Annotated in this window: 57 protein-coding genes (1 of these 57 cut by a window edge); 32 read left to right on the top strand and 25 right to left on the bottom strand. The window is 66.3% G+C overall.

Annotation, left to right across the window (positions count from 1 at the left end):
- The 5 genes from rpiB to C8J47_RS14770 all read left to right on the top strand — a co-directional run.
- Nucleotides 1-356, top strand: partial view of a ribose 5-phosphate isomerase B gene (gene rpiB, locus C8J47_RS14790; protein ID WP_121886319.1) — the 3' portion only. 79 nt of this gene lie to the left of the window's left edge; the window shows 356 of its 435 coding nt (coding positions 80-435); the start codon falls outside the window, past its left edge; it ends in the stop codon at nt 354-356.
- Nucleotides 353-1663, top strand: a complete 1311-nt coding sequence (locus C8J47_RS14785) for a serine hydroxymethyltransferase (protein ID WP_121886318.1) — start codon at nt 353-355, stop codon at nt 1661-1663. The genes rpiB and C8J47_RS14785 overlap by 4 nt, the downstream gene beginning before the upstream one ends.
- 5 nt (nt 1664-1668) lie before the next feature.
- A complete protein-coding gene (locus tag C8J47_RS14780) occupies nt 1669-1848 on the top strand; it encodes a hypothetical protein (protein WP_056053298.1) in 180 nt (59 codons plus the stop codon).
- Nucleotides 1849-2313: a transcriptional regulator NrdR gene (nrdR, locus tag C8J47_RS14775; protein WP_056487307.1), complete on the top strand. Its 465-nt coding sequence runs from the start codon at nt 1849-1851 to the stop codon at nt 2311-2313.
- A gap of 197 nt (nt 2314-2510) precedes the next feature.
- Entirely contained in the window at nt 2511-3692 is a 1182-nt protein-coding gene (locus tag C8J47_RS14770) for a TrmH family RNA methyltransferase (RefSeq protein ID WP_121886317.1), read from the top strand.
- Here C8J47_RS14770 and C8J47_RS14765 read toward each other — a convergent pair.
- Nucleotides 3689-3988, bottom strand: a complete 300-nt coding sequence (locus C8J47_RS14765; RefSeq protein WP_121886316.1) for a chorismate mutase — start codon at nt 3986-3988, stop codon at nt 3689-3691. The genes C8J47_RS14770 and C8J47_RS14765 overlap by 4 nt on opposite strands.
- A 191-nt stretch (nt 3989-4179) precedes the next feature.
- On the opposite strand from C8J47_RS14765, the gene rpsD reads away from it, so the two are divergent.
- From rpsD to C8J47_RS14750, 3 genes are all read left to right on the top strand, one after another.
- The gene (gene rpsD / locus C8J47_RS14760; RefSeq protein WP_121886315.1) at nt 4180-4794 is read left to right on the top strand and encodes a 30S ribosomal protein S4; all 615 of its coding nucleotides are present in this window, start codon (nt 4180-4182) and stop codon (nt 4792-4794) included.
- A gap of 186 nt (nt 4795-4980) precedes the next feature.
- Nucleotides 4981-6612 (top strand): M28 family peptidase, encoded by a 1632-nt coding sequence (locus C8J47_RS14755; RefSeq protein WP_121886511.1) that lies wholly within the window; start codon nt 4981-4983, stop codon nt 6610-6612.
- Entirely contained in the window at nt 6613-7584 is a 972-nt protein-coding gene (locus tag C8J47_RS14750) for an agmatine deiminase family protein (protein WP_121886314.1), read from the top strand. It abuts the gene before it with no gap.
- A gap of 142 nt (nt 7585-7726) precedes the next feature.
- On the opposite strand, the gene C8J47_RS14745 is transcribed toward C8J47_RS14750, so the two are convergent.
- The 11 genes from C8J47_RS14745 to coxB form a co-directional block, all read right to left on the bottom strand.
- Entirely contained in the window at nt 7727-8596 is an 870-nt protein-coding gene (locus tag C8J47_RS14745) for a class I SAM-dependent methyltransferase (protein WP_121886313.1), read from the bottom strand.
- Nucleotides 8593-9993 carry a threonine synthase gene (gene thrC / locus C8J47_RS14740; RefSeq protein WP_121886312.1) on the bottom strand — a complete coding sequence of 467 codons (1401 nt, stop codon included), beginning with the start codon at nt 9991-9993 and terminating at the stop codon, nt 8593-8595. Before thrC ends, C8J47_RS14745 begins: the two co-directional genes overlap by 4 nt.
- 130 nt (nt 9994-10123) lie before the next feature.
- A complete protein-coding gene (locus C8J47_RS14735) occupies nt 10124-10735 on the bottom strand; it encodes an SURF1 family cytochrome oxidase biogenesis protein (RefSeq protein WP_404969284.1) in 612 nt (203 codons plus the stop codon).
- The gene (locus C8J47_RS14730) at nt 10732-11115 is read right to left on the bottom strand and encodes a DUF983 domain-containing protein (RefSeq protein ID WP_121886311.1); all 384 of its coding nucleotides are present in this window, start codon (nt 11113-11115) and stop codon (nt 10732-10734) included. Before C8J47_RS14730 ends, C8J47_RS14735 begins: the two co-directional genes overlap by 4 nt.
- A 241-nt stretch (nt 11116-11356) precedes the next feature.
- Nucleotides 11357-12283: a cytochrome c oxidase subunit 3 gene (locus tag C8J47_RS14725; protein WP_107964469.1), complete on the bottom strand. Its 927-nt coding sequence runs from the start codon at nt 12281-12283 to the stop codon at nt 11357-11359.
- A gap of 30 nt (nt 12284-12313) precedes the next feature.
- On the bottom strand, nt 12314-12865 hold the full coding sequence (locus tag C8J47_RS14720; protein ID WP_121886310.1) for a cytochrome c oxidase assembly protein: 552 nt from the start codon (nt 12863-12865) through the stop codon (nt 12314-12316).
- Nucleotides 12865-13002 (bottom strand): hypothetical protein, encoded by a 138-nt coding sequence (locus C8J47_RS19230; RefSeq protein WP_183129127.1) that lies wholly within the window; start codon nt 13000-13002, stop codon nt 12865-12867. The genes C8J47_RS14720 and C8J47_RS19230 overlap by 1 nt, the downstream gene beginning before the upstream one ends.
- Nucleotides 12999-13913 carry a heme o synthase gene (locus tag C8J47_RS14715; protein WP_121886309.1) on the bottom strand — a complete coding sequence of 305 codons (915 nt, stop codon included), beginning with the start codon at nt 13911-13913 and terminating at the stop codon, nt 12999-13001. Before C8J47_RS14715 ends, C8J47_RS19230 begins: the two co-directional genes overlap by 4 nt.
- A 59-nt stretch (nt 13914-13972) precedes the next feature.
- A complete protein-coding gene (locus C8J47_RS14710) occupies nt 13973-15442 on the bottom strand; it encodes a hypothetical protein (protein ID WP_121886308.1) in 1470 nt (489 codons plus the stop codon).
- Nucleotides 15443-16033: 591 nt separating this feature from the next.
- Nucleotides 16034-17698: a cytochrome c oxidase subunit I gene (ctaD, locus tag C8J47_RS14705; protein ID WP_121886307.1), complete on the bottom strand. Its 1665-nt coding sequence runs from the start codon at nt 17696-17698 to the stop codon at nt 16034-16036.
- A gap of 1 nt (nt 17699) precedes the next feature.
- Entirely contained in the window at nt 17700-18866 is a 1167-nt protein-coding gene (coxB, locus tag C8J47_RS14700; protein ID WP_259467580.1) for a cytochrome c oxidase subunit II, read from the bottom strand.
- Nucleotides 18867-19171: 305 nt separating this feature from the next.
- Here coxB and pyrE point away from each other — a divergent pair, with 305 nt between their 5' ends.
- The 5 genes from pyrE to C8J47_RS14675 all read left to right on the top strand — a co-directional run bounded on the left by pyrE (nt 19172) and on the right by C8J47_RS14675 (nt 23169).
- Nucleotides 19172-19756 (top strand): orotate phosphoribosyltransferase, encoded by a 585-nt coding sequence (gene pyrE, locus C8J47_RS14695; RefSeq protein WP_121886306.1) that lies wholly within the window; start codon nt 19172-19174, stop codon nt 19754-19756.
- Entirely contained in the window at nt 19753-20493 is a 741-nt protein-coding gene (locus tag C8J47_RS14690; RefSeq protein ID WP_121886305.1) for a pyridoxine 5'-phosphate synthase, read from the top strand. The genes pyrE and C8J47_RS14690 overlap by 4 nt, the downstream gene beginning before the upstream one ends.
- Before the next feature lie 177 nt (nt 20494-20670).
- The gene (acpS, locus tag C8J47_RS14685; RefSeq protein ID WP_121886304.1) at nt 20671-21105 is read left to right on the top strand and encodes a holo-ACP synthase; all 435 of its coding nucleotides are present in this window, start codon (nt 20671-20673) and stop codon (nt 21103-21105) included.
- The gene (gene lepB, locus C8J47_RS14680) at nt 21102-22091 is read left to right on the top strand and encodes a signal peptidase I (protein ID WP_121886303.1); all 990 of its coding nucleotides are present in this window, start codon (nt 21102-21104) and stop codon (nt 22089-22091) included. The genes acpS and lepB overlap by 4 nt, the downstream gene beginning before the upstream one ends.
- A gap of 1 nt (nt 22092) precedes the next feature.
- The gene (locus C8J47_RS14675; protein ID WP_121886302.1) at nt 22093-23169 is read left to right on the top strand and encodes an AI-2E family transporter; all 1077 of its coding nucleotides are present in this window, start codon (nt 22093-22095) and stop codon (nt 23167-23169) included.
- Nucleotides 23170-23388: 219 nt separating this feature from the next.
- Here the strand turns inward: C8J47_RS14675 and C8J47_RS14670 are convergent, their stop codons facing one another.
- Nucleotides 23389-24438 (bottom strand): glycosyltransferase, encoded by a 1050-nt coding sequence (locus C8J47_RS14670; RefSeq protein ID WP_121886301.1) that lies wholly within the window; start codon nt 24436-24438, stop codon nt 23389-23391.
- A 176-nt stretch (nt 24439-24614) separates the two neighbouring features.
- Between C8J47_RS14670 and C8J47_RS14665 the strand changes: the two genes are divergently transcribed.
- On the top strand, nt 24615-25586 hold the full coding sequence (locus tag C8J47_RS14665) for a hypothetical protein (protein WP_121886508.1): 972 nt from the start codon (nt 24615-24617) through the stop codon (nt 25584-25586).
- Nucleotides 25587-25590: 4 nt separating this feature from the next.
- Here C8J47_RS14665 and C8J47_RS14660 read toward each other — a convergent pair whose 3' ends face one another.
- A complete protein-coding gene (locus tag C8J47_RS14660; protein WP_259467579.1) occupies nt 25591-27021 on the bottom strand; it encodes a glycosyltransferase family 39 protein in 1431 nt (476 codons plus the stop codon).
- Nucleotides 27022-27239: 218 nt separating this feature from the next.
- On the bottom strand, nt 27240-27980 hold the full coding sequence (ubiG, locus tag C8J47_RS14655; RefSeq protein WP_121886299.1) for a bifunctional 2-polyprenyl-6-hydroxyphenol methylase/3-demethylubiquinol 3-O-methyltransferase UbiG: 741 nt from the start codon (nt 27978-27980) through the stop codon (nt 27240-27242).
- Between the two features lie 52 nt (nt 27981-28032).
- Here ubiG and C8J47_RS14650 point away from each other — a divergent pair, with 52 nt between their 5' ends.
- From C8J47_RS14650 to C8J47_RS14640, 3 genes are all read left to right on the top strand, one after another.
- Entirely contained in the window at nt 28033-29286 is a 1254-nt protein-coding gene (locus C8J47_RS14650; protein ID WP_056054666.1) for an aspartate kinase, read from the top strand.
- 55 nt (nt 29287-29341) lie between these two features.
- A complete protein-coding gene (locus C8J47_RS14645; RefSeq protein ID WP_121886298.1) occupies nt 29342-30361 on the top strand; it encodes a nitronate monooxygenase family protein in 1020 nt (339 codons plus the stop codon).
- 345 nt (nt 30362-30706) lie between these two features.
- A complete protein-coding gene (locus tag C8J47_RS14640) occupies nt 30707-31480 on the top strand; it encodes a hypothetical protein (RefSeq protein WP_121886297.1) in 774 nt (257 codons plus the stop codon).
- On the opposite strand, the gene C8J47_RS14635 is transcribed toward C8J47_RS14640, so the two are convergent.
- A complete protein-coding gene (locus C8J47_RS14635) occupies nt 31481-31885 on the bottom strand; it encodes a glyoxalase/bleomycin resistance/extradiol dioxygenase family protein (protein ID WP_121886296.1) in 405 nt (134 codons plus the stop codon). It lies immediately after the preceding gene.
- A 117-nt stretch (nt 31886-32002) separates the two neighbouring features.
- Between C8J47_RS14635 and C8J47_RS14630 the strand changes: the two genes are divergently transcribed.
- The 6 genes from C8J47_RS14630 (at nt 32003) to pal (ending at nt 37007) form a co-directional block, all read left to right on the top strand.
- Nucleotides 32003-32461, top strand: coding sequence for a YbgC/FadM family acyl-CoA thioesterase (locus C8J47_RS14630; RefSeq protein WP_121886295.1), 459 nt, complete (start codon nt 32003-32005; stop codon nt 32459-32461).
- Nucleotides 32458-33150 carry a protein TolQ gene (tolQ, locus tag C8J47_RS14625; protein ID WP_060525932.1) on the top strand — a complete coding sequence of 231 codons (693 nt, stop codon included), beginning with the start codon at nt 32458-32460 and terminating at the stop codon, nt 33148-33150. Before C8J47_RS14630 ends, tolQ begins: the two co-directional genes overlap by 4 nt.
- A gap of 182 nt (nt 33151-33332) precedes the next feature.
- Nucleotides 33333-33770 carry a protein TolR gene (gene tolR, locus C8J47_RS14615; RefSeq protein WP_121886293.1) on the top strand — a complete coding sequence of 146 codons (438 nt, stop codon included), beginning with the start codon at nt 33333-33335 and terminating at the stop codon, nt 33768-33770.
- Between the two features lie 13 nt (nt 33771-33783).
- The gene (locus C8J47_RS14610) at nt 33784-34818 is read left to right on the top strand and encodes a cell envelope biogenesis protein TolA (protein WP_121886292.1); all 1035 of its coding nucleotides are present in this window, start codon (nt 33784-33786) and stop codon (nt 34816-34818) included.
- A 206-nt stretch (nt 34819-35024) separates the two neighbouring features.
- Nucleotides 35025-36428, top strand: a complete 1404-nt coding sequence (gene tolB / locus C8J47_RS14605) for a Tol-Pal system beta propeller repeat protein TolB (protein ID WP_121886291.1) — start codon at nt 35025-35027, stop codon at nt 36426-36428.
- A gap of 51 nt (nt 36429-36479) precedes the next feature.
- Nucleotides 36480-37007 (top strand): peptidoglycan-associated lipoprotein Pal, encoded by a 528-nt coding sequence (gene pal / locus C8J47_RS14600; RefSeq protein ID WP_121886290.1) that lies wholly within the window; start codon nt 36480-36482, stop codon nt 37005-37007.
- Between the two features lie 172 nt (nt 37008-37179).
- On the opposite strand, the gene C8J47_RS14595 is transcribed toward pal, so the two are convergent.
- From C8J47_RS14595 to C8J47_RS14580, 4 genes are all read right to left on the bottom strand, one after another.
- Nucleotides 37180-38031 carry a S1/P1 nuclease gene (locus tag C8J47_RS14595; protein ID WP_121886289.1) on the bottom strand — a complete coding sequence of 284 codons (852 nt, stop codon included), beginning with the start codon at nt 38029-38031 and terminating at the stop codon, nt 37180-37182.
- On the bottom strand, nt 38028-38948 hold the full coding sequence (locus C8J47_RS14590; protein ID WP_121886288.1) for an isoaspartyl peptidase/L-asparaginase family protein: 921 nt from the start codon (nt 38946-38948) through the stop codon (nt 38028-38030). Before C8J47_RS14590 ends, C8J47_RS14595 begins: the two co-directional genes overlap by 4 nt.
- Nucleotides 38945-40084, bottom strand: coding sequence for an acyltransferase family protein (locus C8J47_RS14585; RefSeq protein ID WP_121886287.1), 1140 nt, complete (start codon nt 40082-40084; stop codon nt 38945-38947). Before C8J47_RS14585 ends, C8J47_RS14590 begins: the two co-directional genes overlap by 4 nt.
- A 68-nt stretch (nt 40085-40152) precedes the next feature.
- Nucleotides 40153-40674, bottom strand: a complete 522-nt coding sequence (locus tag C8J47_RS14580) for a DUF1993 family protein (protein ID WP_121886286.1) — start codon at nt 40672-40674, stop codon at nt 40153-40155.
- Between the two features lie 115 nt (nt 40675-40789).
- Here C8J47_RS14580 and ispG point away from each other — a divergent pair, with 115 nt between their 5' ends.
- The 4 genes from ispG to C8J47_RS14560 are packed head-to-tail and all read left to right on the top strand — an operon-like array spanning nt 40790 to nt 43911.
- Complete coding sequence (ispG, locus tag C8J47_RS14575; RefSeq protein ID WP_107954038.1) at nt 40790-41926, top strand: flavodoxin-dependent (E)-4-hydroxy-3-methylbut-2-enyl-diphosphate synthase; 1137 nt, start codon at nt 40790-40792, stop codon at nt 41924-41926.
- A gap of 20 nt (nt 41927-41946) precedes the next feature.
- Nucleotides 41947-42492, top strand: a complete 546-nt coding sequence (locus C8J47_RS14570; RefSeq protein WP_147454344.1) for a hypothetical protein — start codon at nt 41947-41949, stop codon at nt 42490-42492.
- A 40-nt stretch (nt 42493-42532) separates the two neighbouring features.
- Nucleotides 42533-43432, top strand: coding sequence for a DMT family transporter (locus C8J47_RS14565; protein ID WP_121886284.1), 900 nt, complete (start codon nt 42533-42535; stop codon nt 43430-43432).
- Nucleotides 43429-43911 (top strand): GNAT family N-acetyltransferase, encoded by a 483-nt coding sequence (locus tag C8J47_RS14560; RefSeq protein ID WP_121886283.1) that lies wholly within the window; start codon nt 43429-43431, stop codon nt 43909-43911. The genes C8J47_RS14565 and C8J47_RS14560 overlap by 4 nt, the downstream gene beginning before the upstream one ends.
- 178 nt (nt 43912-44089) lie before the next feature.
- Here the strand turns inward: C8J47_RS14560 and ppa are convergent, their stop codons facing one another.
- The 3 genes from ppa to C8J47_RS14545 form a co-directional block, all read right to left on the bottom strand.
- A complete protein-coding gene (ppa, locus tag C8J47_RS14555) occupies nt 44090-44668 on the bottom strand; it encodes an inorganic diphosphatase (protein ID WP_121886282.1) in 579 nt (192 codons plus the stop codon).
- A gap of 74 nt (nt 44669-44742) precedes the next feature.
- On the bottom strand, nt 44743-46656 hold the full coding sequence (locus C8J47_RS14550) for a M61 family metallopeptidase (RefSeq protein WP_121886281.1): 1914 nt from the start codon (nt 46654-46656) through the stop codon (nt 44743-44745).
- 82 nt (nt 46657-46738) lie between these two features.
- On the bottom strand, nt 46739-47392 hold the full coding sequence (locus C8J47_RS14545; protein WP_121886280.1) for a DUF1345 domain-containing protein: 654 nt from the start codon (nt 47390-47392) through the stop codon (nt 46739-46741).
- 49 nt (nt 47393-47441) lie between these two features.
- On the opposite strand from C8J47_RS14545, the gene hisS reads away from it, so the two are divergent.
- From hisS to C8J47_RS14525, 4 genes are all read left to right on the top strand, one after another.
- On the top strand, nt 47442-48677 hold the full coding sequence (hisS, locus tag C8J47_RS14540) for a histidine--tRNA ligase (RefSeq protein WP_121886279.1): 1236 nt from the start codon (nt 47442-47444) through the stop codon (nt 48675-48677).
- A 145-nt stretch (nt 48678-48822) separates the two neighbouring features.
- Nucleotides 48823-49896 carry a peptide chain release factor 1 gene (gene prfA, locus C8J47_RS14535; RefSeq protein ID WP_121886278.1) on the top strand — a complete coding sequence of 358 codons (1074 nt, stop codon included), beginning with the start codon at nt 48823-48825 and terminating at the stop codon, nt 49894-49896.
- A gap of 126 nt (nt 49897-50022) precedes the next feature.
- On the top strand, nt 50023-50841 hold the full coding sequence (gene prmC, locus C8J47_RS14530) for a peptide chain release factor N(5)-glutamine methyltransferase (protein WP_121886277.1): 819 nt from the start codon (nt 50023-50025) through the stop codon (nt 50839-50841).
- 256 nt (nt 50842-51097) lie between these two features.
- Nucleotides 51098-52342: a DUF4167 domain-containing protein gene (locus C8J47_RS14525; RefSeq protein WP_121886276.1), complete on the top strand. Its 1245-nt coding sequence runs from the start codon at nt 51098-51100 to the stop codon at nt 52340-52342.
- A gap of 171 nt (nt 52343-52513) precedes the next feature.
- On the opposite strand, the gene C8J47_RS14520 is transcribed toward C8J47_RS14525, so the two are convergent.
- Complete coding sequence (locus C8J47_RS14520) at nt 52514-52816, bottom strand: hypothetical protein (protein WP_235529765.1); 303 nt, start codon at nt 52814-52816, stop codon at nt 52514-52516.
- 50 nt (nt 52817-52866) lie between these two features.
- Between C8J47_RS14520 and C8J47_RS14515 the strand changes: the two genes are divergently transcribed.
- Nucleotides 52867-53298, top strand: a complete 432-nt coding sequence (locus tag C8J47_RS14515; protein WP_121886275.1) for a CBS domain-containing protein — start codon at nt 52867-52869, stop codon at nt 53296-53298.
- Nucleotides 53299-53313: 15 nt separating this feature from the next.
- On the opposite strand, the gene C8J47_RS14510 is transcribed toward C8J47_RS14515, so the two are convergent.
- Entirely contained in the window at nt 53314-54777 is a 1464-nt protein-coding gene (locus C8J47_RS14510; RefSeq protein ID WP_404969286.1) for a lipopolysaccharide biosynthesis protein, read from the bottom strand.
- Between the last annotated feature and the right edge of the window lie 403 nt (nt 54778-55180).

Genomic DNA, 55180 nt, shown 5'->3' with positions numbered 1-55180 from the left:
ATGATGTGCTCGATCTCGGGCCCGAGGGCACCGCCAGCGTCGATTATCCCGATTACGGGTTCAAGCTGGCGTCCGCGATCGCCGATGGTAGCGCGGACCGCGGCATCGCGCTGTGCGGCTCCGGGATCGGCATCTCGATCGCCGCCAATCGCAATCCAGCCTGCCGCTGCGCGCTCGTGTCCGAACCGCTGTCGGCGAGCCTTGCGCGCATCCACAACGACGCCAACGCTATCGCGATGGGCGCCCGCCTGATCGGCGAAGAAATGGCGAAGGCGTGCGTCGAAGCTTTCCTGTCCGCCGAATTCGCCGGCGGCCGTCATCAACTCCGTGTCGACAAGTTAAAGGTCCCCGCATGAGCACTCAGCCCCGCGAACTCCACGATGTCCAGCCCGATGGCTTTTTCACGCGCGGCCTGGCCGATGCAGACGCTGCCGTATTCGCCGGCGTGGCTGCCGAACTCGAGCGCGAGCAGACGCAGATTGAGCTGATCGCGTCGGAGAACATCGTCTCGAAGGCGGTGCTCGAGGCGCAGGGTTCGGTGTTCACGAACAAGTACGCCGAGGGCTATCCGGGCAAGCGCTATTATCAGGGCTGCGCGCCGTCGGACGTTGTCGAGACGCTCGCGATCGAGCGTGCCAAGCAGATCTTCGGCTGCGGGTTCGTCAACGTGCAGCCGCATTCGGGCGCGCAGGCGAATGGCGCGGTGATGCTCGCGCTCGTCAAGCCGGGCGACACTATCCTCGGCATGAGCCTCGATGCGGGCGGCCACCTGACGCACGGCGCGAAGCCGGCGATGTCGGGCAAGTGGTTCAACGCGGTCCAGTACGGCGTCGATGCGACCACGCATTTGATCGACTATGACCAGGTCGAGGCGCTGGCGGTCGAGCATCAGCCGAAACTGATCATCGCGGGTGGCTCGGCCTATCCGCGCGTCATCGATTTCGCGAAGTTCCGCGCGATCGCGGACAAGGTCGGCGCGTATTTCATGGTCGACATGGCGCATTTCGCCGGGATCGTCGCAGCCGGACTGCACCCGACCCCGTTCGGCCATGCACATGTCGTGACGACCACCACGCACAAGACTCTGCGGGGCCCGCGCGGTGGCATGATCATGACCAATGACGAGGGCGTAGCGAAGAAGATCAACTCGGCGGTGTTCCCGGGGCTCCAGGGCGGGCCGCTGATGCACGTGATCGCAGCGAAGGCGGTCGCGTTCGGCGAGGCGCTGCAGCCTGATTTCAAAAGCTACATCGCGGCGGTCGTCGAGAACGCGAAGGTGCTGGCGGCGACGCTCAAGGAGCGCGGATCGGATGTCGTCTCGGGCGGCACCGACACGCATCTCGCGCTGATCGACCTTACGCCGCTGGGCATCACCGGGCGCGATGCGGACGAGGCGCTGGAGCGCGCGGGGATCACCTGCAACAAGAACGGCATCCCCAACGATCCGCTGCCGCCCGTCAAGACCAGCGGCATCCGCGTCGGCTCGCCCGCGGGGACGACGCGTGGGTTCGGCCCGGCGGAGTTCCGCGAGATCGGCAACATGGTCGCCGACGTGCTGGACGGCCTTGCGAAAAAGGGCGAGCATGGGGACCCGGAAGTCGAGGCGGACGTTCGGACCCGCGTGCGGGCCCTGTGCGCGCGCTTCCCGATCTATCAAGGATAAGTAGCATGTCGAAGTTCGACGACGTCCAGAACGACATCAAGGCGACCCCCGGCCTCGGCAAGAGCATGGCCAAGTGGAGCGCACTCGGCGCGGTCGTGGCGATCCCGGTGCCGGTGATCGGCCCGATCTTCGGCGCACTCGCGGGCGCGGGCTACGCGTACTACAAGGGCAAGAAGAAGGTCTGAATGCGCTGCCCCTTCTGCGGACATGAAGACAGCCAGGTAAAGGACAGCCGCCCCACCGAAGACGGGGCGGCGATCCGACGCCGGCGCCAGTGCGAAGGGTGCGCCGCGCGTTTCACGACGTTCGAGCGGATTCAACTGCGCGAGCTGTTCGTGTTGAAGAGCGAGGGGCGCAGGGAGCCTTTCGACCGGGAGAAGCTGCTCAGGTCGTTGTCGATCGCTACGCGGAAGCGGGCGATCGAGGCGGGGCGGATCGAAAAGCTGGTGAGTGGAATCCAGCGGCGGCTGGAGACGCTGGGCGAGAACGACGTGACGTCGAAGCGGATCGGCGAGATGGTGATGGACGGGCTCAAGGGGCTCGATTCGGTCGCGTATATCCGGTTTGCGAGTGTTTATCGCGATTTCAGCGAGGCGAAGGACTTCGAGGCTTTTGCCGGGAGTGTTGAGGAGGTTGGGCGGGCAGAGTGATGTGCTCCCTTACTTGTCCTTCGATACGCGCTCTCGACTTCGCTCGATCGCTACTCGGGACGAACGGAATGGGAGTGAGTCCGCCCCTCATGATACGTCCGGTCGCCCATCTCCAGACCGGACCTTTCCCCACTCCCGTTCGTCCCGAGTAGACGTCGAGCTTGTCGAGACGACGTATCGAGGGATAAGCCCCAAAAATGACATTCTGGGCCTATGTGGTGCGCTGCGCCGATGACAGTTATTACACCGGACATACGGACGATCTGGAGCGCCGGATCGGCCAGCATAATCTCGGCGAGATCGCGGGATACACGCAGACGCGACGCCCGGTGACGCTGATGTGGTGCCAGGATTTCGGCAGCCGGCAGGAAGCGCTCGAAGCGGAGTTCCAAGTCAAGGGCTGGTCGCGGCGCAAGAAGGAAGCGCTCGCGCGGGAGGATTGGGCGGATCTGCACGATGCGGCGATTCCCCCGCGGGAGCGTGCCCTTCGACTTCGCTCAGGGCGAACGGAAGGTGGGGGCATCTCTTCGGAAGAGGAGATGCGTGTCATTTCGGGTGGTGAGACCCACGACCGATCGGAAGAGGGGGAGGGGCCCCCATCTTCCCCCCCCGTTCGTGCTGAGCGAAGTCGAAGCACCTTGGCGGACGAAATCCCACCTCCAGTCATAGTCCTGGTCCGCCCCCAACTCGGCGAAAACATCGGTAAGGCCGCGCGCGCGATGCTGAACTTCGGGCTCACCGAAATGCGCCTCGTCTCCCCCAGAGACGGCTGGCCCAACCCCTCCGCCGGCCCCGCCGCCAGCGGTGCCGACATCGTCCTCCAGAACGCCAAGGTCTACGACAGCGTCGCCGCCGCCACCGCCGACTGCGCGCAGGTGTTCGCCACCACGGTGCGCAAGCGCGGCGTCACCAAACCCGTCGTCACCCCCGAGCAGGCCGCGACCGAGATCCACGCCGCCCCCGGCCGCTCCGCGATCCTGTTCGGGCCCGAGCGCTCCGGCCTCGAAACCGACGACGTCGCAGTCGCGCGGACGATCATTACGGTGCCGATCAATCCGGAGTTCGGCTCGCTCAATCTTGCCCAGGCGGTGATCCTGGTCGCATATGAATGGTCGAAGGGCCTCACCGCCGAGCGCGAACTGTCGCAGCCGTCGATCAACCCGATCATGCCGCCTGCGCCGCAGGAGGAGCTCGACGGGATGATCGGGCAGCTCGATGCGATGCTAATGGGGGCGGGGTTCTTCCACCTGCCCGACAAGATGCAGTCGACACGGCGAACGCTGCGGACGCTACTGACCAAGCCGGCCTGGTCGAGCCAGGAGATCCGAACTCTCCGCGGCGTGCTGTCGTCGCTGGCGGGGAAGCGACCGCGAGCCTAGCGCCGGTCGAAGGCGGCGAGTTCGTAGGCGATCGAGGCTTCGACCAGGCGTTCCCACAGATCCGCGACCACGGCCTCCGGAACGCCCAGTCTCGCCGCCTCGGCCCGCGCGTTGTCGATCACCTGCGCCTTCCGCGCTTCATCCCGCACGTGCCCGCGCTCGGGCTTGATCCGCGCGGCGGCGTCCATGTACGCGAACCGCTTGGCGATGAGCGCGACCAGGTCGCGGTCGAGCGCATCGACGCCTGCGCGGACGTCGGTCATGGTGGTGCAATCTGGGCCAGGGAGAATGGTCATGCGCCGTCTCTTGCCGAGCCCCATCCGGCCTGTCCAGCTTGACTCTGGACCGCCCCCCGTCTAGGCGCCCGCCTTCGCAATGGCCCTGCACCCCGGTGAAGCGGTGGCCCTGCCCTGTCTGGACATCCGTCTCGTACAGCCAGCAGAGCGATACCGGGAACAACGTTGTTAGCATTTGCCAAGGACTTACTATGTCGAAGCGTCAAAGCGCGAAGTACAAACTCGATCGCCGTATGGGCGAGAACATCTGGGGTCGTCCCAAGTCGCCGGTCAACAAGCGCGAATACGGCCCGGGCCAGCACGGCCAGCGCCGCAAGGGCAAGGTCAGCGATTTCGGTATCCAGCTGCGCGCCAAGCAGAAGCTCAAGGGCTATTACGGCGACGTGACCGAGAAGCAGTTCCGTGCGTGCTACCACGAGGCTGCGCGTCTGAAGGGCGATACCTCGCAGAACCTGATCGGCCTGCTCGAGCAGCGCCTCGACATGATCGTCTACCGCGCCAAGTTCGCACCGACGATCTTCGCGGCCCGCCAGATCGTCTCGCACGGCCACATCCGCGTCAACGGCGTGAAATGCAACATCGCCTCGCGTCGCTGCTTCGTCGGCGACGAGATCACGCTGGGCACCAAGGCGCAGGAAATGGCGCTGGTCATGGAAGCCCAGAGCCTCGCCGAGCGCGAGATCCCCGACTATGTCGCGCCCGACGGCGCCGCCAAGGTCACCTTTACGCGCGTCCCGACGCTCGACGAAGTGCCTTACCCGGTGAAGATGGAACCGAACCTGGTCGTCGAATTTTACTCGCGTTAAGCCGAGAAATTCGTCGACCGGCCGGCGTCGCTCAAGCGATGTCCGACGACGTGGCTTTGCCACGGCGCGGTTTGGAACAGAAAAGGGCGGTCCTGCGGGGCCGCCCTTTTTCGTTGCCCATTGTCGCCTCGTGGACATGCACGTCCAGCTTTGCCAGAACGCGCGCAACATAACCGGGGAATGACCATGCGCGCTGCCATCCTGCCTCTCCTGCTGCTCGGGACCGCTGCGTCCGCGCAGACGTCTCCCGCGATCTCGGTCGAGACGTTGAAGACCGTTACGCAGGTGCTGTCGTCCGACGCGTACGAAGGCCGCGCGCCGACCACGCCCGCGGAAGCGAAGACGGTCGCGTACATCGTCGAGCGGATGAAGGCGGCAGGGCTGAAGCCCGGCAACAAGGGCGCGTGGACGCAGGACGTGCCGATGGTGGAGATTACGGCCACGAACGTGCAGCCTTACGTATTCACCGGCGGTAAGGCGCCCGTCAGCCTCGCCTATCGCACCGACATGGTCGCGGGCACGTACCGCGTGGCGCCGAAGTCCGCGGTGGCGAACAGCGACGTGGTATTCGTCGGCTACGGCATCACCGCGCCCGAGAAGGGCTGGGACGATTATGCCGGCACCGACGTGAAGGGGAAGACCGTCGTCATCCTCATCAACGACGCCGACTGGCAGACGATGTCGCGCGAGGGGCCCTTCGAGGGCCGGGCAATGACGTGGTACGGGCGCTGGCCGTACAAGTTCGAGAACGCCGCCAAGCACGGCGCGGCGGCGGCCATCATCGTCCATGATACCGAGCCGGCGGCATATCCGTGGGCTGTTGTGCAGTCGTCCTGGACCGGGCCGCAGCTCGAGCTGGACGAGAAGGGCGATCATCTCGACCAGTCTCAGATCGTCGGCTGGATGCAGAAGCCCGCGGCGGAGCGCGTGTTCGCGAGCGCGGGCAAGGATTACGCGACGCTGGCGGCTGCGGCGAAGGTGAAGGGGTTCAAGGCGGTGCCGCTCGGGCTGAAGTTCGGGGGCGGGTTCGACAACACGATCAAGCGGCAGGCCTCGAAGAACGTGATCGGCGTGCTGCCCGGTACTGCCGCCCCGAATGATTACGTCATGTATTCGGCGCATTGGGATCATCTGGGGCGTTGCGATGCGGTCGATGGCGACGACATCTGTAACGGCGCTGCGGACAATGCGAGCGGGGTCGCCGGGCTGGTTGCCTTGGCCGAGGCTCAGGTGAAAGCCGGGCCGGCCAAGCGCTCGATCGCGTTTCTGGCGGTGACGGCGGAAGAGTCCGGGCTGCTCGGGTCGCGCTATTATGCCGAGCATCCGATCTATCCGCTCGCGCACACCGTCGGCGGCGTGAACATGGACGTGCTGAACGTCGATGGCCGCGCGAAGGACTTCGTGCTGACCGGCGCGGGGAAGTCGGAGATCGAGGATCTGGTGAAGCCGTTCGTCGCTGCCGAGGGCCGCGTGATCGGCGTCGAGGCGAACCCGGAGCGCGGCGGCTATTACCGGTCGGATCACTTCAGTTTCGCCAAGCTGGGCGTGCCGATGCTCGATGGCGGCAGCGGTGAGGACCTTGTCGTTGGCGGCACCGCAGCGGGACATGCGGCGCGCGAGGATTATGTCGCGCACCGGTATCACAAGCCCGCGGACGAATATGACGCCAAGTGGGACTGGTCGGGAGCGGTCGAGGACCTGACGATCTATTACGGGCTCGGGCGGAAACTCGCGGACGATACCAGTCTGTGGCCGAACTGGTATAAGACCGCCGAATTCCGCGGCATCCGTGACCGCGATCGCGCAGGAGCCAAGTAAGTGACCACGACCGTCTCTACCCCCGCCGAATGGGCGCACCACAAGGCCGTCTGGATCGGCTTTCCGAGCCATGCGGACCTGTGGCTTGAGGATCTCGAGCCCGCGCGGGACGAGGTCGTCGCGTTTGCCAAGGCGGTGCACGCCGGCGGCAAGGGCGAGACGGTGATCCTGGTCGCGGCCGACGTCGGCTCGGCGACCACCGCCAAGAAGCTGGCCCCGTTCGCGGACGTGGTGGTCGAGCCGTTCGGCGATATCTGGCTGCGCGATACCGCGCCGATCATCGTCGGCGACGGCAGCGCGCGGGACTTCCGGTTCAACGGCTGGGGCGGGAAGTACGACCTGCCCGGCGACGACACGATCGGGCAGCGGCTGGCGGAGAGCCGGCACAAGCAGGTCGAGGCGTGTGACTGGGTCCTCGAAGGTGGTGCGATCGATGGCGATGGTACCGGGACGGTCGTCACGACGCAGCAGTGCCTGCTCAACCGCAACCGCAATCCGTCGCTGACCAAGGCGGAGATCGAGGCGCGGCTGGCGTCGGATCTTGGCTATTCGCGCGTCGTTTGGCTTGGGGATGGCTTGGTCAATGATCACACCGACGGCCATGTCGACAACCTCGCGCGGTTTGTCGGCGAGGGCCGCGTGGCGATCCCAAAGGCGACCGACAACGATCCGAACTGGCAGGTGTACCAGAACGCCGCGCGCGATGCCGCCGCGGCCGGGCTGGCGGTCGTGACGATCCCGTCGCCGGGCCGCGTGCTGCGCGACGAGGAGGTCGTGCCGGCGAGCTATATGAACTTCTATATCGGCAATGCCGCGGTGGTAGTGCCGTTGTACGGGGCCGAGAACGACCAGGCGGCGGTGGTGGCGATCCAGGCGCTGTTCCCGGACCGTGAGGTTGTGGGACAGCGTGCGGACCATATCCTGACCGGGGGCGGAAGCTTCCACTGCATCTCGCAGCAGATTCCGGGGTAAGCGGGAGTTTCTCAACCAACCACCACCCCGGCGAAGGCCGGGGTCCAATTGGGGGACGTAGCCAACGGAGGACTGGCCTTCGTTACTTCAACCTTTCCAATTGGGCCCCGGCCTCCGCCGGGGTGGTGCTAGGCGGGCGAGCTCAGCGGCTCCAGCGGGCCCAGATTGCCGTCGGCAATACCAGGCCGCGCGTTTCTTCGCGAACGCCGAGTTCGCCCACCTCGACCTTGCCGGGCAGATCGGCGAACACCTGATTCAGCAACTCCCCTATCGCGAGCGCAGACATCCGCACCGCGTAGACCGTCAGGAACAGGAAGCGCGAGTTCTCGTCGAGCAGCTTGCGACAGTCGGCGATAAGCTTCGGCAGGTCTTCCTCCAGCCGCCACACTTCGCCCTCAGGCCCACGCCCGTATTTCGGCGGATCGAGCAAAATCCCATCATATCGCCGCCCGCGCCGAACCTCGCGGGCGACAAACTTCGCCGCATCATCCGTCATCCAGCGGATCGGCGCATCGGCCATGCCCGACAGTTTCGCGTTCGCCTTGGCCGCCTCGACCGATTTCTTCGACGCATCGACGTGGACCATGCGGACGCCTTTGGTCGCCATCGCCAGCGTGCCGACGCCGGTATAGCCGAACAGGTTCATGCATTCGGGCGAATCGAGCCCCGCCACGCGCTCGCGCATCCAGCTCCACACAGGCGCCATGTCGGGGAAGAAACCGAGGTGGCGGAATGGGGTCGTCTGCGCGGTGTACGACACCTCGTTCCACTTGAGCGTCCAGCCTTCGCGAGGAACGGGCTCGGAGAATTCCCATCGGCCGCCGCCATCCTCGTCGGAGCCGGGGACGAATTCGCCCTGCGCCTGCCAGTCGGTCGAGGCGGGGGCCCACATCGCCTGCGGCTCGGGGCGGATGAAGCGGAAGCGGCCATAGCGTTCGAGCTTCTTACCGTGGCCGGAGTCAATCAGGCCGTAATCCGCCCAGGGTTCGCCGATGAGGGTGTGCAGCTTCATGCCGACGGCTTCGCGCGCTCGGTGATGTAGGCGGTGATCGCTTCGAAGGTCGCCGGCAGCGTGGCGTAGCGCTCCTCGCGGTCGAACAGGTCGCCGACGCGGGCGGGCAGCGACGGACGGACGCCGGTCGCGCGCTCGACTGCGTCGCCGAACTTGGCGGGGTGCGCGGTGGCGAGCGTCACGATGGGAACGCCGGCGGGGACTTCGGTGCGTAGCGCAGCGGCGAGGCCGATCGCGGTGTGCGGGTCGATCACTTGCCCCGCATGCTCGTGTGCCCAGCGCATTGCCAGCGTCATGTCGTCGAGGTCGATGCGCTCGCTCTGGAAGAGGGCGGAGGCACCTTGCGACTGTGCGTTGGTCAGGCGCATTGCTCCCGAAGACTCGAAGCCGGCCATCTGTTCGGCCAGCGCTGCGCCATCGCGGTCGCCGAGGTCGAACAACAGGCGTTCGAAGTTCGAGCTCACCTGGATGTCCATCGACGGGGTCGGGGTCTGCTGGACGCCCCCCTTCGAATAATCGCCGGTGCTGAGCGCGCGGTGGAGGATGTCGTTGACGTTGGTCGCGACCACCAGCTTGGCGACCGGCAGCCCCATCTTCGCCGCGACGTAGCCCGCGAAGACGTCGCCGAAATTGCCGGTCGGGACCGCGAACGCGACCTCGCGATCGGGCGCGCCGAGGCGAACGGCAGCGTAGAAGAAATACACCACCTGCGCCATCAGGCGGGCCCAGTTGATCGAGTTGACCGCCGACAGCGCGAACTTGGTCGAGAAGGCGCGGTCGTTGAACATCGCCTTCACCAGCGCCTGCGCATCGTCGAAGCTGCCCTCGATGGCAATGTTGTAGACGTTGGGGCTGAGCACCGTGGTCATCTGGCGGCGTTGCACGTCGGAGATGCGGCCGACCGGGTGGAGCATGAAGATGTCGATCCCCTCGCGCCCCGCGACCGCGTCGATCGCCGCCGAGCCGGTATCGCCGCTGGTCGCGCCGACGATCGTCAGGCGCTTGTCCGTGCCGGCGAGGAAGCGTTCGAAGAAGAGGCCAAGCAGCTGGAGCGCGACGTCCTTGAACGCGAGCGTCGGGCCGTGGAAGAGCTCGAGCAGCCACTGGTCGTGGTCGAGTTGCACGAGTGGTGTCACGGCTGCGTGCGAGAAGCGGCCATAGGCCTGATCGCAGAGCGCCTTCAGTTCCTCGCGCGTGATCGCGTCGCCGACGAACGGGGCCATTACGGCAACCGCGGTGTCGACATACGAAAGCCCGGCGAGCGCGGCGATCTCGTCGCGGGTCATCGTCGGCCACGCGTCGGGGAGGTAGAGGCCGCCATCGGAGGCGAGGCCGGCGAGCGTCGCCGCTTCGAAATCCAGGACGGGGGCCGAGCCGCGGGTGCTGATGTAACGCATGTTCCGTCGGTTAGCGGGCTGAGCGGAAGGGAACAAGCTGCGCGCTTTCCGTTTTCCTGCGAACGCAGGGATCCAGGGTTACGAAGGAATGCGCGCGGTACCCTGGGCTCCTGCGTTCGCAGGAGAACGGCTAGCGAGGCCGGCGGCGCAGGGCGAGCGTGTAGATGATCGCGGCGATGGCGGCGAAGAAGAACCACTGTCCGGCATAGGCGAGGTGGTTGTTCGGGACCGACGCGAGGTCGGGCTTGCCGTTGGGGTTGAGCCCCGCTTGCGGGGAGTCCGCGACCAGCATCAGGCGTTGCGGGGTGTGATCGAACAGCGATCCGATCAGCGAACGGCCGTCGGGCGCGTGGCTGATGTAGCCGGAGACTTCGCCACCGGCCCAGGCGACCTTGGCCATCGGATCGCGCGTCGTGCCGAGCTGGACGATCATGCCGGGGCCTTCCGCGCCGGTGCGGCACTCGGCGATCGCACGGAAGCCGGATTTGCCGGCGCCGGCGAGCTTGATGTCGGTTGGCTGTAGGCAGAGGCCCGAGGCGCGGCGGAACAGCAGCGTCTCGTCGGGGATGCGCGGGAACGCCATAGGCGGCTTGGCCGGGTTAGCGGCGAGCTGCGCGAGGAACGCTTCCTTTTTCGGGAGGCGGTCGACGAGTTGCCAGATGCAGAGGGCGATCATCGCCGCGATTGCGAGCGTGACGAGGACGGTCGGGATGACGGGTATGCGTCGTGCGGTGCGGGTCACGGGTCGATTCGGCCTTCGCGGGCTGCGTTGCGGTATTCGGCGGACATGAGCGCGCCCTTGGGTGCTCGGAGCGAGAGGACGACTCCGCCGGCGGTGAAGGGGATCCAGATCAGCATGTGGAGCCAGAGCGGGGGATGGACTTTGAGTTCGAGCGTGATCGCGAGCGCGACGACGAGCGCGCCGAGGATCAGGGTCAGGAATGCGGCGGGGCCGTCGCCGACGTTGAACTTGCTGAAGTCGAGCCCGCAGTTCGGGCAACGGTCGGCGAAGTTGGACCATTTCGCGAAGAGCGTGGGCTTGCCGCAGCGAGGGCACAAACCTTTCAGCGCGACCTGGGCGATCGTGGGGGCGTTGGCGAGCGGGTATGGATCTTCGGTCATGCGGTCAGCGCTCTCCCTTGTTTCCCCGCGAAGGCGGGGATCCAGATTGGGCTCCCGCCTTCGCGGGAGAACAAGAGGCGGGCGGGACCGTTGGATTGCGGCAGTGCGATACCGGCAAAACCCACCACCCCGGCGGAGGCCGGGGCCCAATTGGGGAGCGTTGCCAACGGAGGACCGCGCTTCGTTACCGCAACCTCAACAATTGGGCCCCGGCCTTCGCCGGGGGGGTAATTAGTAACCCTCAACCGCCGTGGACGGGGGCGCCCCAGCCGCCCCAGACATAGACGGTGACGAACAGGAACAGCCACACGACGTCGACGAAGTGCCAGTACCACGCCGCCGCTTCGAAGCCGAAATGCTGGCGCGGGGTGAAGTCACCGCGATAGGCGCGGACCAGGCAGACGATCAGGAAGATCGTGCCGATCAGCACGTGGAAACCGTGGAAGCCGGTCGCCATGAAGAACGCCGCACCGTAGTTGATGCCCTTGAACGGGAACGGTGCGTGGACGTACTCGTAAGCCTGGATCGAGCTGAACAGTGCGCCGAGGATTACCGTCAGCCACAGGCCCTTGAGCACGCCGTCGCGGTTGCCGACGCCGATCAGGCCCCAGGCCCCCGTCTTCTCGCCGCCGCGCTGGTTGTGGATCAGCGCGTGGTGCGCCCACGTCACCGTGGTGCCCGAGGTCAGCAGGATCAGCGTGTTGAGCAGCGGCAGTTCGAACGGGTTGATGACCGTAAGGCCCTTGGGCGGCCACTGCGCGACGATCGCCGCGCCACCTTCGACGGCGCGTGTGACGCTGCCGTCGGCATAGGTCATCGCGGTCGGGAACAGCGAAAAGTCGAAGAACGCCCAGAACCAGCCGACGAAGAACATCACTTCGGAGGCGATGAACAGGATCATGCCGTAGCGGAAATGGAGCTGGACGACGGGGGTGTGGTCGCCCGCGTGCGCTTCCTTGATGACCTGCGCCCACCAGCTGTAGAAGGTGAAGAGCAGCCCGGTCAGGCCGATAAAGAAGATCCAGCCGCCGCCATTGGGCTTGTCGATATGCCCGCCGTGCATCCACATGATGCCGCCGACCGCCATGATCAGCGCCGAGAACGATCCGACCAGCGGCCAGATGCTCGGCGGCAGGATGTGGTAATCATGGTTCTTGGCGCCGGCCATCGGTACTCCCCTATTTTCTTTGGCGACGTTCTAGCTGGCTGTTTTCGCAGAATCCACCGGGTAAAACGTATAGCTGAGCGTGATCGTCTGGATATCGGCCGCGTCGGGGTCGGTCAGGATCTTCGGATCGACGAAGAAGATCACCGGCATCCGCGCGGTCTCGCCGGGTTTCAGCGTCTGCTGCGTGAAGCAGAAGCATTGGATCTTGGTGAAATACTTGCCCGCCTGCGCGGGCTGGACGTTGAACGTCGCGGTGCCGGTCAGCGGCTTGTTCGACGTGTTGGTCGCGGTGAAGAACGCCATGTCGCGCGCGCCGACGTCGATCGTATCGGAGCGATTCTCGGGCACGAACTTCCACCGCAGCTTGGGGCTGACGTTGGTGTCGAAGTCGACGGTGATCTTGTGGTCGACCGCGCCGGGCGCAGCCAGCCCGCGGTTGGTGGTGCCGTTGAGCCCGGTGGCGGCGCAGAACAGGCGGTATAGCGGGACGCTGGCCCAGGCGAGGCCGGTCATGAAGCAGATGAAGAGCACCGCGAGCGCCGCAGTACGATTGGTGCGCGACATGGCCTTCCAGCCGGCCATCAGTGCGGCATCCCCGCGCGGATCTTGGCGATCGAGATCGCGAAGACGAGGATGACGAACGCGCCCAGCAAGAGCGCCATGACGCGGGCGCGGCCGCGTTGGCGGCTGCGGATCAGGTCTGGATCGGGCATGCTCATGCGAACCACCGGTCGACGACCAGCGCGCCGAACATCACGAACAGATACAGGATCGAGTATTTGAACAAGGCCTTCTCCGGTTTCATCGCATCGTCGGCATGCGTGGTGCGCTTCGCGACGCGGACGGCGAGCAACGCGAACCAGCCGGTCAGCAGGACGGCCGCGATGCCGTAGATCGCGCCGGTCAGCCCGAGCGGCCAGGGCAGGATTGCCACCGCCGCCATCGGGATCGTGTAGAGCCCGATCTGCGTCCGCGTGGTCCGCTCGCCCGAGACGACGGGAAGCATCGGTACGCCCGCGGCGGCGTAATCGCTCTTCATGAACAGCGCGAGCGCCCAGAAATGGGGGGGCGTCCAGAGGAACACGAACAGGAACAGAAGGACAGGCAGCAGCGCGACGTCGCCGGTCGCAGCCGCCCAGCCGATCAGCGGCGGGAACGCGCCCGCAGCCCCACCGATGACGATGTTCTGCGGCGTGCGGCGCTTCAGCCAGACGGTGTAGACCAGCACGTAGAACAGGATCGAGACGGTCAGGATCGCCGCGGCGACGACGTTGACCGCGAACCCCATGAACAGCACCGAGAACGCACCGAGCCCGACGCCGAAATGCAGCGCCGCCTGGCGGTCCATCCGGCCATCGGGGAGCGGGCGCTTCTGCGTCCGCCGCATGACCGCGTCGATGTCCGACTCGTACCATTGGTTGAGTGCACCCGCTGCCCCGGCGCCGAGCGCGATGCAGAGGATCGCGGTGAAGCCGATCACTGGATGCACCGAGGTCGGCGCGGCAAGCATGCCGCATAGCCCGGTGAAGACGACGAGCGTCATCACGCGCGGCTTGGTCAGCGCAAGGAAGTCGCGCCAATGCGCCGGTGGCAGGAGCGGCGGCGGCAGGAGGGGGGCGGCGGGAGTCATGGTTCGGGTACGCTATACGCGCTGCGGCGGAGGTCGGAAAGCCTTCGCGTCGTGACGGTTCAAGGGGTTGGACGAGGCGCGGGTACGGCCTGGTGGATGACCGCGGTGTCGTCCGCGTAGATCCGCCGCCATGCAGGGTCGTGGTCGAGCGCCGGCACCAGCTTCGACCGTGGCGGCAGGATCGTCCAGCGGAAATGCCATTTCGCGTTCGCGGCATGCCAGCGATCCACGTCGCCCTGTGCGATCGCGAAATAGTCGAGCGTGAACGGGTCGCCGTACATGTCGGATCGGCCATCGATATAGGGACGGATACCGGCGAGGATCAGCGGACCGCCGAAGCCATAGTCGTTGAAGACCGGCTGACCGCGAAGCTGCGACGGTACGTGGCGGAGCGCTGTAACGGGAATGGCGGCGCTGTCGGCGCGGACGACCGGTACCGCAATTCGGTATGCCGAAAGACCCGCGGCGAGCAAACTCAGCAGCGCGATGATCGGCGCGCTCTGGCGAGCATTGCGGAAGCCGGGCGCGGCGCTGACCGGCGTGGTCCAGGCTCTGCCGATCGGTTCGGCGAGCAGGAGCACGCCCACGACGACGAGGACGATCTCCTGGCGGGTATGCTGCAAGGTCAGATGGAGGACGCCGAGCAGCAGGATCAGGCGGACGGGCGGGATGCGGACCGGCCGGACTAGGAGCGTGAACAGCGTGGCGAGCAGGATCGCCTCGAACCCGGAAAAGCCGGAGAAATCGGCGGGCTGCCATTCGTTGAGATGCTTCAAGAGCGCGAGGTTGTTGACGTAGAAGGGGAAGATCAGGCCGTCGATGCCCGCGGGGGTTGCCGTCGCGGCGATCGCCGACAGGATGCCGAACATGCCCCAGCCGATAACGACGTGGCGCCGGTCGGATGGCGTTGCGGCGATCAGCGCTTCGAGCGCGAAGACCCCGACCAGCGCGAGACCGAAAACGAAGCTGCCATGTGCGTTCGCCCAGACCAGCATCAGCGCGGCGAGAACGAGCGGCGGCGATCGATCGCGGTCGCGGGCATGGAGGAGCGCGATCGTCCAGCCGGCCAGCAACGGCAGCGCCAGGATATGCGGGCGCGCCAGCAGAGACGGTAGCAGGCCGGTGGCGAGCATCAGCAAGGCGGCGATGCTGGCGCGCGTACTCAGCCAGCGACGACTCTGATAGGCGACGAGCGCGAACAGGGCCGCCATCGCCGCGCCGATCAGCACGATCAGGCCGCTCCAGCCGGCCGCGCGGTAACTCGCATACATCGCCAGTTCGGACAGCCATTCGTGCGCCACCCAGTGGCGCCCGGCGGCGGTGAACGAGAACGGATCCGTGGTCGGGACGCTGGCATGCGCGACGATCCAGGCACCGGTCGCGAGGTGCCAGCCGGTGTCGCCGTCGCGCAACGCGGTGGGCACGATGATCGTGAAGGCGAACGCGGCGAAGCCGGCGAGCAGGGCGAAGGTCGCGCGCGGCATGCCGGTGCGGGCGTCGGGACGGACTAGGGTTGGCGCGCGCGGCATGGCGGTGGGGTAGCGCGATTGTCCTTTGGAATGGTGAATGGGGACGGGAGGGTGCGTTGGGCCGATGTCTTTGCATCGTCCCAGACGATTCCTGTAGCCTCAGCCCTCTTCCGTGACCCTGTTCATTCCCGCCGCCTGCCCTCCTCTCGCCACCCCAGCGAAAGCTGGGGTCTCTGATTTGGTCAGCACGTGGAGTCACAGGGTGAGATCCCAGCGTTCGCTGGGATGACGGGTTGGGGGGCGTGGAAGGTGGGGCGCGGGGATCGCGTACGTGCGATGGCGTGGGTCGGAAACGACGTAGGTCAGGGATGATGCAGGTCGGATATGATGCACGTAGGCTCCTGCCTCCTTGTTCTCCCGCGAAGGCGGGAGCCCAGACTGGGTCCCCGCCTTCGCGGGGAAACATCTTGGGGCTGGGGACGGCAATTCAACGAAAAACGCCCCGGGTTTCCCCGAGGCGTCTTCGTTTTTGGCTGGCTCCGACACGGGAGTTAATCCCGTGTCGTCGGACGCGGCGTTGCCGCGCCGGCCGGTCGGATGCGTGCGGCTGGGCCGCACCGGCGCGTAGCTGGCGCTACGCGGCCTCGCATCCTAATCGATCTTCGGCAGCGTCTCGAACTGGTGGTACGGCGGTGGCGAGGAGATCGTCCACTCCAGCGTCGTCGCGCCGTCGCCCCAGGGGTTGTCGCCCGCCGGCTTGCCCGCGATCAGCGACCAGATCAGGTTGACGAAGAACACCACCATGCCCGCGGCCATGATCATGTAGCCGACCGAGGCGACCGTGTTCCAATGCTCGTACTGCGGCGTGTAGTCCGGGATGCGGCGCGGCATGCCCTGGAGGCCGAGGAAGTGCATCGGGAAGAACATCACGTTCACGCCGACGAAGAACACCCAGAAGTGCAGCTGGCCGAGGAACTCGTTGTACATCTTGCCGGTCATCTTCGGGAACCAGTAATAGAACCCCGCGAACAGCGAGAAGACCGCACCCAGCGACAGAACGTAGTGGAAATGCGCCACCACATAGTACGTGTCCTGCATGTAGTCGTCGATGCCGCCATTGGCGAGCACCACGCCGGTCACGCCGCCGACGGTGAACATGAAGATGAACCCGATCGACCACACCATCGGCGTCTTGAAGGTGAGCGAGCCGCCCCACATCGTCGCGATCCACGAGAAGATCTTGATGCCGGTCGGCACCGCGATGACCATCGTCGCCGCGGTGAAGTACATCTTGGTGTTCACGCTGAGGCCGGTGGTGAACATGTGGTGCGCCCACACGACGAACCCGACCACGCCGATCGCGACCATCGCATACGCCATGCCGAGATAGCCGAACACCGGCTTGCGGCTGAACGTCGAGATGATCTGGCTGACGATGCCGAAGCCCGGCAGGATCATGATGTAGACTTCGGGATGGCCGAAGAACCAGAACAGATGCTGGTACAGGACGGGATCGCCACCGCCAGCCGGATCGAAGAAGGTCGTGCCGAAGTTGCGATCGGTCAGCAGCATCGTGATCGCCGCGGCGAGCACCGGCAGCGCGAGCAGCAGCAGGAACGCGGTGACGAGCATCGACCACACGAACAGGGGCATCTTGTGCAGCGTCATGCCAGGCGCGCGCATGTTGAAGATCGTCGTGATGAAGTTGATCGCGCCGAGGATCGACGATGCACCCGCCAGATGGAGCGCGAGGATCGCCATGTCGGTCGACGGTCCGGGCTCGCCGTACGTCGAGAGCGGGGCGTAGAGCGTCCAGCCGTTACCCGCGCCACCGAAGAACGGCGAGGCCAGCAGCAGCGTGAAGGCGGGGATCAGCAGCCAGAACGACACGTTGTTCATGCGCGGGAACGCCATGTCAGGCGCGCCGATCATGATCGGCACGAACCAGTTGCCGAAGCCACCGACCATCGCCGGCATGACCATGAAGAACACCATGATCAGGCCGTGCGCGGTGATCAGCACGTTCCAGAGATGGAGCGATTCGTCGAGGCTGGCGGGGCCGCCGTGGAGCATGCTCGCCCAGCCTTGCAGATACTGGATGCCGGGATGCGCGAGTTCGGCGCGCATGAGGCCCGAGACCGAGCCGCCGATGATCCCCGCGACGATCGCAAAGATCAGGTACAGCGTGCCGATGTCCTTGTGGTTGGTCGACATGAACCAACGCGCGAAGAAGCCCGGCTTGTGATCGGTATCGTGATGATGGTCGTGCGCTTCGTGAGACACGAAGGCCGACGGGGTGAGAGCGGTGTCGGTCATCTTACTGTCCCGCGTTGCCGGCGCCGGCCGGGTTTGAGGTCGCGCCCTGCGTCGTCGCGGGAGCGGTTGCGTTGGCGGGGGTCGCTACATTCTCGACCGGGCCGGTGGCGTTGGCGGTTTCTGCCGCTTCCTCGACCTTCGCCGCGGAGCCGTCGGCGCCGGGCTGCGGGATGACCTTGTCGGACGCCTTGCCCGGGGTCGGCATCGTGCCGCCCTTGGCCTTGACCCAAGCCGCGTATTCGGCGGGCGGAACCGCCTCGACCGCGATCGGCATATAGCCGTGACGCGCGCCGCAGAGCTCCGAGCACTGGCCGAAATACAGGCCGGGCTTCTCGATCGTGAAGCTAGTCTCGTTCAGGCGACCGGGGATCGCATCGAGCTTGATCCAGAATGCCGGGACGGCCCAGCTGTGGATCACGTCGTTCGACGTCGTGATCAGGCGGATCGGCACGCCGACGGGAAGGACAATGCGGTTGTCGGTGGCGAGCAGCTTGGGGCCGTCGGCATCGGTACGGCCACGCTCGCCAGCGGCGACGTCAGCCTTTTCCTTCAGCATATTGGCGGTGATCTCGAAGCCACCATTGTCCGGATACTGATAGGTCCAATACCATTGGTTGCCGATCGCCTTCAGCGTGATGGCTCCCGAGGGCGCCGGCTTGAACTGGGCTTGCAGCAGACCGATCGAGGGGACCGCGATCAGGACGAGGATCACGACCGGTGCGAGCGTCCAGATGATCTCGATGAAAGTGTTGTGGCTGGTCTTCGACGCGACCGGGTTGCGTGCCTTGCGATAGCGGAATGAGACCCAGAAGAGCAGCGCGAGGACGAACAGCGAGATGATCGTGATCGTCGGCACCAGGATCGAATTGTGCATCCAGTGCGCGAACTGGCCGTTCTTGGTGACCTGTGGCTGGAGGCCGAACAAGCCGTCGGTCGGCTGGCCGATCATCGGCTTGACCGTCATCGCGGGCGCACCGTCCATCGCGAGCTCGGGGCTGGACGAGTTGGCGGTAGGCGTCGCTGCGGCGGTCGTCGGCGCAGTGTTCGACACGCCCCCCGGAGCGGCAGCGGCTTGCGGCGCGGGTGCTGCTGACGTCGGCGTGCTCGCAGGCTGGGCCGCATGCCCGGCGACGCCACCGAGACTCGCCAGTGCGAGCCCCGCTGCCATCGCAAATCCTCTCATCCCCATCTTGCGCATCGTTTTTCTTGACCCCGGTTTATAGCGAACCCGATTCCGGACGCGCGGATGTCTGCTTATGATTTGGGAAGAGCTATACCCAGCGGGGGGGCTCGCCTCAAGCCTTGTCTCTAAACCTCCGTCATCCCGACGAAAGTCAGGACCGGAGCTGGGATGGTATTCGCGGTCTAGGGTCCTGACTTTCGTCAGGATGACGGTGGTGCGTCGGTAGTCGTTGCACGTGGTTTCGTGCGCTCGTATCAGCGCGGGCAGACCATTTGGAGCGATGACCCGCGATGACCGAAGATGACGTGCTCGCCGAATTCCGCGCTGCCGAAGCGTTGCTCGAAGGGCATTTCATCCTGTCCTCCGGCCTGCGCAGTTCGCGCTACCTGCAATGCGCGCGGGTGTTGATGGATCCGGCGCGAGGCGCGCGTTTGTCGGAAGCGCTGGTGGCGTCGATCCCGGCCGAGTTGCGTGCGCAGATCGACATCGTGGTCTCGCCGGCGATGGGCGGCGTGATCGCCGGCCACGAAATGGGCCGCGCGCTTGGTGTCGAGGCGGTATTTCTCGAACGGCCCGACGGCGTGTTCGAGTTGCGCCGCGGGTTCCGCTTGGCGCCGGGCCAGCGCGTGCTGATGATGGAGGACGTCGTCACCACCGGGCTGTCGTCGCGCGAGGCGATCGCGGCGATCGGGCGCGTGGGCGGCGTGACGGTCGCGGCGGCGGCCTTGGTCGATCGCTCGAACGGGACGGCGGATCTGGGCGTGCCGTTCTTCCCGCTGATCCGGCTCGACGTGCCGACCTATCCGGCGAATGCGCTGCCGCGTGAACTCGCCGCGATTCCGGCGATCAAGCCTGGAAGCCGGGCGGCGGCATGAGCCTCCTTGGCAACGACCACCTGCGCCTTGGCGTCAACATCGATCACGTCGCAACGGTGCGGAATGCGCGGGGGGCGGGGTATCCCGATCCGGTACGCGCGGCGCTGGTCGCGGCGGCGGCGGGGGCAGACGGCATCACCGCGCATCTGCGCGAGGATCGCCGGCACATTACGGACGACGACATCGCGCGTCTGTCGGCCGAGCTGACGATCCCGTTGAACCTCGAGATGGCGGCGACCGACGAGATGCTGGGCATCGCGCTGCGCCACAAGCCGCACGCGGCGTGCATCGTGCCGGAAAAGCGCGAGGAACTGACCACCGAGGGCGGGCTCGACGTCGCCGGGCATTACGACCGGATGGCGCGGCTGGTCGATGCACTGGCGGGGGCGGGCATCCGCGTGTCGCTGTTCATCGAACCGGACGCGCGCCAAATCGAGGCGGCGGTGCGACTCAAGGTGCCAGTGATCGAACTGCACACCGGCCTGTACGCGGAACTCTCGGGCGAGGCGCGGACGGTGGAGTTGCGACGGCTGAGCGATGCCGCGGCGCTGGCGGCGAAGAACGGCATCGAGGTGCATGCGGGGCATGGCCTGACCTACGACAACGTCGCACCGATCGCGGCTATCTGGCAGGTCCGGGAGCTGAACATCGGGCATTTCCTCGTGGGGGAGGCGCTGTTCGTCGGGCTCGGCGAGGCGGTTCGGCTGATGCGCGAGGCTATGGATGCGGCACGGTAGGAAGGCAGTTTTGTTCGCGCAGAGGCGCAGAGGCGCGGAGCAGAAGAGGGGGCTAGCCCGTGGCTGGATTCGCTCGCTTGCTAACTCGATCTTGCCGCTCTTGAGGCCCTCATACTCTCCGCGCCTCTGCGCCTCTGCGCGCAAATCTAATTTTGTCTTCCGACTCCAGGCCGCCTCGTGATCATCGGGCTCGGGTCCGACCTGTGTAATATCGAGCGGATCGCGGCGTCGGTCGAGCGGTTCGGCGAGCGGTTCGAGCAGCGGGTGTTTACCGATGTCGAGCGCGCCAAGGCAGCGCGGCGGCCTTTTACCAAGGCGGGGACGCTGGCGAAGCGGTTCGCGGCAAAGGAGGCGTTTTCGAAGGCGGTCGGCACCGGGTTCCGCGCGGGCGTGTTCATGCGCGATATCAGCGTGGTCAACGCCCCCAGCGGCGCGCCGACGCTGGCGTTGACCGGGGGTGCCAAAGCGAGGCTTGACGCGTTGACCCCCGAAGGCCACGCCGCGCGCGTGCATTTGACGATGACCGATGATCATCCGTGGGCGCAGGCCTTCGTGATCATCGAAGCTATACCTCTGATATCCCCGGACATGCGCCAGGATACGAATCGATGAAGGACGCGGCGTTGGACGGCAACGAGTTCCCCGAAAAGCCCCTCGCGCAGACCGCGGCCGATACCGCGCCACCGGCCGGCACCGCACCGGAAACTGGTTCCGAGACTGGCCGCCGCCGCGGCACCGACTGGTGGGGCGAGGTGAAGGGCATATTCTGGCTGATCTTGGTCGTACTCGGCTTCCACAGCTTCATCGCCAAGCCCTTCTATATCCCCAGCGAATCGATGCTGCCGGGCCTTCGTATCGGCGACCGACTGGTGGTGACCAAGTTCGCCTATGGCTGGTCGTTCGTGTCGCCGACGATCCCCAACCCGGTCGCGATCTTCAAGGGCGTCGTGCTGCGCCAGCAGGAAGACAGCTGGAGCGTGTCGCTACCGTTCATCCACGGCCGCCTGTTCGGCTCGCTGCCGACGCGCGGCGACGTGGTGATCGTGACGCCGCCGGGCACGCACAACGACTATATCAAGCGCGTCATCGGGTTGCCGGGCGACAAGCTCGCCGTGCGTGGCGGGATCGTGTTCCTGAACGGCGTCGCGGTGAAGCGTGGCCCCTTGCACGACACGCTGATCCCGGTCGACACCAACAGCCCGTGCAGCGAGATCGACTATCCCGGCGCGCGTGAGACGCTGCCCGACGGGCGCGAGATGTGCCGCCTGCCGACCTATACCGAGACGCTGCCCAACGGCCGCCGCTACGAGACGATCGATCTCGAATCGGACAGCCAGGGCGACAATTTTGCCGAAATCACGATCCCCGCGAACCACGTCTTCCTGATGGGCGACAACCGCGATCGCTCGGCCGACAGCCGGTTCGCGCTGAGCCAGCTCGGTCTAGGCGGACCGGTGCCGTACGAGAATCTCGGCGGCCGTGCGGAGTTCATCACTTTTAGCCTCGACGGCGATGCGACGTTCAATCCGCTGAGCTGGTGGAGCTCGCTGCGCTCGGATCGCGCGGGCACCTCGCTGCATCCCGCCAAGGTGAACTGAGATGGCCGATAAGACCGTCGACGAACTGAGCCCGGTCGAAATGCGCGATCCGTTCCTGCGCAAGGAACTGAAGCGTGCGGCGATCTGGCTCGGGCTCGCCTGCGTGATTGCGCTGCTGATCGTGCTGGTGCAGCCGTTGCTGATCATCTTCGCGGGCGTCGTGTTTGCGGCCTTGCTCGATGGCGGCGTGCGGCTGCTCGGACGGGTGCTGCCGATCGGACGCGGCTGGCGGCTGCTGATCGTCGTGCTACTGACCTTCGCGTTCCTGGTAGGCACGTTCGTGCTGACCGGGGTGCAGGTCACCGAGCAGGTGACGCAGCTGCGCTCGACGTTGGAGTCGCAGGCCAATCGCTTCACCGGCTATCTGACCTCGCAGGGGCTGATGCCGGGTGCGTCGGACGTAAACGGGATCGTCAAGCAGGCGCTCGGCTCGGTCGGGCGCGTGACGTCGTGGGTGGGCAGCGCGATCGGCGCGATCACCAGCATGTTCATGATCCTGATCCTCGGGCTGTTCATCGCGATGGACCCGGGGACGTACTCGCGCGGGCTTCAGTGGATGGTGCCGCTCGACCTGCGCCCCGAGTTCGCCAGGACTTTGGTCAAGATGGGCGCGACGTTGCGGCGTTTGCTCGCCGGGCGGTTGCTCGGGATGGCGGTCGAGGGGGTCGCGAGCGGCATCGCGCTGGCGATCGGCGGCGTGCCGATGGCGATGCTGCTCGGCATCATCGCGGGCATCCTGGCGTTTATTCCCAACGTCGGCGCGATCGTGACCGGCGTGCTGATGGTCGCGGTCGGGTTCAGCGCGGGCGTCGATACGGGGTATTGGGCGATCGGCACGTACCTCGTCGTGCAGACGATCGACGGGTATGTGATCGTGCCGATGGTGGCGAAGCGCACGGTCGATTTGCCGCCGGCGTTGACGCTGGGTGCGCAGATCCTGGCGAGCGCGCTGTTCGGGATCCTGGGGCTGGCGCTGGCCGATCCGATGACCGCGATGTTGAAGACTGCGCTTGAGCGTCGGTCGGAGCGGGAAGAGGAGAAGGCCGAGGCTGACGAGGGGGCTACCGCTACTGCGTGAGTGGCGTTGCCTGTCCGGTCGTCGCGCAACCGTTCCGACCTCCGTTGGGTAAGCACCCTCGTTCTACAATGGTGGTGGGATTAAGCTCACTATCCGTCATCCCCGCGGACGCGGGGATCCATATCCTCCGCGGTTTGCCCGTATGGGTCCCCGCGTCCGCGGGGATGACGGTGGGGTGAGAGCCGAGGACGTCAATGGGGCGGGCAATCGAGTGGGGAGTTACCGCCTCACCAGTTGGTCGAAGAGTGCGATGTAGCGGTTGGCTGAATCCGCACCCGGTTGGGGGACTGGTTCGGGTCGCTGCCGAGTTGGCTCTAGCCACGCATCCAGCGCTACAACCAATGCAGCAGTGTCGTCTCTCGCGACGATCGCTCCACGGTCTGGCCGATCGACAATCTCCGCTACCGCTGCGCTCGAGTCGGTCGAGATAACCGGCGTCCCGACCGACAGCGCCTCGCGCAAAACCCCCGGTACGCCCTCGTATTCCGAGGTCAGCGCCAGTACCGCCGCGCGGGCCATCACCGGGAGTGGATCGCTGCTGTGGCCGAGCAGGAGCACGCGATCCTGCAAACCGAGCGCACGGATTTGCGCCTCGATCGCCCCGCGCTCGCTACCGTCACCGAGGATAACGAGCGGTATCGTTCGGTCCGCCAGCAGCGGCAGTGCGGCGATCAGGCGGTCCCAGCGTTTCTGCGGTTCGAGCCGGCCCACCCCGAGAATGAAGCGCGGCGGCAGATCGGGTAGCGCGGCCGGAATCGCCACCGCCGGCGGGTTTGGAATGACGCTCGTCCGCCGGACCATCCGGGTCGCCAGCGCCGCCTCGTCCGCGGTCGCAGGTGTCATCGCGACGAGGTGATCGAGGAACCCGCCGTGCCGCGCGAGCCAGAGTTGGTGCGCGGCGTGCATCAGCCGCCCGTGGTCAGCGCGCGTCGGGGCGTTGGACATCTTCGCGACGATCGGCGGACACGTCTTGCCCAGCCGCAGCCTCGTCCATGCCGCGCTCCAGGTATAGAAATTGCCGGGACAGAAGATCACGTCCGGCGCCAAACGCCGTACGACCTCCGGCAACGTCAGCAACCGAAACGGCGAAACGATCTCCAGCCCCTCGGGCAGTTCCGCCGCAAGCGGCCCGGAGATATCCTCGATCGCCAGCGTCACGCGCCGCCCCGCCGCCAGCCAGCCGCGCGCGAGGCGCAGTTGCGCGCGCTCGACCCCGCCGCCGCGGAGGTCCTCGGCATAGGTCAGGATGTGCTGGGCGACCGGCGACATACACAACACTGAAACATGGGAGTCATCATAATGCACGATTGGTAGAGCGGAGATCGCGACCGAATGAAACCGACTTTACGTGCACGACCGGCGGCTAATGGCTATTGTCGCGCCCCGACACCGGCAATGACTGGTGTACCGTGCGACCCTTGCAGACATGGCGTGAGGACAAGCGATTGACGACGCGACCGCCGATTGCGGCCGATCCTGCCGGTTATGCCGACGTCTCAAATGTCGGGCTGGAACCGCTGAAAACGGTGCGCAGCCGCTGGCCGGCGATCATCGGCGCGGTGCTGACCGGCGCGATGATTGTTGGACTGGCGCGCGAGCTGTTCGGGCATGGCCTGGTGGGGCTCGGCCGCTCGGTGCCTGCCGATCCCCGCTTCTATCTGTGTTTCGTGCTGCTCTACATGGCGTCGCCGACCGGCGATTACGTGATCTTTCGGCGGCTCTGGGAGATTCCGATCGGCGGTCTGGTCGCGCTGATCAAGAAGCGGATCGCGAACGAAGTCGTGTTCGGCTATTCGGGCGATGCGTATTTCTACGCCTGGGCGCGGGCGAAGGCGCAGATGGTCGCGTCGCCGTTCGGGGCGGTCAAGGACGTCTCGATCCTGTCGGCGATCGCGGGCAATGCGGTGACGTTGCTGCTGGTGGCGATCGCGCTGCCGTTCGGACAAGACCTGCTGACGCACGATCAGTTTCGCGCGGTGCTGGCATCGGCTGGCGTCACGCTGGTGATATCCCTGCCCTTCCTGATCTTCTCGCGGCGGGTGTTCTCGCTGGCGCGGCCGCTGTTGTGGTGGGTGTTCTCGGTCCATTGCATCCGGCTGTTGCTCGGGTCTTTGCTTATCGCGCTCGCCTGGCATTTCGCGTTGCCTGGCGTGTCGATCGGCATGTGGATGTTTCTCGCTGCCGGGCGGTTGCTCGTGTCGCGGCTGCCACTGGTGCCCAACAAGGACCTGCTGTTCGCCAATGCCGCGATCCTGCTGATCGGGCAGGATCAGGCCCTGTCCGAACTGGTCGCCTTCACCGCGGCACTGACCCTGCTGCTGCATGTGGCGCTGATCGTCGCGTTCGCCGCGCATGCGATCGCGATGCGACCGACTGTCGGCAGGGCAAGCGATCGCGGGCGCGATCACGGGGCTTGATGGGCTATCGCAGGGCTGGGTTCGGCGATGCGGCCGGCGGCACGTAGAGCGTGAAGCGCGTGCCGGGAACCGCGACCGATCGATAGCCGCTGCGAATTGCCCAGGCAGCGAGCGCATGATCGAGACTGGCGTCGCCGCTGGTGTCCGCGGCTTCGCCGCCGGTGAGAATCGGCGCGCCAGTCACGCGCGTGCGTGTACGTGACATCAGATGGAGCGCGCGTTCCTGTTGCGGATCGAGCAGGCTCGTGCTGCGGAAATAGAACGGGCCGGTGGCAAAGACCGGGTCGGGCAAGCGGTTCGCGGCGGGCAGCATCTGCGGAGACAGTGTCGCGATCGGACTCCCGATGCCGCGTCGATCGAGGGCCCGGCCGAGCGTGCGACCTTCGCGCAGCGCCTGGGCTAGCGACAGGCCGTCCGGACTGGCCAAGGCTGCGATCGACGGCGCGAGTCCGGCGATTGCGAAGACACCGAGCGCGACTCGCCACGGCCGGCCGGGGCGCTTGATCAGCGAGAGCCGGACGAACAGCGCGGGCAGGACGGGAAGCAGGTACTGCCGCCAGGTCGGGAACGGCAGCAGGGCGGCTACGAGCCCGGCGAGGATGAGCGCCTCGAACAGCCCGATTGCGCGGCGGCGGCTTGCGTCTCGGGCGACCAAGATCAGCGCGGGCAGCGCCGCACCGAGCGCGAGGAATTTGAGCGAGTCGATCGCCTTGGCGGGGAGCGACATCTTCCAGGGCCGGGACGCGTAATATTCGGCGGGCCCGCGCGCCGGGAAGGTCAGCGTCCCGAACACGAAGCCGGCGGGGCTCGTCGTGTAGCTCCAGGCGACGAAGACGATCACCGGGAGCGTGCCGAGCAGGATCGCGCCGGGGCGGTGACGGCGGTGGATCAGCGCGTACAGCCCATAGGCGAGCGCGGGGAACGCGTAGGAGATCTTGGCGGCGGCGGCGGCAGCCAGAAGCAGCCCGATCAGCAGCGCCCGGTTTCGCGTCGCATCACGGGTTTGCGCGCGTGCGATCAGCGATAGAGCAGCGGCGAGCAGTGCGGCGGGGAGCGCATCGTTGCGCGCGGTGCCGATGCTGAATAGAAGAATGTCGCAGGTTGCGAACAGCGCGGCGCAGGCGAGCGCGGCTTTGGGTTTCGCGCCGAGGGTTCGGGCGGCGGTGTGGACGCAGGCCATCGTCGCGATGCCGAGCAGCGCGTTGACGATGCGGAGCGCTGGCCAGGTCCAAGCGCCGGCTAGCGCTGCGATCGGGGCGAAGAGGTAGGGTTGGAGCGGGGTTTGGAGGTAGGCGAAGTCTCTGTACGGGAGCAGGCCGTGCGCGGTCAGCGCGGCGGCGGCGACGTACTGGCTCTCGTCATGGTCCACCGGGCGGAGGAGCGCGAGGGTGATGAGGATGATCGCCAGCGCTGCGAGCACCAGAAGATTGCTCACCCGCGAAGACGGGTGTCTAGTCTGGGCACCCGCCTTCGCGGGTGAACAGGGTTGGGGGGCGGTGTGGTCCATTACTCGGCCCCACCCTGCTCACTACCACCCCGGCGAAGGCCGGGGCCCAATTGGGAAAGCCGCAGTAACGGAGCGCCATCCTCGATCATAACCGTCGCCCAATTGGGCCCCGGCCTCCGCCGGGGTGGTCGCGTGTGGGGCACGAGTCAGGCTTTTACCGCGGTCAGGAAGTAATCGAGGCTCGTCGAATCGCTCAGCGTGAACCCCGTCGCCGGCGAGAAACTCAGCCCCCGCGTATCTGTCAAGCGCAACCCCGCGTCCTTCAGCAGCGCGGTCAGTTCCTCGGGCGTCAGGAACTTGTTCCAGTCGTGCGTGCCCTTGGGAATGGTGCCGGTGCCTTCCGCCACTGTGATCATCGCCAGCCGCGACAGCGGCGTGCGGTTGGGTGTCGACAGGATCAGCAATCCGCCGTCCGCCAGCGTCCGCGCCAAACCCCGCACGAAACCCGCCGGATCGCTGACATGCTCGATCACTTCGAGGCTGGTGACCAGATCGAACTGCCCGACCAGCCCCTCGACGCCCCCCGCGCGGTAGTCGATCGCCAAGCCGCTTTGCGCCGCATGGATTTCCGCCACTGCGATATTTTCCGGTGCCGCGTCGATCCCCGTCACCGCTGCACCCAGCCGTGCTAACGGTTCGCACAGCAACCCCGCGCCGCAGCCGACATCGAGCGCGGTCTTCCCGTCCAGCGGCGTGAAGGTCGAACCGTCGCCACCCCAATGCGCGTCGACCTGCTCACGGATGTAGCGTAGCCGGGGCGGGTTGAGCTTGTGGAGCGGGGCGGACGAGCCCTTCGGGTCCCACCAGTGCTTCGCCATCGTGCCGAAATGTGCGGCCTCGCGCGGATCGATTGTTGCGTTATTGTGCGTGTCGCTTGCCAGTATCATGCGCGCTACCTATCAGGGCCGCCGCTTCGACCCAAAGGGATTTGCGCTGCCAATGGCCCGTATCGTGATGAAATTCGGCGGGACGTCGATGGCTGGGATCGAGCGTATCCGCAACGTCGCCGCGCGCGTGAAGCGCGAAGTCGACGCCGGCAACCAGGTCGCCGTCGTCGTCTCCGCGATGGCCGGCGAGACCGACCGGCTGGTCGGCTTCTGCCGCGAGGCGTCGTCGCTGTACGACGCGAAGGAATATGACGTCGTCGTCTCGGCCGGCGAGCAGATCACGAGCGGCCTGCTCGCGATCGCGCTCCAGGCGGCGGGTTGCAAGGCGCGGAGCTGGCTCGGCTGGCAGTTGCCGATCAACACCTCGGACGCGCATGGATCGGCCCGCATCGGCGAGATCGACACGGCCGCACTCGACGCGAGCCTCGCGGACGGCGTCGTCGCCGTGATTCCCGGTTTCCAGGGCGTAGCGGATGGCCAGCGCGTTACCACCTTGGGACGCGGCGGCTCGGATACGTCGGCGGTGGCGATGGCGGCGGCGATGAAGGCCGATCGCTGCGACATCTATACCGATGTCGACGGCGTCTACACGACCGACCCCAGGATCGTGCCCCGCGCGCGGAAACTGAGCAAGGTCACGTACGAAGAGATGCTGGAACTCGCCAGCGTCGGTGCCAAGGTGTTGCAGACGCGGTCTGTCGGCCTGGCGATGAAAGAGAATGTGCGTGTGCGCGTGCTGTCTTCGTTCGAGGACGGCGATACCAATGACGGACACCGCGGCACGTTGATCGTGGGCGAAGAGGAAATCGACGATATGGAACGCCAACTCATCACCGGCATCGCGCACGACAAGAACGAGGCGAAGATCACCCTGACGCAGGTCAGCGATCGGCCCGGCTCGGTCGCCGCGATCTTCGCGCCGCTCGCCGATGCGGGGATCAACGTCGACATGATCGTGCAGAACGTCGCGCATTCGACCGGCTCGACCGACGTGACGTTCACGGTACCGGCGGCGGATCTGGCGCGCTCGCTCGACGTGCTCGACAAGGCGAAGGACGCGATCGGCTATGCGACGATCGTCCACGACACGCGCGTCGCCAAGGTGTCGGTGGTTGGTGTCGGCATGCGCAGCCATGCGGGTGTCGCCTCGACGATGTTCACGACGCTCGGCGAACGCGGCATCAACATCCAGGCGATCGCCACGTCGGAGATCAAGGTCAGCGTGCTGATCGAAGAGGATTATACCGAGCTGGCGGTGCGCGTGCTGCACACGGCGTACGGGCTCGATGCCGAGGATGCGGCTTGAGCTTGATACATAACGACATGATCCCGGCAGGCGCCGGGACGACGGGGATGGATGCATGACGATCGGTACTGAGCGGCTGCAACGCCGGATGGCGCGCGGCGCCGCGTTCCTCGGGTCGGAGGTCGCCATTCTCGGCGGCGCGATGTCGTGGGTGAGCGAGCGTCACCTCGTGTCGGCGATTTCGAACGCAGGCGGGTTCGGCGTGATCGCGTGCGGGGCGATGACGCCCGCGCTGCTCGATACCGAGATCGCCGCGACCAAGGCTCTCACGACCAAGCCGTTCGGCGTGAACCTCATCACGATGCACCCCGACCTGTTCGAGCTGATCGCGGTCTGCGCCAAGCACAAGGTCGGCCACGTTGTGCTCGCCGGTGGCCTGCCGCCCAAGGGCAGCATCGAGGCGATCAAGGAGACGGGCGCGAAACTGATCGCGTTCTCGCCGGCACTGGCGCTTGCGAAGAAGCTGATCCGCTCGGGCGTCGATGCGCTGGTGATCGAGGGGATGGAGGCCGGTGGCCATATCGGCCCGGTCTCGACCAGCGTGCTCGCGCAGGAGATGCTGCCCGAGATCGCGGAACAAGTGCCGGTGTTCGTCGCGGGCGGGATCGGCCGCGGCGAAGCGATCGCGGGCTACCTCGACATGGGCGCGGCGGGCGTCCAGCTCGGCACGCTGTTCGTGTGCGCGACCGAATCGATCGCGCATGCCAATTTCAAGAAGGCGTTCATCCGGGCGTCGGCGCGCGACGCGATCGCCAGCGTGCAGATCGATGCGCGGCTGCCGGTGATCCCGGTGCGTGCATTGAAGAACGCATCGAGCGAGTTGTTCACGGCGAAGCAGCGCGAGGTTGCCGGGCATCTCGATGGCGGTATCGTCGAGATGGCCGAGGCGCAGTTGCAGATCGAGCATTACTGGGCGGGTGCGCTGCGTCGCGCGGTGATCGACGGCGATGTCGAGCATGGCTCGGTGATGGCCGGCCAGTCGGTCGGCATGGTCAAGCGCGAGGAGCCGGTCGCGGACATCATCGGCGGGCTGATGGCGCAGGCTGCGGCTGCGCTGGAGGCGCGCGCGGTCTAGGCGGTATCGATCCTCCCCCTGGCGCGGGAGGATCGAGAGGGCGGCGTCTCGCCTACGCTGTGATGCTCCGTGCCAGCGTCTACGTGGTACCACCCCGGCGGAGGCGGGGGCCCAATTGAGGGACGTTGCTGATTACCGGTGCGCTCCGTTATCCCGACCTTTCCAATTGGACCCCGGCCTTCGCCGGGGTGGAAGTGATCCGGGGAAGGCGCTCCCCCTTCTGCCAAGCTGGAAACTCCCAACCCCACCCGCTCTTCACTCGCCGCAAATCGCGTACGGCTTACGCATCGTTAACCTTCCCCATGCCAGACATGTCCCGTCGGGGGACATCACGAGGTGGTTGCGATGAGTCGTCGGTTTGCGTTGCTTTCATTTACCGCACTCGCCTTGGTGGCGGGGTGCGCGCCGAAGCCCAAGACGGTCGCCGTCGTTGCGCCGCCGGTGGTCGCGGCACCGGTCGCCGCGCCTGCAATGCCGAAGGGTGCGTCGCCGACCATGGTGATCCCGGTCGCGCTGCCCGATGGCACCTATCCCACGCCGAATCGCAACCTGACCCCGGCCGCCAAGGTCTGGCACCTGCGTGCCGCGCTCAACGTCGCCGCGCTCGCCTGCCGCGGACCGCAGGAAGGCGCGATCATTGCCAGCTACAACGCGATGCTGTCGGCGCAGAAGCCGGTGCTCGCCAAGGCCGAGGCGACCTATGCCAGCGAGTGGAAGTCGGGCGGCCGCGATTGGCAGGATCGCTACGACGATGCGATGACGCGGCTGTACAACTTCTTCTCGCAGTCGCCCGCGCGCGACGATTTCTGCGCGGCGGCGAGCACCGTGCTGGCGCAGAGCGCTGGCGTGACGGCGGAGGCGATGCCCGCGTTCGCGGCACAGCAACTGCCAACGCTCGAACGCCCGTTCACCGATTTCTACCGTGCGTTCGATGCTTGGCGTGGTCGGGCTACCCCGGCACCGGTGTACGCGCAGCAGCCGCGACCAGTGCTGGCTTCGCGGCAATACGCGTCGAACATGACCGTCCAGACGATCACGCAGGCGCGTCTCCAGCCGATCTCACAGCCGGTACCGCCGCCGCAGCCCCGGCTGAAGCTGGATCCCAGCGTCTTCCAGTAATCAGGTCTTGAGCGGCGATCCGATCGACCAACTATGGCCGAACGGATCGCGCACTTGGCCGTAGCGATCGCCCCAGAACTGGTCGGCGACGGGCATCGTCACGATCGCGCCGGCCGTCGCCGCGCGCTCCATCCAGCCATCCGCATCGTCGACCTGCAGGTGCAGCGTGATACCGGCGGGCTCGGGTTCGTCGTGGCCACGCCATTCGGGAAACTCGTCGCTCAGCATCAGCCAGCCGTCGTTGATCCGGAGGCTCGCCTGCATCAGCCGGACGCCGTCATCGGCGACGTTGGTCTCGACGACCGTCGCGGCGAACGCGGCTTCGTAGAAGGCGAGTGCTTCGTGCGCGCGCTTGCCACGAATGACCAGAAAAGGCGTGATACCGCGAGTGGGACGATCGGCCATGCGAGTCTCCTGCGTTCGATGAGTCGAGACTAGGCGCATGATTCGCCCCCGGCCAGCGCCGACATGATGAAGGCAATGGTTGGCTTCGCGGCAAAGACTGGGTTAACAGCCGCGGCAATGGCTGAAGTTTCAGATCGTCCGGCGGAAGGCCGCTTCGAAGGGCGCGAGCACCGATTTCCGGTGCGCGTCTATTTCGAGGACACCGATCTGTCGGGCGCGGTCTATCACGCCAATTATCTGCGCTACATGGAGCGCGCACGCTCCGACATGCTGCGGCTCGGCGGGATCGACCAGCGCGCGACGTTCGAGGCGGGCGAAGGCTCCTACGCGATCGCCAACGTGACCATCCGCTATGCCGCACCGGCGCGGCTCGACGACGCGCTCGTCGTCGTCTCGCGGATGACGCAGGTCCGCGCCGCGAGCGTCGCCATTCATCAGAGGGTCATGCGCGACGGGCTTGTCTTGGCCGAGGCGGATGTTGTGGCGGCGTTGGTCGCTCCCAATGGTCGCCCACGCCGCCAGCCACGCGCATGGATCGATATCTACGAACGCCTAGTCTGGCAGGGGGAAGCATGAATCCGGTGTTGACTATGGAGAGCGCGACGCTGTCGCCGATCCACTTGTTCCTCCAGGCCGACTGGGTGGTGAAGGGCGTGATGATCGGACTGCTGCTCGCCAGCATCTGGACCTGGGCGCTGATCGTCGCGTTCTGGCGGCGGATCGGCAAGACGCGCAAAGGCATGACCCGGTTCGAGCGCGACTTCTGGAAGGCCGAGGATATCGACGTCTTCTACAAGGCGGAGGGCGAGAACGACCTGCCGTCGGCGCGCGTGTTCGCGGCGGGCGTGACCGAGTGGCGGCGCTCGACCGCGGGCGGCACGATCGACAAGAGCGGCACGCGCGAGCGGCTGGCGACCACCATGGGCGCGGCCGTCGCGGGCGAGATCGACAAGCTGTCGGACCGGCTGAACGTGCTGGCGACGGTCGGCTCGGTCGCGCCGTTCGTCGGGCTGTTCGGTACGGTCTGGGGCATCATGCGAAGCTTCACCAGCATCGCGGCGGCGCAGAACACGTCGCTGGCGGTGGTCGCGCCGGGGATCGCGGAGGCACTGTTCGCGACCGCAATCGGCCTGTTCGCGGCTATTCCGGCGGTGATCGCGTACAACCGGTTCTCTCACGGCATCAACCGGATCGAGGCGAGCCTCAACCGGTTTGCCGACGGTTTCCACACGACCCTCTCACGCCAGCTGGACGGCTCGCGATGAGCGGCGCGCAAATCCTCCCCGGCACGGGGAGGGGGACCGCGACGCGCAGCGGCGTGGTGGAGGGGGTTCTCCACGCAGCACAGCGTCCGTGGGACGAGGCCCTCTACGCACCGCAGCGTATGATGCACGCCCCCACCACCAGCTTCGCTGGTCCCCCTCCCCGCGTGCGGGGAGGATTTTAGGTGGCGATGAACCTTCCTTCTTCCCGTGGCCGCGGTCGCCGCGCGCCGATGGCGGACATCAACGTCACGCCGCTGGTCGACGTGATGCTCGTGCTGCTGATCATCTTCATGGTGACCGCGCCCTTGATGACCGCGGGCGTGCCGGTGAACCTCCCCGACGCGCGCGCGAAGGCGCTCGACCAGGAGCAGAAGCCCGTCGAGATCTCGATGGACGGCGCCGGCGCACTGTTCATCGACAAGGATCAGGTGACCGATGATGCGCTGCCGGTGCGATTGGCCGCGATCGCCGCCAGCCGTGCGGTCGGCGACGAGCCGCAGGTGCTGCTGCGCGCGGACCGGAAGCTCGATTACGGGCGCGTGATGCGCGTGATGGGCGAACTCAACCGCGCCGGGCTGAACCGCGTCGCGCTGGTGACCGTCGAGGGTAATCAGAACTGATGGCGCTGGCCTGATGGATCGTTCGGAGAAGATCGGCTTAGGCGTTGCCGTCGTCGGGCATGTCGTGCTGTTCGGCTTGCTGTCGCTCAGCTTTCTCAGCGCGCCCGAACCGCCGAAGATCCAGCAGCAGCCGATCGACGTGAGCCTGGTGCCCGATGTCGCGCTCGAGGCGACTGCGCCGCAATCGACGGAGACGCCGGCCGAGTCGGTCGCGCCGGACGAGGGCGCGCCCGAGGATGCCGCGCCGCCAGCCCCGCAAGAGGCCGAGCCCGAGCCGAAGCCCGATCCCGTGCCACCTGCGCCGCAGCCGAAGCCCGCACCGCCGAAGCCCAAGCCGCAGCCGGCACCCGAACCAAAACCCGAGCCCAAGCCGCAGCCGAAACCCAAGCCTGCGCCACCAAAGCCCGCCGCCAAGCCCGCGCCTGTGCCGAAGCCGGCTGAGAAGCCCAGGCCGGCGCCCGCCAAGGCCAAGCCGACCAAGCCCGCGCCAGAAAAGTCGGCGCCTGCAAAGACGGCGACGAAGTCGAAGGACTCTGCCGCAAAGTCGTCTTCGAGTGCAGCCAAGCCCGCCAAGCCGTCCTCGACCAAAGGCAGCGGCTCGACCGCCGAGGCCAAGACCTCGCGGCCACGCGGCTCGCGGCTCGGCGACAATTTCCTGAAGGGTCTGTCGGCCGATCCGTCGCCGAGCAAGTCGGAAGCGCCCAAGGCGGCCAAACTCGGTGCGCAGGCGGCGGCGAACATCGGCTCGGCGATCCTGCGACAGGTGCAGCCCTGCGCGAATCGCCAGGTTACGCCGGGGCCCGGCGCCGAGCGGATCCGCGTGACGATCAACCTGAAGCTCAACCGCGACGGCACGCTGAAATCGCGGCCGACGATCAGCGGTCACGCGGGCGTCGACGACGACAACCGGCGCTATGTCGACCGCGTCGACGATCTGGCGATCGCGACCTTCGTCGGGTGTTCGCCGCTACGCGGTTTGCCCGACGACCTGTATGACGTGCAGAACGGCTGGAGCAATTTCAGCCTGCGCTACAAACTTCCCGGCTGAGGATGTCCGTTATGACTCGATCGATCCTGGGGTTTTTCCCTTCGCGCCAGACGTTAACGTCGCGAGGCAACCTCCCCTTGCAGGACCGCCACCCCGGCGAAGGCCGGGGCCAAATTGGGAAGGTCGATGTAATGATGCGCAACGTTCCCTCAGCGGCGTCCCCCAATTGGGCCCCGGCCTTCGCCGGGGTGGTGTTAGGTCGGCGTATGACTCGATCGGTTCTTGCTTCGGTTGGGCTGCTCGCGTTCGTCTCCGGCAGTGCAGCGTATGCGCAAGACGCACCAGCGCCGGCACCCCAGCAAGCCCCCGCCGATCCTGCAGCCCCAGCCCCGGCAGGCGATCAGTCCGGCGGCCTCGTGGTCGACGTCACCGGCGGAATCTCCGCGCCGATGCCGATCGCGATTCCCGTCATGCCGACGTCCGCGGTCGTCTCCACCCCAGCAGGCTCGACCGACGTGCTCGGCCGCCAGCTCGCCGACATCGTCACCAACGATCTCCGCAACTCAGGGCTGTTCACGCCGCTTTCCCCCGGCCAGCTCCGCCCGATCACCTTCCCCGAAGTCACCGCCCCCGGGTTCGACTACTGGGGCAGCACCGGCGCGCAGGCACTCGTGCAGGGCTTCATCCGCGCGAACGGCGACGGCAACCTGACCGTCGGCTGCTACCTCTACGACGTGTCGTCGAAGGCCGAACTCACCCGCACCGGATTCGTCGTACCGCCCTCGGACTGGCGCCGCGCAGGGCACAAGTGCGCCGACATGGTCTACACGCGCCTCACCGGCGAAGGCGCGTACTTCGACAGCCGCGTCGTCTATGTGTCCGAGACCGGCCCCAAGGGACGCCGGATAAAGCGGCTAGCGATCATGGATCAGGACGGCGCTAACCACCGCTTCCTCACCAATGGCCAGTCGATCGTGCTGACGCCGCGGTTCGCGCCGAACCAGCAGTCGATCGTCTATATGAGCTATCTCAACAATCGCCCGGCGATCTATGTCTACGATATCGGCTCGGGCAAGCAGCGGCTCGTTGTGGCGAACGCGAACCTGACCTTTGCGCCGCGCTTCTCGCCGGACGGTCGCAACATCCTGTTCTCGATGGCGCAGGGGGGGAATACCGACGTTTACCGCGTGTCGTCGCAGGGTGGCACGCCGCAGCGCCTGACCAACTCGCCGGGGATCGACACGGGCGGCAGCTATTCTCCGGACGGCTCGAAGATCGTGTTCGAGAGCGATCGGTCGGGGGGGCAGCAGATCTACGTGATGAACGCAGACGGCTCGAACCAGCAGCGGATCAGCTTCGGCGGCGGGCGGTATGCGACGCCGGTGTGGAGCCCGCGCGGCGACCTGATCGCGTTCACCAAGCTCGGCGGCGGGTTCCGGATCGGCATCATGAGCCCGAGTGGCGGCGGCGAGAAATTGCTCACCAACGACTGGCAGGATGAGGGGCCGAGCTGGTCGCCGAACGGCCGCGTGATCAACTTCTACCGCTCGGGACGCGGCAGCGGCGGCAAGGCGGATCTCTGGTCGGTCGACCTGACCGGCGTCAACGAGCGCAAGATCCCGACGCCGCTCGACGGTTCGGATCCGGCATGGGGCCCCTTGCGGCCCTGAACCTGCTATGGGGACGTAACGGGGAATATGATTTTCTACGGGAGACTGTCTATGTCGAAGCTTTCCAACATCTTGCTCGCATGTACCGCGTTGATCGCCGTTTCCGGTTGCGCGAAGAAGCGTCCCGCCGTGCTGCCGCCCGCACCGGTCGACAACAACGCGGCGGTCGATCCGAACGCGGGCCAGAACGGCGGCAATGTCGGCGGCGCGATCGTGCCGGGGTCGGATGCCGACTTCCAGCGCTCGGTCAGCTCGAACACGGTGAATTTCGGGCTCGACATGTACGATATCGATCCGACCGCCCGCGCGATCCTCGACAGCCAGGCGCAGTGGCTGGCCAAGTTCCCCAACCAGCGGATCACGATCGAAGGCCATGCCGACGAGCGCGGCACGCGCGAGTATAATCTGGCGCTCGGCGATCGTCGTGCGAACGCGACCAAGAACTATCTGGCGGCGAAGGGCGTGTCGGCGTCGCGGATGACGACGATCAGCTACGGCAAGGAGCGCCCGGTCGCGCTGGGCTCGGACGACCAGAGCTGGGCGGCGAACCGTCGCGCTGTCACGGTGGTGCTGAACTAAGATTTGTCGCGGCAGTCCCTCTCCCCTCCGGGGAGAGGGAGGGAGGAGCCGCTTGGCGACGGAAGGGTGAGGGGCCGTTGGGACGGACGGTCCGAGCCTCGAGCCCCTCACCCTCCCACGTGCAAGAGCCCGCGGGCCCCTCCCTCTCCCCGGAGGGGAGAGGGTAAGTGGTTTACCCCAGCGCCTTGTCGAGCAGTTTCGCCAGGCGGATCCCCCCGCGGCGCACTTCCTCGCGCGACACCGGCACCATCTTGGCGATCGTCGCATCGTCCATCTTCACCCGCGCCGGCACTGTACCGCACGCGTCGCCGCCAAGCGCCGCCGCATACGCCGTATGCGCGGCTTCCCAGGATTCATGGCTCCAGTCGGTAACGGTCCCAGCCCCAATCTTGGCGCGCTCAGCCGCCGGATACCGTCTTACCAGCGAGGGCGGCGTCGAGATCGCGCGCTCAGCGAGCGGGCCGTCCCAGATCGAATGCAGATTGAACCGCGCCGGACCATAGATCCCGTAATCCGCCTTCACGTCGTTGCCACCCTTGTCATGCCGATCGCCCGCATGGAGCGGCTGATGCAGATCGCCGACGAAGTGGATCAGGAACGCCAGCGCCTGGACGCGGTCCTTCGGCAAAGTGGCGCGGTCACGGAGCAGTTTCACGTCGCGGTCGATCTGGACCGAGACGCAATTGCCGTCTTTGCACGACTCGGTCACGTCGAACGGCGCGCAGACGTCGGCGTCCTGGAAATGCCAGTTATACGCGAACCCGAAGCGCGATTTGCCGTCGGCGGTCTTGAGTGGCTTGATGCAGTCCGCCCAGACGCTCGCCTGCTCGATCGTCCCCGCGGGACATTCGGGCGTTTCGAGCAAAGCTTGTTGCGCGAGCAACCGGCGGATCGCGGCCTTGGTCTTCGGCGTGACGTTGGCATAGGCGATCTGCGCGACGGTCTGGTGGCCATACTCCCAGAACGCGGTGGCGGGGGAGGCGAGGCCGAGCGAGGCGATCGCAGCGAGGAAATAGCGCTTCATGCCGGCTCGTTAGCGTAGATCGCGACGGTCCGGCTACCCGCGGACGACGCAGTGCCGCGGTACATGCCGACGGTGTTGAAGCCCCAGGCCATGGCGCCGTCCGGCCCTGCGACGATCACCCCGCCGGTGCCGCCAAGCGCCTTCACCTCGGCAAGCACCGCGTCGGCCGCGACCTGCAACGACTCGCCGGACAGGCGGACGCGCGCGGCAATCTCGTGGCCGACGCCGATGCGGAGGAAGAACTCGCCAGAGCCCGTGCACGATACCGCGCAGGCGCGATCGTCGGCGAAGGTGCCCGCGCCGATTACGGGCGTGTCGCCGATCCGGCCCCAGCGCTTGCCGGTGACGCCGCCGGTCGACGTGGCGGCGGCGACGTGGCCGTGCGCATCGCAGGCGACTGCGCCGACGGTGCCGTACTTCATGTCGATATCGAACCCGCCGCCCTCGGCCTGGAACTCCGCAAATTGCCGGCGGCGTTCGTCGGTCGCGAACCAGTCCGCATTGGCTTGGGGAAGGTCGCGTTCGAGCGAGAACGCATCCGCGCCCTTGCCGGCGAGGAAGACGTGGCGCCCGTCGTCGAGGATCGCACGAGCCAGGCCGACCGGATTCCGCGTGCCGGTGGCTCCGGCAACGGCGCCGGCGGCTCGCGTCCGGCCGTCCATGATCGCGGCGTCGAGCTCCAGCGTGCCGTCGTGCGTGAACACCGCGCCGCGCCCCGAATTGAAGTGCGGGTCGTCCTCCAGCACGCGCACCGCCGCTTCGACCGCATCCAGCGCGCTACCGCCGTCCGCCAGCACCGCCGACCCAGTGTCGAGCGCACGAGACAGGCCGGCTCTCGCGCCCGCATCCTGCTCGGGCGAGACCATCTCGCTGTCGAGCTTGCCGGCGCCGCCGTGAATGACGAGGGTCCAGGTCATGCTGAGTCTTTCGAGGGTAGGGCGCGAAGGCCGATGAGCGGGCGGAGCGGCGCGATGCTGCGGCCGATCCAGTAGAAGGCGATGCAGCCGATCGTCGTCGCGGCGAGCAGGCACGCGAACTCCGCCCAGCCCGGCAGGCCGGCGGGGAGCAGCGCGTACATCACGAGGACGATGATCGTCTGGTGGATCAGGTAGAACGGGAATACCGCCTCGGTCAGCGTGCGGCGCCAGCGATGGTCGCGGTTCCAGTGGCGCTCGGCGATCCCGATCAGCGCGACGATCGCGCCCCATTGCTCGAGCGCGTGGGCGACGCCGTAGCCAGGGTAGATCCAGCGCGGCGCGACGATGTCGCCCGGCCATTCCAGCTCGACGCCGATGATCGCGATATAACCGAGCACCGCGGCAACCGCGCCGACCTTCCACCAGCGCGCGATCGCCGCCATTGCGGGCTCGGAGCGGGCGAGGCCGAAGCCGAACAGGAAGGCAGGGAAATAGGTGACGTGCGCGACCCAGTCGCCGAACAGGGCCTGCGATTCCGCGGCCATCTGGAACCACCAGGCATGGACGAACACGAGCCACGCGACGGGGAGGACGAGCACCGCCCAGCTGCCGAAGACCCAGTCGAACGCGCGTTGCAGCCAGTCGCCGCGAACGACGACCAGCCCGAGCGTCAAAACGCTCGTGTAGACCCAGAGATAGACGACGAACCAGAGGTGGTTCCAGGTCGGCAGCGACAGCCCGGCAAGCTTGCCGAAGCGGAAATAGTCATGGGTCCAGAACGTCAGATAGCTGCCGGCATAGGCGTGCTTGGTGACCAACTCGACCCAGGGTTGCGGCGGGACGATCACCGCCATGCCGAACAGCAGCGGCACCAGCAGGCGGTAACAGCGGTTGGCGAAGAATCCGCCTGTGCCGCTCGACCGGTTGAGCAGCGCGCGGCTGGCATAGCCCGAGACGACGAACAGCAGCGTGAGGCGCCATGCGTTGCTCGCCAGCATCGGCAATCGCACCCAGTCCTCGACATGGAGCGACTTCACATGGAAGTTCCACGGCACGAAGACCATGCCGATATGGTAGAGGATCAGCAGCGCGAACGCACCGATCCGCAGCCAGTCCATGCCGAAATGCCGCGTCATCTCGCGGCCCTACGGGCCGGGGGCCCGTGCCGCAAGCGTCGGGGGGCTCAGCCGTTCCCCCCGCCGGTTCACGCCTTCATGCGCGGCGTGCCCATGAAGTCGCGCTTGCCGATCGGCACGCCCTGCGTGCGCAGGATCGCGTAGGCGGTGCTGGCGTGGAAGTAGAAATTGGGCTGCGAGAACGAGAGCAGGAAGTTCGCACCGGTGAACGGCATGACGAACGTGCCGAACTCGAACGTGGTGTCGTTGTCGGCGAGCGCATCGAAGGTGTCGCGGTCGATCCCCTCCAGCGTAGTGATCGCGTCGCGCATCACCTTGTGGAGACCCGCGAAATCGGTGGGCCAGGCCGAGCGGTCGGGCGCGAAAGTGCCGGCGCGGACGCCTTCGATCCCGCCGACCGAATGTCCGGCGCAGGCCTTCACCTGATAGCCGAACGGCAGCATGTCGTCGGCGAGCTTCGCATCGATCAGCGTCGCGGGTTCTATACCCTTCTCGACGGCGAACGCTTCCGCCTTGTCGAGCAGCGCGTCGACCGCACGCAGAATCTGGAGGTTCGAGGGAATCGTCGCATCGTACAGGGACAGGGTCATCGCGTTCGCTCCTAAAGCCGTGCGCCGCTATGGCCGACGATCGCTACTCCGGCCAGCGATGTTCCGTTCCAGCGCGCAAGTCGCTATATAGGCCTCGAACTCCCGAGGAATCCCCATGTCCCTTCGTCCCTGGCGCGATATCACCCGCCGCAAGAGCCGCCAGATCATGGTCGGCAACGTCCCCGTCGGCGGCGATGCGCCGGTCACCGTGCAGACGATGACCAACACACCGACCGACGACGTGCGCGCGACGGTCGACCAGATCCGCCGCTGCGAGGACGCGGGCGTCGACATTATCCGCGTCAGCTGCCCCGACGTCGAGTCGACCGCCGCGCTGAAGCAGATCGTCCGCGCGAGCCGCGTGCCGATCGTCGCGGACATCCATTTCCACTACAAGCGCGCACTCGAAGCCGCCGATGCGGGCGCGGCGTGCCTGCGCATCAACCCGGGCAATATCGGCTCGGCGGCGCGCGTGAAGGAAGTCGTCGACGCGGCGAAATCCAACGGCTGCGCGATCCGTATCGGCGTCAACGGCGGCTCGCTCGAGCGGCATCTGCTCGAGAAATACGGCGAGCCTTGCCCCGATGCGCTGGTCGAGTCGGCGCTCGATCATATCAAGCTTTTGCAGGACCACGACTTTCACGAGTTCAAGGTCGCGGTGAAGGCCTCCGACCTGTTCCTCGCGGTGGCGGCGTACCAGCAGCTTGCGGAGCAGGTCGATTGCCCGCTGCATCTCGGCATCACCGAGGCGGGCGGGTTCGTCGGCGGCACGGTCAAGTCAGCGATCGGGATGGGGAGTTTGCTCTGGTACGGCATCGGCGACACGATCCGCGTGTCGCTCTCCGCCGAGCCCGAAGAGGAAGTCCGCGTCGGCTTCGAGATCCTGAAGGCGCTTGGCATCCGTAACCGCGGCGTCCGCGTCGTGTCGTGCCCGTCATGCGCACGCCAGGGGTTCGACGTGATCCGCACCGTGCAGGCGCTGGAGGAGCGGTTGCAGCACATCCGCACGCCGATGTCGTTGTCGGTGCTCGGCTGCGTGGTGAACGGGCCCGGTGAAGCGCGCGAGACCGACATCGGCATCACAGGCGGCGGCAACGGCAAGCACATGGTGTATCTGTCGGGCGTCACCGACCACCACGTCCAGGACGCCGACATGGTCGACCACATCGTCCGGCTGGTCGAGGCGAAAGCGGCCGAGATCGACGCAGCGGACGAAGCGATGGCTGCGTTGGTGCCTGTGGCCGCGGAATAATGGGCTTTCGGGTTTCTTGGATGGCGGTAAGCGGCGTGAACTCGGATGCGTTGCTGGCGCATTTCGGATTTCGGGATACCGGAGTGCCTGATGAAGCGAACGAGTCGCTATTTTCTATCGCCGAACTTGCGACCGGCTGGACTGTGTTATGGTCCAATGACGAAGCCTTTGCCAGTGACGAGACGGCGGCTCTATTGTCGCAGCACGGGCCCGTGCTGGCGGTATGCGTCAACGAAACATGCATGCACTCGACTGCTGTTATGTTCGAAAACAGAACTTCGCGCTGGCGTTTGCATCACGAGGGGAACAAGATCCTCGATCACTTAGTTATTGAAGGCAACCTTCCGTTCCAGGCTTCGGCTATGATCGCCGATTTGCGAGCAAAGCAGGCGCACGCGACGGATGTAGATTTTATATTTGATATTCCGCTTGAGGTCGCTCGCTCGATCTGCGGATTTAAGCATGATCTAACAGAGCTAGACGGGATTGAGCCGGCCTTCACAGTCGTAGAGGCTGGAGGGCAAAGGCGACAAACCGGCTTGTGGAACCGCCTGATGGGGCGTTGACCTTGCTGCGGCCGGTCATGTTCGGAGCCGGCCGTTGTCAATGACGGCACGCACAGTTTCTCCCGCTCTGGCCTTCGCAATTGCCGCGTTCGGCATTGGCCTGTTCTCCATGATGGATGCGGTGATGAAGTCGCTGGTCCTCGCGATCGGCGTCTATAACGCGCTGCTGTGGCGGCAGATGATCAGCGTCGGGCTCGGCGCGGTCGCGTGGAAGCTCGGGAACAGCGGGCGGCCGAGCGGGCGCGCGTTGAAGCTGCATCTGGCGCGCGGGTTGGTGACCACCGCGATGGCGGTGCTGTTCTTCTGGGGGCTCGCACGCGTCCCGATGGCGCAGGCGATTTCGCTGACCTACATCGCGCCGATCCTCGCGCTGTTGCTCGCCGCGGTGACGCTGGGCGAGCGCGTCGGGTGGAAGACGTTCGTCGCATCGATCGCCGCGCTCGGTGGCGTGGTGGTCGTGATGATCGGGCAGGGGCGCGAGGTGCCTGGACCCGAGACGTTCCATGGGACGCTCGCGATCCTCGGTTCGGCGGTATTGTATGCCGTGAACCTGGTGATCGCGCGGCTGCAGAGCCAGGCGGCGCGGCCGGGGGAGATCGCGTTCTTCCAGGCGCTCGTCATCACCGCGACGTTGGCGTTCGCTGCGCCCTGGTTGGCTGTGGTGCCCGAGGCGGCGCAATGGCCCAAGCTCATACTCGCCGCCGGGCTGGCGACCGCGTCGTTGTGGCTGCTCGGCTGGGCCTATGCGCACGGCGATACCGGGTTTCTTGCGACCACCGAATATACCTCGTTCGTCTACGCGGCGGTGCTGGGTTTCCTGGTGTTCGGCGAGCGGGTATCGGCGTTCACGCTGGCGGGCGCGGCGATCATCGTCGTCGCGTGCCTGTACGCGGCGCGGCGGCGTGACATCGCGCAGACATCGATCGAGGCCAGTGCATGACCGTCATCCGTTCCGCCACCGCTGCCGATATCGGCACGATCCTGCGCTTCGTCCGCGAGCTCGCCGCGTTCGAGCGCGAGTCGGATGCGGTCGAGGCGACCGAGCCGATGCTGGCGGAGGCGCTGTTCGGGGAGCGGCCTGCCGCGGAGGCCGTGATCGCAGAGACCGCGCAAGGCCCCCTCGGGTTCGCGTTGTTCTTCCATAATTTCTCGACCTGGACCGGCAAGCGTGGGCTGTATCTGGAGGATCTGTACGTGACACCGGACGCGCGCGGGCAGGGGGTCGGCGGTGCGCTGCTGGCGCATCTGGCCGGCATGGCGCTCGATCGCGGCTGTGCGCGGTTCGAATGGTCGGTGCTCGACTGGAATGCCGACGCGATCGCGTTTTATCGGAAGGTCGGCGCGGTCGGGATGGAGGAATGGACGATCCAGCGGATGTCCGGGGATGCGTTGGTTAGGTTGGCGGGGCGGTCGATCTAACCGCCCCGAGCCGGTTGCGTCAGATAGTACCTGCCCGGCGCCTGCCGGGGCCCAATTGGGAGATAGAGGTAACGACGGATGGTCCTCCGTTACTTCGACCTTTCCACTTGGGCCCCGGCCTGCGCCGGGGAGGTAAATTCAGAACGCTCCCCGGAGCAGTAAACCGACAGACGTCAGATCAGCGCCCTGCGGCGTCGTCCGAATTCATCGGCTCCTTGCCCTTTGCCTTCTCGGCCTCATAGCGCTCGACCGCCTCGATCGTGACGCGCTTGGCTTCCTCGGCGTCGCCCCACTTGCCGACGCGGACCCACTTCGTCTTCTCGAGGTCCTTGTAGTGCGTGAAGAAGTGCTCGATCTGCTCGAACACGATTTCGGGCATGTCGGCGCGCTCGCCGATGTTGGCGTAATACGGGAATACCGCGTCGACCGGTACGCAGACGAGCTTCTCGTCGCCGCCGGCTTCGTCTTCCAGGTTCAGCACCGCGATCGGCCGTGCGCGGACAACGCAGCCCGGGATGAACGGCGAGCGCGCAATCACCAGGGCATCCAAAGGATCGCCATCGGGGCTGAGCGTATGCGGCACGAAACCGTAGTTCGCCGGATAGCGCATCGGCGTGTGCAGGATGCGATCGACGAACAGCGCGCCCGATGCCTTGTCGAACTCGTACTTCACGGGCTCGCCGCCGGTCGGCACTTCGATGATGACGTTCAGGTCCTCGGGCGGGTTCTTGCCGGTCGGGATGAGATCGATACGCATGGCGGTCCTTTCGATATGACGATGCCGGCGCTTCTCGTCAGGGAGAGCCGCCGGCACCGATAGATTTCAAAGGCTCAACGCGGCGTCAGCAGCTTGTCGAGCCCGCCTTCCCCTGTACCGACCTTCTGGAGGCGCGGATAGCGCGGCCCGTCATGGTAATCGAGCGTGATGTCCCGGAATCGGTCGTTGTTCTTCACCGTCAGGCGAATCGGTGCCTTCGTTCCCCGCGCCGCGAGGATCGCCGCCTTGATCCGGTCTGACGAATACGCCTCGCTGTTGACCGCCTCGATTTCGGTGCCGACGTCGAGGCCAGCCTTGAACGCCGGGCTGTCCCAGATCGACGAGGTGACCACGCCCTCCTTGTTGATCACCAGCCCAAGCGAATAGCTGACATCGGTGCCGCGGGTCTTCTCGACCTGCTTAAGATACGGGCTCTGCTCGGGGCCGTAGACCAGCTTGTAGCCGTTCATCGCGAAGCCGTTGATGGGGGCGGGCTTGCCGGTTTCGGTCAGGCGGGTGTTGAGGAACGTCGCCCAGTCATAGGGGACGATACCGTTGAGCGTCTTCGCGACGTCGGCGAAGGTGTAGGTCAGCTCGCCGTAATCGCCGTCGCGGACGCCGAAGAAGGCTTTTGCGAAATCGTCGATCGACTTGGTGCCGTTCGACTTCTGGCGGAGCATCGCGTCGACCTCCATCCAGACCATCAGGCCTTCGTTGTAATAGTCCTCCGAGCGCTGCCAGCTGGTCCAGCCCTTCGGCTTGCGGGCCGAGATCACCGGATCATTGGTGGTGTCGATCAGCGGGCGCCATTCGCGACCCTTCGCGCTGTCGTAAATGCTCAGGATCGCGGCATAGCCGTCGAGCGTGTCCTGCTTGCTGACCAGCCCCGAGCGCGCCTGGAGCACATAGCCCCAGAACTGCGTCTGGCCTTCGTACACCCACAGCAGCGAATCGCGCATCGGCGTGCGGAAGTCTGGGGTCCACAGGTCGGCGCCGCGGCGGAACTTGCCGTCCCAGCTATGCGTGAACTCGTGCGGAAGCAGATTCCGCGCAGCGGAGGTCGTGTCCCACTCCGTGAAATAGCCCGGCTTCACGCCGTTCTCGGAACTGCGATGATGCTCAAGGCCGATCCCGCCGAGCAGATCGCTGATCGACAGCAGGAAGTGGTAATGATCGTAATGCTGCGCGCCGAAGGTCTTGGCGGCCTGGTCGACGAGGCGCTTGTGCGCGTCGATCTGGTCGGGCTTGGCGGCGAGCTGGTCGGGGCTGTCGGCGAAGACGTCGAGATCGACCTTAGGGCTGAGCGGCCAGACCTTGCCGTACTTGCCCGCCAGGGTCGGCGAATCGACCAGGATCTCGTAGTTGGTCGTGTCGTAGCTGTAGGTGGAGCCCGAGACCTTGGCGGGCACCGCACCCGCGGCGGTCCAGCCGGTCGGGTAGGTGACGGTCATCTTGATCGGGATCTGGCGCGTGAAATAGCCTGCGGGGTACAGGCTGACGAGATTGGGCTCGAGGCTGACCATCGTCGGCGTCATCACCACGCGGCCCTGGTCGCCCTTGGTCGCGGAGACGAACTGGAATTCGGCGACCAGCGTCTTCGCGCCGGTCGGGACGTCGATGTGGAACGCGAAGACGTCGACCGGATCGCGCGTCCAGGGGACGATCTTGCCGTTGGCGCGGATCACGAGGCCGGCGAGCTTCTCGATCTCGCCGCGCGGGGAATGCGCACCGGGCAGCCACTTCGGATAAAGCAACGCCATCGGCCCAGACTTGGCGACCGGAATGGTCTGCTTGATGCGGAAGATGCCGCGCTCGGTATCGGTCGCATCGACGTCGAGCAGCAGCGTGCCCGGATAGGGCATGTCGACCGCGTCGGGGATGGTGTCGACGAACGGCACCGGCTGCGGCGCGGTGTTGCCCGCTGGGACCTGCGCAAACGCAGGGGCGGCGGACGCGAGCAGGGATGCGACGAGAAGCTTGCGGATCAAGGAAGGGCCTTCCGGCTGAGAGACGATGACCCGAGGTGTAATCGCGATAAAGGGCAGCCGTCCAGTCCTTTACCCGGTACCCTCAGCCAGCACTCCCGAGCACGTTGATCGTGAACGCCAGCACGCCGATGTTGAACACGAACGCCGCCATGCACTGGCCGAGCGCGGCTTTGCGCACCCGGCGCGAGGTGATCTGCACGTCGGAGGTCTGGAACGTCATCCCCAGCGTGAACGCGAAATAGGCGAAGTCCCAGTAATCGGGCTCGTCGCAGCTCGGGAAATCGAGGCCCTTCGCATCCTTGCCGTCCGGATCGTCGACATAGAACAGATGCGCATAATGCAGCGTGTAGATCATGTTCGAGAACAGCCACGCGAGCGCCAGCGTCGTGATCGTCAGCGCGATTCCGACCGCGTCGTTCTTGCCCTGCAATTCCTTCGCCACCGCGACCAGGATGACCAGCATGATCGTCCCGCTGAACCCTAGCAGCACCGCACGGTTGGCGTCGTTCTCCTCCGCGGCACGGCGCATCCGGGCGGCGGTGGCGTTGCGGAACAAGGTCGAGACCGCGATCAGGAACACGACCGCCGCGACGTCGAACGCCGCCATCGTACCGCGCCCGAGCCCGAAGCGCGGGATCATCGCGGCCAGCCCGATCGCGAAGACCAGCACGAACAGGATGAAGCGCGGCGGGGCAACGCGTTGGCCGAGGCCCCAATATCTGGCTTTTTCAGTCATGCCACAGCGCTAGCGCTTCGTGGGCACGTCGCCTAGATACGCGCGCATCATGGCTAAGATTGAAACCCCGCGCCGCATCCGTGGCACCCAGGACATTTTCGGCGAAGAGCAGCGCCGGTTCGCGCACGTCCTCGCCACGTTCGAACGCGTGCGGGCGCTGTATTGCTTCCAGCGCGTCGACATCCCGGTGTTCGAGTCGACGGCGGTGTTCGCGCGCTCGCTCGGCGAGACGACCGACGTCGTGTCGAAGGAAATGTACACGTTCGAGGATCGCGGTGGGGACTCGCTCACGCTCCGCCCGGAGTTCACCGCCGGTATTGCGCGCGCGTACCTGACCGAAGGCTGGCAGCAGTTCGCACCGCTGAAGCTCACCACCAGCGGCCCGGTGTTCCGCTACGAGCGCCCGCAAAAGGGCCGCTTCCGCCAGTTCCACCAGATCGACGCCGAGGTGATCGGTGCCGCGGAACCAGCGGCGGACGTCGAACTGCTAGTGCTGGCGGATCAGTTGCTCCGCGAACTCGGCATTTCCGAGGGCGTGACGTTGCAGCTCAACACGCTGGGCGACGCGGCGACGCGCGATGCGTGGCGCGAGGCGCTGGTGGCGCATTTCGAGGCGCATCGCGGCGAACTGTCCGAGGACAGCCTGACGCGGCTCGAAAAGAACCCGATGCGGATACTCGACTCGAAGGACCCGCGCGATCGCCCGATCGCCGACAGCGCGCCGGATATCGACGCGTATCTGACGCCCGAGGCACGTGCGTTCTTCGAGGCGGTGACCGCCGGGCTCGATGCGGCGGGTGTGGCGTGGGAGCGCAATGCGCGACTGGTCCGCGGCCTCGATTACTACCGCCACACCGCGTTCGAGTTCGTGACCGACCGGCTGGGCTCGCAGGGGACCGTGCTGGCAGGTGGTCGGTATGACGGGCTGATCGGCTCGCTCGGCGGTCCGGAGACGGCGGGCGTTGGCTGGGCCGCGGGTGTCGAACGCTTGGCTATGTTGTTGGAGGAACCGACTGAGCAGCGTGCCGAAGTCATCGTCGTTGCGGAGGACGACGACTCGAGTCTCGATGCGATCGCCCTGATTTCCGACCTCCGGCGAAATGGAGTGTCCGCCGATCTGGTTGCATCCGGTTCGCCGAAAAAACGCTTCGACAAGGCCGTCAAGGCAACCCCACAGGCGATCGTGAGCGTTCGTCGTGCCGACGGCGAAGTCGTTCGAAAGTTGAAGATGCTCGGGTCTGAAGCCGAAGGGCTTGAGGCCCAATTGAAGACGCTGCTGTCGTGATGGATCATTCGCAAATTCTCCCCGGCACGGGGAGGTGGCAGTGCGCGGCACTGACGGAGGGGGGCTTCCACGTCGCGCAACACCTGCGGCCCGCCCCCTCCACCCCCCTTCGGGCGGTCCCCCTCCCCGTGCCGGGGAGGATTTCATGACCCAGATCTCCCCCGACCGCATCCGCGCGATCGAGGCGCGGCGTGACGAGCTCCAAGCCCTGATGTCGACCGGCGACCTCCCCTCCGACCGCTTCGTCGCGGTATCGAAGGAATACGCCGAGCTCGAACCCGTGGCCCAAGCCGCCACCGAAGTGCGCCGGTTGCGGCAGGAGGCGGAGAGCCTCGCGTTCATGGCCGAAGATGCCGACGACGAGCTCCGCGCGATGGCGTCGGACGAACTGCACGAGAACCGCACGCTGCTCGAGACCGCGGACCGCAAGCTCGCGCTCGCGCTGTTGCCGCGCGATTCCGCCGACGAGCGCTCGGCGATGCTCGAGGTCCGCGCCGGCACCGGTGGCGACGAGGCGGCGCTGTTCGCGGGCGACCTGTTCCGGATGTACCAGCGCTATGCCGAATCGCAGGGCTGGCGGGTCGAGATGATCTCCGGATCTTCGTCCGACGCGGGCGGCTTCAAGGAAGTCGTCGCCAGCGTCACTGGCCAGGGCGTGTTCGCCAAATTGAAGTTCGAAAGCGGCGTCCACCGCGTCCAGCGCGTGCCCACCACCGAAGCGGGCGGCCGGATCCACACCTCGGCGGCGACCGTCGCGGTGCTGCCCGAGGCGGAGGAGGTCGACGTCAAGATCGACGACAAGGACCTCCGCATCGACGTTTATCGCTCGTCGGGCCCGGGCGGGCAGTCGGTCAATACGACCGACTCCGCGGTGCGGATCGTCCACATCCCGACCGGGCTGACCGTGATCCAGCAGGACGAGAAGTCGCAGCACAAGAACAAGGCCAAGGCCCTCCGCGTGCTCAGGACTCGGCTGTACGAGGCGGAACGCGACCGGTTGCATGCCGAGCGCGCGGGTGCGCGGAAGTCGATGGTCGGCTCGGGTGACCGGTCTGAACGCATCCGCACGTATAATTTTCCGCAAGGCCGCGTCACCGATCACCGCATCAACCTGACGCTGCACCGCCTGCCGGAGATCGTCGCGGGCGAGATGGACGAACTGATCGGCGCACTGATCGCGCAGGACGAAGCGGACCGCCTGGTGCAACTGGATGGCTGAGCACTCCCCAGCCGCAACGGCATTCCCCTTCTGCTTGCGGGAGGGGTTAGGGGAGGGGCTTCCTGCTAGGGGCATCGCCCGGTGACAGCCCCTCCCCCGACCCCTCCCGCAAGCGGGAGGGGAGCAGTGAGTGCAGCACTCGCCACCGCCGCTGCGCAGTTCGCGTTCTCCGCCACCCCGCGCCTCGACGCGGAACTCCTGATGGCGCACGCGCTCGGCGTCGAGCGCAACGCGATCCTCCTCGACCCCGATCGCTACGCCATCCCCGACACCTTCGCCGCACTCGTCGAACGCCGCCTCGACCACGAGCCGATCGCCTACATCACCGGCACCCGCGGCTTCTGGTCGATCGACCTCGCCGTCGGGCCTGGCGCACTCGTCCCCCGCGCCGACAGCGAAACACTCCTGATCGCCGCCCAGGCGCACTTCACCGGCCGCGCCCCCGCAACTGTAATCGACCTCGGCACCGGCCCCGGCACATTGCTCCTTGCCGCGCTCGACGAATGGCCCGCAGTAGGCCTCGGCGTCGACTATTCCCCCCAAGCGCTCGCCTACGCCCGCGCCAACGCCGCAACCCTCGGCATGGCCGACCGCACTCACTTCATCCACGGCAGCTGGGCCAGCGCGATCGTCGGTCAGTTCGACCTGATCCTCGCTAACCCGCCCTACATCGCCACCGACGAGCAACTCCCGCCCGAAGTCCAGAACCACGAACCCCACGCCGCGCTCTTCGCCGGCGCAGACGGGCTCGACGACTACCGCATCCTCGCCGAGCAGCTCCCCGCGTTGATCGCCCCCGGTGGCGCGGCGGTGATCGAGATCGGCTCGACGCAGGCTCCTCCCGTCACCGCGTTGCTCGAAGCGCAAGGTCTGCACGTCGCGCTCCATCACGACTATGGCGGCAACGCGCGTGCGTTAGTCGCAACCCACGCCCCCGCGACTTGAACAATATGGCGCTAAACCTCACATTTCGCTTGTAGTAGGTCCCTTGCGGACGCTATCACGCGGGCAGGGGCACGCACTCTCGACGATTGGTCGGTTTTGAGCGTTGACCCGCATCCTTCGCTTTGAGGTCGCTGCAGTCCGGCGGCCCTGGCAAGTTCGACGCACCGATCTCGTCTAGATCGTCGGTGCGCGACGGGGGTTTGCACCGCATTTCGGAGCACGACCAGATTTTGGTTCGACGACTGAGGACACAAGCTTGATCAACAACCGGCAAGCCGGCCGCCGTCGCGGTCGTGGCAACAATAATAATGGCGGCGGCGGTAGTGGCGGCGGTCAACGCCAGGGCGGCGGCGGTGGTGGCCAGGGTGGTCGCGATACCGGCAACCGCATCGACAGCCGCGCGCGCGGCAACGCGAGCCAGCTGTACGAGAAGTACAAGAACCTCGCGCGCGATGCGCAGCAGCAGGGCGACCGCGTCAACATCGAATATTACCTTCAGTTCGCGGACCATTATTTCCGCGTCCTGAGCGAGACCCGCGCGCGTTTCGAAGAGAGCCAGCCGCAGGCGCAGCAGCAGCCACGCCGCCAGCAGCCGTTCGATCTCGACGGCGACGACGATTACGGCGACGAGGGCGAACCGATCCGCTCCGGCGAGCAGCAGGGTACGCCCGAGCAGGCTCGTGGCGAGCAGAATGGTGGCCAGCAGAACGGCCAGTACCAGAACGCGCCCCGCCAGAATCGTGAGGGCCAAAATCGTGAGAACCAGGCTCGCGACAACCAGAACCGCGAGGATCGTCCTCAGCGTGACGATCGTCCGCAGCGCGAAGAGCGGCCGCGGTACGAGAACAACCGCTATGAGAGCCAGCGTAACGAGGCGCAGCCGCGCAACGAAGGCCAGCGCGAGGACCGCGTCCGTGGCGACAATCCGCGCAACCAGCGCAACACCCCGCGTGATGCCCAGCCGCGTGACGATCGCAGCGGCGAAGAGCAGGGCCAGGCTCGCGAAGCGCAGGCGCGTGAGACCCAGCAGCGCGAGCCGCAGCCCCGCGACGAGCAGGTCCGCGAGCCCCGCAGCGAGTACCGCGACACGCCCCAGCGCGAGACGGTCCGCCGCACGCCCCGCGTGAGCGCACCGGTCGCCAACGCCAACCAGGATTCGGAAGCCGATGCGGTTCGTTCGGTAAACGAGGCCACCGAGCAGGTGGCGCAGTCGACCGAAGCCGTCGAGACGACCGAGGAGCAGCCCCGCCGTCGCGGTCGTCCGCGCCGCGATCGCAGCCTCGACGCCCCTATCGCGCAAGATCAGGGCGGGCAGGACGAGCACGCACCGACCGCGTTCGACGCGGATCGCCTGCCGCCGTCGCTCGGCATCTCGGCAACGGTTGCCCCTGCACCATCGCCGGCACCCGCAGCCGAAGCGGCTCCTGCCGACACCGTTGCCGAGGAAAAGCCCCGCCGCCGCCGCGTTCGCGCGGTACCGGACGAAGTTCAGGCTGGCTGAGCCTCGCACCGACGTCGGTCCGAGGATTGAAAAGGCCGGTACCGCTTCGCGCGGTGCCGGCCTTTTTCGTCGGCGGGGGTTTTCGGAAGGTGGGCGGCTAATCGTCTCCCCCTCCCGCAACCGGGAGGGAGGAAGACAGTGCGCGATTTTAGCGCTGGCTTTCTGTCTCCCTCAGTCGATCCGGGTCACGTCCTCGTCGTGCCCGCTGCCCGAACTGAGGAACGCGAGTCCCATCAGCAGCCCGGCCATCATCACCGATCCGCCGACCCCGCCGATCACCGCCAGCATCGTCACCAGATGCAGCGGCCCTTGGATATGCGCCATCGCCGCGATGATCGCCGCGACGCACACTGCGGCGGCCAGCACCATCCACGCCATGATGGCCCGGAACCGCGCCCAGGCAAACGCGGCATAGTCCGGGTCGTCCAGGCCGGGCGGCAGGTCGCTCATCGCTTCCCATTGCCGCGCAAACATGGTTTCTTCAATCCACGCGCTACGAAGACGCAAGAGATGGAGAGGCGAACATGACGATCGCGGCAATCCTGAGCGGCAAGGATGCAGGGGACGTCCTCTCGCTGCATCCTGATTCGACGGTGGCGGACGCTGTGGCGTTGCTCGCGGAAAAGCGGATCGGCGCGGCGCCGGTGCTGGAGAACGGCCGGGTAGCCGGTATTTTCTCCGAACGCGACGTGATCCACTGCCTTCATACCGACGGGGCCGCGGCGCTGGCGCGTCGGATTGGCGACGTGATGACCACCGCGGTGAAATCGATCGGTCCCGCCGAGTCGGCGATCGGCGCGTTGTCGCTGATGACGCAGCGCCGGATCCGCCATCTGCCGGTGATCGACGGCGATACGCTGGTCGGGTTCGTCTCGATCGGCGATCTCGTCAAATATCGGATCGACCGGATCGAGGCGGACGCCGCGGCGATGCGCGAGTATATCCAGTCGGCGTAGCGTAGGCGCGCCAGACTAGGCGGCCAGTGGCTGTTTCCGGGCGATCGCGATCACCTCGCGGATCGTCGCGCGTGCGAAGACCAGCATCCAGCTCGCGTATACCGCCGCGCCGATCGGCACGAGTATCGCCAGCCGCCAGTGCGCGTCGAGTGGGGGCAGGGTGCGGTCGACCAGTCGGACCACCAGCGCCATCGCGATTCCCCCGAACGCTGGCGCGGCGACCGCGGCAGCGACGTCGCGCGCGCGCACGCCGATCACCGGTAGGGTCCGCCACGCGCTGATCGATAGATACAGCGGATAGGCGAGGATCCAGGCGACGCCCATGCCGGTCGGTCCCCAGTGTACGCCGACCAGGAACGCGGTGGCGAGAATGATCGCGCCGGTCGCGCCGTTTCGCACGCCGATCCCGGGGCGACCCCGCGCATCGGAGGCCGGCGTGAACAACACCTGCAACGTCATGAACGGCATCGCGAGCGCGAGCAGGTGTACCACCGGGGCCGTCTCGCGCCACTTCTCGCCCAGCATCGTCAGCACCAAGGGCTCCGCTGTCGCCGCCAACCCCATATAGAACGGCATCGCGACGATCATCACCATCCGCACGCCGCGCACGAACGCACGGCCGATCGCATCCGGATCATGTTGCATCCGCGCATAGGCGGAGAAGGCGACCTCGTTCAGCGGCGGCACGAATTTCGAGACGAAGATCTGCGTCAGGAACAGACTGGTGGTATAGATGCCGAGCGTGTGCGGCGAAAAGCTGCGTCCGGCGATGAAGACGTCGGCCTGGCTTTGCAGGAACCAGAACAGCTGGCTCGCGGCCATCACCCCGCCATAGCGCGCGATCGTCCCGGCCCCACGAAAATCGAAGCTCGGCCACACCAGCGAGCGCGCCGACCACGTCATCATTGCGCCGCGCACGCTGAACAGCACGATCGGCGCGAGCACCAGCGTCCAGACGCCCAGACCGTACATCGCGCCACCCAGCGCTGCGCTGGCCGACGCGACCGATGCGGTGATGTTAGCCTTGGCCTGGTGGCGAAAGTCCATCGCGCGCGACAGCAGGGCATAGGGCAGGGCGATGAACGGCGTCGTCAGATAGAGCAGCGCCTGGACGCGCAGCATGTGGCCGACGATCGGTTGCCGGTAATATGCTGCAGTGAGCGGGGCGAGCGAGAGCTGGGCGATCGCAAGCGTCACGTTCAGCACGATCAGCATTCCGAACAGCTGCCGCACTTCGCGGTGGCTGATCTCCTTTTGCTGGATCAGCCCGCTCGCGAGGCCATAGCCATTGAGCATCGCCATGAAGGTGAGAACCACTTGGCACATCGCGAACAGCCCGTAATCCGCGGGGGCGAGAATCCGGATCACCAGGAAGGTGGCACTCCATTGCACCAGCTGCGCAACGATCTGGCTGCCCGAGCGCCAGATCAATGCGCTCCGGACTTGTCCGGCCAGCGAGGGCTGATCGTCGGCCGGCATCGAGGCAGGAGTCGCGGTATCCATCGTATCGGGCATGTAGCGATATGCCCCTTCACAACGGATTAAGGCGAGGCCTTAAAACGGTTGCGCTACCGGGAATAGGCTGAACCTCTGCGGTACTTAGGAAAAACAGCTCACATCCAACGCTCTAGATATGGCTTATACCAAAGCTGCGGGCGTCATAAACGCGTCAGCCGGCAAAAATTGCCACAAATGTGAAAGATTGTGTTTGACGCGAATCGGAACCCCGCCTAGAGGGGTGTCACCGCAGCGGAGTGCCTCACCGGCTACCGCGGCGGTCGCAAAAGACCAGATGCTCCAAGCTTCTCGAGAGGGAGGTTATGCGAGTGTCGGTATTTTTGTCGGCTCTTTGACATTGTAGGTTAAGATGAAGGGACATGTG

It is taken from the genome of Sphingomonas sp. PP-F2F-G114-C0414, from assembly GCF_003688595.1.
GTDB lineage: Bacteria > Pseudomonadota > Alphaproteobacteria > Sphingomonadales > Sphingomonadaceae > Sphingomonas.
Note: the sequence above shows the minus strand (reverse complement) of the source record. Positions and strands in the feature narration are given on the sequence as shown.

Coding starts and splice junctions, on each gene's coding strand:
- C8J47_RS14785 (WP_121886318.1), top strand. CDS start 353: ATGAGCACTCAGCCCCGCGAACTCCACGATGTCCAGCCCGATGGCTTT.
- C8J47_RS14780 (WP_056053298.1), top strand. CDS start 1,669: ATGTCGAAGTTCGACGACGTCCAGAACGACATCAAGGCGACCCCCGGC.
- nrdR (WP_056487307.1), top strand. CDS start 1,849: ATGCGCTGCCCCTTCTGCGGACATGAAGACAGCCAGGTAAAGGACAGC.
- C8J47_RS14770 (WP_121886317.1), top strand. CDS start 2,511: ATGACATTCTGGGCCTATGTGGTGCGCTGCGCCGATGACAGTTATTAC.
- C8J47_RS14765 (WP_121886316.1), bottom strand. CDS start 3,988: ATGACCATTCTCCCTGGCCCAGATTGCACCACCATGACCGACGTCCGC.
- rpsD (WP_121886315.1), top strand. CDS start 4,180: ATGTCGAAGCGTCAAAGCGCGAAGTACAAACTCGATCGCCGTATGGGC.
- C8J47_RS14755 (WP_121886511.1), top strand. CDS start 4,981: ATGCGCGCTGCCATCCTGCCTCTCCTGCTGCTCGGGACCGCTGCGTCC.
- C8J47_RS14745 (WP_121886313.1), bottom strand. CDS start 8,596: ATGAAGCTGCACACCCTCATCGGCGAACCCTGGGCGGATTACGGCCTG.
- thrC (WP_121886312.1), bottom strand. CDS start 9,993: ATGCGTTACATCAGCACCCGCGGCTCGGCCCCCGTCCTGGATTTCGAA.
- C8J47_RS14730 (WP_121886311.1), bottom strand. CDS start 11,115: ATGACCGAAGATCCATACCCGCTCGCCAACGCCCCCACGATCGCCCAG.
- C8J47_RS14725 (WP_107964469.1), bottom strand. CDS start 12,283: ATGGCCGGCGCCAAGAACCATGATTACCACATCCTGCCGCCGAGCATC.
- C8J47_RS14720 (WP_121886310.1), bottom strand. CDS start 12,865: ATGGCCGGCTGGAAGGCCATGTCGCGCACCAATCGTACTGCGGCGCTC.
- C8J47_RS19230 (WP_183129127.1), bottom strand. CDS start 13,002: ATGAGCATGCCCGATCCAGACCTGATCCGCAGCCGCCAACGCGGCCGC.
- C8J47_RS14715 (WP_121886309.1), bottom strand. CDS start 13,913: ATGACTCCCGCCGCCCCCCTCCTGCCGCCGCCGCTCCTGCCACCGGCG.
- C8J47_RS14710 (WP_121886308.1), bottom strand. CDS start 15,442: ATGCCGCGCGCGCCAACCCTAGTCCGTCCCGACGCCCGCACCGGCATG.
- ctaD (WP_121886307.1), bottom strand. CDS start 17,698: ATGACCGACACCGCTCTCACCCCGTCGGCCTTCGTGTCTCACGAAGCG.
- coxB (WP_259467580.1), bottom strand. CDS start 18,866: ATGGCAGCGGGGCTCGCACTGGCGAGTCTCGGTGGCGTCGCCGGGCAT.
- pyrE (WP_121886306.1), top strand. CDS start 19,172: ATGACCGAAGATGACGTGCTCGCCGAATTCCGCGCTGCCGAAGCGTTG.
- C8J47_RS14690 (WP_121886305.1), top strand. CDS start 19,753: ATGAGCCTCCTTGGCAACGACCACCTGCGCCTTGGCGTCAACATCGAT.
- lepB (WP_121886303.1), top strand. CDS start 21,102: ATGAAGGACGCGGCGTTGGACGGCAACGAGTTCCCCGAAAAGCCCCTC.
- C8J47_RS14675 (WP_121886302.1), top strand. CDS start 22,093: ATGGCCGATAAGACCGTCGACGAACTGAGCCCGGTCGAAATGCGCGAT.
- C8J47_RS14670 (WP_121886301.1), bottom strand. CDS start 24,438: ATGTCGCCGGTCGCCCAGCACATCCTGACCTATGCCGAGGACCTCCGC.
- ubiG (WP_121886299.1), bottom strand. CDS start 27,980: ATGATACTGGCAAGCGACACGCACAATAACGCAACAATCGATCCGCGC.
- C8J47_RS14650 (WP_056054666.1), top strand. CDS start 28,033: ATGGCCCGTATCGTGATGAAATTCGGCGGGACGTCGATGGCTGGGATC.
- C8J47_RS14645 (WP_121886298.1), top strand. CDS start 29,342: ATGACGATCGGTACTGAGCGGCTGCAACGCCGGATGGCGCGCGGCGCC.
- C8J47_RS14640 (WP_121886297.1), top strand. CDS start 30,707: ATGAGTCGTCGGTTTGCGTTGCTTTCATTTACCGCACTCGCCTTGGTG.
- C8J47_RS14635 (WP_121886296.1), bottom strand. CDS start 31,885: ATGGCCGATCGTCCCACTCGCGGTATCACGCCTTTTCTGGTCATTCGT.
- C8J47_RS14630 (WP_121886295.1), top strand. CDS start 32,003: ATGGCTGAAGTTTCAGATCGTCCGGCGGAAGGCCGCTTCGAAGGGCGC.
- tolQ (WP_060525932.1), top strand. CDS start 32,458: ATGAATCCGGTGTTGACTATGGAGAGCGCGACGCTGTCGCCGATCCAC.
- C8J47_RS14610 (WP_121886292.1), top strand. CDS start 33,784: ATGGATCGTTCGGAGAAGATCGGCTTAGGCGTTGCCGTCGTCGGGCAT.
- tolB (WP_121886291.1), top strand. CDS start 35,025: ATGACTCGATCGGTTCTTGCTTCGGTTGGGCTGCTCGCGTTCGTCTCC.
- pal (WP_121886290.1), top strand. CDS start 36,480: ATGTCGAAGCTTTCCAACATCTTGCTCGCATGTACCGCGTTGATCGCC.
- C8J47_RS14595 (WP_121886289.1), bottom strand. CDS start 38,031: ATGAAGCGCTATTTCCTCGCTGCGATCGCCTCGCTCGGCCTCGCCTCC.
- C8J47_RS14590 (WP_121886288.1), bottom strand. CDS start 38,948: ATGACCTGGACCCTCGTCATTCACGGCGGCGCCGGCAAGCTCGACAGC.
- C8J47_RS14585 (WP_121886287.1), bottom strand. CDS start 40,084: ATGACGCGGCATTTCGGCATGGACTGGCTGCGGATCGGTGCGTTCGCG.
- C8J47_RS14580 (WP_121886286.1), bottom strand. CDS start 40,674: ATGACCCTGTCCCTGTACGATGCGACGATTCCCTCGAACCTCCAGATT.
- ispG (WP_107954038.1), top strand. CDS start 40,790: ATGTCCCTTCGTCCCTGGCGCGATATCACCCGCCGCAAGAGCCGCCAG.
- C8J47_RS14570 (WP_147454344.1), top strand. CDS start 41,947: ATGGCGGTAAGCGGCGTGAACTCGGATGCGTTGCTGGCGCATTTCGGA.
- C8J47_RS14565 (WP_121886284.1), top strand. CDS start 42,533: ATGACGGCACGCACAGTTTCTCCCGCTCTGGCCTTCGCAATTGCCGCG.
- C8J47_RS14560 (WP_121886283.1), top strand. CDS start 43,429: ATGACCGTCATCCGTTCCGCCACCGCTGCCGATATCGGCACGATCCTG.
- ppa (WP_121886282.1), bottom strand. CDS start 44,668: ATGCGTATCGATCTCATCCCGACCGGCAAGAACCCGCCCGAGGACCTG.
- C8J47_RS14545 (WP_121886280.1), bottom strand. CDS start 47,392: ATGACTGAAAAAGCCAGATATTGGGGCCTCGGCCAACGCGTTGCCCCG.
- hisS (WP_121886279.1), top strand. CDS start 47,442: ATGGCTAAGATTGAAACCCCGCGCCGCATCCGTGGCACCCAGGACATT.
- prfA (WP_121886278.1), top strand. CDS start 48,823: ATGACCCAGATCTCCCCCGACCGCATCCGCGCGATCGAGGCGCGGCGT.
- C8J47_RS14520 (WP_235529765.1), bottom strand. CDS start 52,816: ATGTTTGCGCGGCAATGGGAAGCGATGAGCGACCTGCCGCCCGGCCTG.
- C8J47_RS14515 (WP_121886275.1), top strand. CDS start 52,867: ATGACGATCGCGGCAATCCTGAGCGGCAAGGATGCAGGGGACGTCCTC.
- C8J47_RS14510 (WP_404969286.1), bottom strand. CDS start 54,777: ATGCCGGCCGACGATCAGCCCTCGCTGGCCGGACAAGTCCGGAGCGCA.